Here is a 53958-nt window from a genome sequence, read left to right on the forward strand (position 1 = left end):
TGACGCTGATGCTGTTCGCGCTGCTCGCGGTGCTGGTGACGATCGCCGCGATCGTCTCGATCGCGCGGCTCAACGCCGGCACCAATTCGCTCGGCACCGGCATGGAGCTCTACGTGATCGCGGCGGCCGTGATCGGCGGCACGGCGCTGGCCGGCGGCAGCGGCTCGATCTTCGGCTCGGTGCTCGGGGCGCTGATCATGCAGTCGCTCGACAGCGGCATGCTGCTGCTCGACGTGCCGATCGGCAAGCGGATGGTGATCATCGGCCAGGTGCTGATCGTGGCGGTGGTGTTCGATGTGCTGTACCGCAAGAAGTTCGGGGAGAACTAGATGAGCGCCAACCCACCCCTGGTCGAACTGCGCGAGATCCGCAAGGCCTTCGGCGGCGTGAAGGCGGTCGACGGCGTCAGCGTCAACCTCTATCCCGGCGAAGTGGTCGCGCTGCTGGGCCACAACGGTGCCGGCAAGTCGACCTTGATGAAGATGCTCGCGGGCGCCTATCCGATCGACTCCGGCGACACGCTGATCGCCGGCGAAAAGGTCAACATCCGCACGCCCTCCGAAGCCCAGGCCCAGGGCATCGAGACCATCTACCAGACCCTGGCGCTGGCCGACAACCTCGACTCGGTCGCCAACCTGTTCCTCGGCCGCGAGAAGCTCACGCCCTGGCGCACGCTCGACGACCATTTCATGGAAGGCCAGGCGCGCCGTGTGTTCCATCGCCTCAACAAGAACTTCACCAACATCCGGGTGCCGGTGCGGCGCCTGTCGGGCGGCCAGCGGCAGGTGGTGGCGATCTCGCGGGCGCTGTACTTCAACGCCCGCATCCTGATCATGGACGAGCCCTGCGCGGCGCTCGGTCCCGAGGAGACCGCGATGGTCGGCGCGCTGGTGAAGCAGCTCAAGGCCGATGGCGTGGGCATCTTCCTGATCACCCACGACATGCCCGACGTGTTCGGCCTCAGCGACCGTCTCGCGGTGATGAAGAACGGCCGGCTGGTCGGCACCTACCGCACCGCCGACGTCACCGAGGACGAGGTGCTCGGGATGATCATCGCGGGCAAGCGGCCCGAGGGAAAACCGCAGGCCGAACACGCCGGATGAAGACCACGGGCGACCAGCAGCTCGTCAAGCGGATCAACCGCAGCGTGCTGGTGCGGCTGCTGCGGGCGCGGCCCGGCCTGTCGCGCGCGCGGCTGGCCGCCGAGAGCGGCCTCACCAAGTCGACCGTGAGCCTGCTGGTGCGCGAGCTGCTCGACGACGGCTGGCTCGACGAGGCCGGCACGCCGGTCGCCGACGGACTGGGGCGGCCGTCGACGCCGCTGTCGATCAACGTCGGCGTGCGCGCGCTGCTGGGGGTCGAGATCGCGGTCGAGACGGTGCGGGTGGTCTGCGTCTCGCTCCGGGGCGAGGTGCTGTATTCCGATTCGCAGCCGCTGGCCGAACGCGCGCCGCGGGTGGCCTGCGCGCAGGTGGCGCGGATGGCGGCGGCGGCGCATGCCCACCTGGTCGCCGCCGGCCTGCGGCTGTCGGGCATCGGCGTCGGCGTGCCGGGGGCGCTCGACGACGCCACCGGCATGGTGCGCTTCGCGCCCAACCTTGGCTGGCGCAACCTCGACTTCCTGCCGCTGCTCGGCGAGGCGTTGGCGCGCGAAGGGCTGGCGGGCATCGCGGTGCAGCTGCAGAACGACGCCGATGCCGGGGTGCTCGGCGAGTTCGAGTTCTCGGACGGCGAGGGCGAAGACCCGCTGATCTTCGTGAGCTGCGACGTCGGGGTCGGCGCCGGCGTGGTGCTCAACGACCGCCTGTTCACCGGCGCCGGCGGCATGGCCGGCGAGATCGGCCACACCGTGCTGCAGATCGACGGGCCGCGCTGCTCGTGCGGCCGCAACGGCTGCGCCGAAGTCTTCCTGGGGGCGCGGGTGCTCGACCGCAGTGCCGACGGGCCGGCCAGGGCCGCGGGCTACCTGGGCGTGCTGCTGCAGAACCTGTGGGTCACTTTCGAGCCGCGCGCGATCGTGGTCGGCGGCAAGTCGTGCGATGCGCATCCGGACTTCCTGCGCGGCGCCATCGCGACCGTGCAGCGCTACGCCGACAGCGCCGGCCTGCCCGCCCCGGTGGTGCGGCCCGCGCGCTACGGCCAATGGACCCCGGCGGTGGGAGCCGCCGCGCTGCCGCTTCACGAGTACCTGCGTCCGCTGCATCCGAGCTCGGAGGCGCGGCGCCTGCCGGCCCAGCGTTGACAGCCGAGGAAGGCGGCAACGGCGGCTCAGTCGCCGCTGGCCGCCGCCGCCCGGCGCGCCTCGATCCAGCGCTGGAACTGCCGTTCGGCCTGGAGCTTGAATTCGTTGCGGGTCTGGTTGCAGATCGCATGCGAGAGTCGCCGGTGCTGCTGCTTGCGGACGCCGCCGAGGGTGGCGTCGTTGAGGTGCTCGATGGTGGCGGAATCGGGGTCGCTGCGGGGCTCCGCGAAATCCATGGGCAGGCCGCACCAATGGCAGTTGTGACCGAAGGTGGATCGCAGGGCCTGGACGCTCATGAATCGATTGTGCCTTCGCGCCAGCGCCTGAGCCTGGTCGCCTGGGACCCGGTCGCGCAGAAGGAGGCCTGGGGCGTCGACTGCGGCGGCAAATTCCCGAAGCTCGGCTACATGCGGCATGCCTGATTTCACGGGCAAGCTGACGCCCGAGGACGTGGACATGATCAAGGCCTTCATTCAGGGAACGGCTGACGCGATCCGGCTGAAGTAGCGCTTTTCAACCACGAGGGTCGTCCCGAGGGTCCAACGGGCAGTGCAGCGGCATCCGGGCATCCGACACGGCGTATTTCCACTCGGGCGATTCCCGCTTCTGGTACGCCTCGAGGGAGGGGTAGCCGGTGATGCCCACATCTTCGGGGCGTCGCCTATTTGCTGCTCTTCGAGTTGAATGACCTCGAAGCCGCAACGCTTGTCGCGCGTCTTGATCCTGACTGCGATGTGAGGCGGTTCGTTCTTCGAGGCGATGTCGATCACTTCGTAGGAACTGCGCCTGCAGTCGCTGAAGGGCGATTTCCAATCGATGGTCTTGGCCGTGAGACGGGCCGCCCCGTGGCAGACGCGACCCCAGGATTCGTAGACGCCCGTGTAGGGCAATGCATCGGCTGCTGCAGCGCCTGCGGTGGCGTGCAGACAAAGCCACATGATTCGAACGCGCGAGCCGACCAAAGCAGTGGTCTTCAACGACGGGGGTCGCCCAGGGGATCCAGTGGACAGGACAGCGGCATTCGGTCATTCGCCACGGAGTTTTTCCACTCGGGTAGTTCCCGCTTCTGGTACGCGTCCAGTGACGGGTAGCCGGTGATGTCCCACATCTTCGGGTCTTCGCCGATCTGTAACTCCTGCAACTCGATAACTTCAAAGTCGCAATTCTTGCTGCGTTTCTTGATTCTGACGGCAATGCGAGGTGGCTCATTTCTCGGGGCGATGTCGATCACCTCGTAGGCGCTTGGCTTGCAGTAGCTCCAGGTTGTTCGCCACTCGATCGTCTTGGCGCGAAGATAAGCAGCGCCATGACAGCCTCGGCTCCAAGGTTTGTACTTGCCGAAATAGGGCGTGGCGTCGGCTGCGGCGGCCGTGCCCGCAGCAAATAGGCAAAGACCGATGACCACGGTCTTCATGGGGCTGACCCCGGAGATGTTGAGAAGATGAAGGCCTCCCTTCAAGGAGCGGTCGACGCGACTCGACCGAAGTAGCGCTGTTCAAACACGGGGGTCGTCCCGCGGGTCGAGCGGGCAGGTCAGCCGCATCCGGGCATCCGACACGGCGTTTTTCCACTCGGGCAAATCCCGCTTCTGGTACGCCTCGAGCGACGGGTAGCCGTTCAGACTCCACATCTTCATGTCGTATTGAAGCTGCTCGATCTCGACGACGTCAAAGCCGCAGCGCTTGCTGCGCTTCTTGATCCTGACAGCGATGTGAGGCGGTTCGTCCTTCGAGGCTATGTCGATCACTTCATAGGCGCTTGGTTTGCAGTAGCTCCAGGTCGTTCGCCACTCGATCGTCTTGGCGCGAAGATAGGCCGCTCCATTGCAGCCTTGGCTCCAGGGCTTGTACTTTCCGAAGCATGGTGCGGCGTCGGCTGCGGCGGCAGTGCCAACAGCAAGCAGGCAGAAACTGAGGACCAAGGTCCTCATAGAGCAGCTCCCCGGCGCGCCCGTGCAGGGCAATGCATCGGCTGCAGCAGTGCCTCCGGTGGCGAGCAGGCAAAAGTCTCGTGGCGTGCAATACGCGAGCCGGCCAAAGTAGCCGATGTCAATGACGGGGGGCGTCCCGAGGGTCCAACGGGCAGTGCAGCCGCATCCGGTCATCCGACACCGCGTATTTCCACTCGGGCAATTCCCGCTTCTGGTACGCCTCGAGCGAGGGGTAGCCATTGATGCCCCACATCTTCGGGGCATCCCCTATTTGTTGCTCTTCAAGTTGAATGACCTCGAAGTCGCAACCCTTGCTGCGCTTTTTGATCCTCACAGCGATGCGGGGCGGTTCATTGTTCGAGGCTATGTCGATCACTTCATAGGAACTTCGCTTGCAGTTGCTGAAGGGTGATTTCCACTCGATGGTTGTGGCGGTGAGACGGGCTGCGCCACGGCAGACTCGACCCCAGGATTCGTAGACGCCCGTGTAGGGCAACGCATCCGCTGCAGCAGTGCCTGCGGTCGCCAGCAGGCAAAGCCACATGGTTGGAATCTTCAAATTCACAAGGCGGCCCCTCGACGCACCGTTTCCCATGCGTATTTCAATTTCTGCGCATACAGCGGATCGCCGCCGCCGTTGTAGTACCGCGCGATATTCCATAGGTCGATGCTCTTCCAGCCAGTGACAATCTTCCTCCTCGATGCCTTCCGAAGCTTCAGTACCTGTCCTTCTCGCAAGACGTGCGCTGCCGGATTCAGCTTCACCAGGACGTCGACCGTGCTGCCGTTTGCCCTGGCGATCCTGTCCAGGTTGTCTTTCGGCATCGCGGTCACTTCGTAGATATGCGTGTCTCGGTCCATGACAGTCTGAATGTCGAAGTTCGCCATTTTCATCAGCAGGTAGCCGATGCCGGCTCTGATGTTGTCGCGAGGATTGATCTTCACGGCGCTTTCATTGATTGGCAGATACGAAGGGGGAACGATCAGCCATCCGCCCTCGATATTGCCGAGCAGCGCGGGCAGACCCAGATCGAGGCGCGCTCCAATCTGCATCGGCTTGATCTTCCACTCGGAGTCCCTCGCCCCTGATTCGACCCAAAGCATCGCTTTCACAAGGCGCCAGTCCAGCCCGGGAAAGCCCGGCGTGGTCGAAAGGAGATGAAACTCGTAGTCCTGCACGGCCGCCTTGATTTCCAGGTCGTGCGCATTCCATTTTTCATCCGCCTTGTCTATGCCATCCTTCCAACTGTCGAAGCCGCTGAGGCGCTGCGGTGGATGCGAGTGCGACGTTGCCATGCCATCCCTTTTTTATTGGAATGAAACTTATCAGTCGAACTGGCGTGCCAGGGATGCGGGCGCTGGATCGAGAAAAATCCGCGTGCCGAATAGTCCCTTCGTTGGAGCATGGGTCATGCGCCGACCGCGCCACCGGCACGCGCATGAAAAAAGCCGCTGGGCTCTCGCTCCGGCGGCTTTGTCTTTTTCAGCTGCGCGAATCAGTCCGCGTAAACACCCGCCGCCTTGATGATCGGGCTCCACTTGGCGATTTCCGCCGCCACGAACTTCTTGTGGCCTTCGGGCTCGATGCGGCCGTCGGTCGCGACCACGGCGCCCAGGCCTTCCTGCTTCTTGATGAACTCGGGGTCCTTCAGGGCCACCTTGAGCGCGTCGTTGAGCTTCTTGGTGATGGCCGGCGGCGTGCCCTTGGGCGCGTAGAAGCCGTGCCAGATCGTGACTTCGAAGCCCTTCAGGCCCTCTTCCTGGAGGGTCGGCAGGTTCTTCAGCAGCGGCGTCGTCAGGCGCTGGGACGTGGTCACGGCATAGGCCTTGACCTTCTTGGCCTCGATCTGCGGCGAGGTGTTGGTGGTCTGGTCGCAGAGCAAGTCGATCTGGCCGCCGATCAGGTCGGTGATGGCGGGTGCGGTGCCCTTGTACGGCACCGGGGTCATCTCGGTCTTCATGGCGGTCTGGTAGAGCAGGCCGCACAGGTGCGAGGCCGAGCCGATGCCGGCATTGCCGAGGTTGATCTTGCCCTTGTTGGCGGCGATCCAGGCGCTCAGTTCCTTGTAGTTGTTGGCCGCCATCTGGGGCTTGGCGATCAGGGTCATCGGCACGTCGTTGACGATGCCGAGGTATTCGAAATCGGTCTCGACCTTGAACGGCACGTTGCGCACCAGGGTCGGAATCGTCGACATGCCGATGTGGTTGAGCAGCAGGGTGTAGCCGTCCGGGTTGGCGCGCGCCACCTTGGCGGCGCCGATCGAGCTGCCGGCGCCGGGGACGTTGTCGATCACGATGCTGCCGCCGCCCAGGGGCTTGCGCAGGGCCTCCGCGAGGTCGCGCGCGACCCGGTCGGTCGGGCCGCCGGCGGCGAAAGGCACCACGATGCTGATGGGCTTGCTGCCCGGGAAGTCCTGGGCGTGCGCGCCTGCCGCGAGGGCGGCCAGCGCGGTGATTGCGAGCAGTGTCTTCATGCGGTCTCCGAGTAGAAAAGGCAGCAATCTTATAGTCTGACCGGCAGCTGACCATCGCTGTTTTCCCCCAAGGCCGGCCCCGCGGGCGGCGCGGGGACACTGTCGCGGGTATCGTGCCTTCCTGTATTTCGAGACCCGTGGAGTGATGAGCATGCTGAAACTCAAGGACCCGAGCCTGCTGCGCCAGCAGGCCTTCATTGCCGGCGAATGGGCCGATGCGGACGACCGCGAGACCCTCCCGGTCGTCAATCCGGCCAGCGGCCAGCCGATCGGCAGCGTGCCCCTGTGCGGCAGCGCCGAGACCGAGCGCGCCATCGCGGCCGCCGAAGTCGCCCAGCGCGCCTGGGCCAGGCGGCCGGCCAAGGAGCGCTCGGCCATCCTGCGCAAGCTCAACGACCTGATGCTCGCCAACCAGGACGACCTGGCGCTCATCATGACCACCGAGCAGGGCAAGCCGCTGGCGGAGAGCAAGGGCGAGATCGCCTATGCGGCGTCGTTCATCGAGTGGTTCGCCGAGGAGGCGCGCCGGGTCTACGGCGACACGATCCCGGCGCCGCAGTCCGACCGCCGCATCCTGGCGCTCAAGCAGCCGATCGGGGTCACGGCGGCGATCACGCCCTGGAACTTCCCGACCGCCATGCTGACCCGCAAGGCCGGCCCGGCGCTGGCGGCAGGCTGCGCGATGGTGGTCAAGCCGGCGAGCCAGACGCCGTTCTCGGCGCTGGCCTTCGCCGAACTGGCCGATCGCGCGGGCCTGCCCAAGGGGCTGCTGTCGGTGCTGACCGGCTCGGCCTCGAAGATCGGCGGCGAGATGACGCGCAGCCCGATCGTGCGCAAGCTCACCTTCACCGGCTCGACCGAGGTCGGCCGCACGCTGATGAAGCAGTCGGCCGACACCATCAAGAAGCTGTCGCTCGAACTCGGCGGCAACGCGCCCTTCATCGTCTTCGACGACGCCGACATCGATGCCGCGGTCGAGGGCGCGATGGTCTCCAAGTACCGCAACACCGGCCAGACCTGCGTCTGCGCCAACCGCATCTACGTCCAACGCGGCGTGCTCGAGGCCTTCACGCAGAAGCTGGTCGCGAAGGTGAATGCGCTCAAGGTCGGCGAGGGCACCGAGCCGGGCGTCACGCAGGGGCCGCTGATCGACGACAAGGCGGTGGCGAAGATCGAGGAGCATGTCGCCGACGCGCTGGCCAAGGGCGGCCGGGTGCTGGCCGGCGGCAAGCGCCACGCGCTGGGCGGGCGCTTCTACGAGCCGACCGTGATCGGCGGCGCCACGGCCGACATGCTGGTGGCGCGCGAGGAAACCTTCGGGCCGCTGGCGCCGATCTTCGCCTTCGACACCGAGGACGAGGCGATCGCGCAGGCCAACGCCACCGAGTTCGGACTGGCCTCGTACTTCTACAGCCGCGACATCGGCCGCGTCATGCGCGTCGCCGAGGCGCTCGAATGCGGCATCGTCGGCGTCAACACCGGCCTGATCTCGACCGCCGAGGCACCGTTCGGCGGCGTCAAGCAGTCGGGCCTGGGGCGCGAGGGTTCCAGATACGGCCTCGACGAGTTCCTGGAGATCAAGTATGTCTGCCTGGCGGGGCTCGGCCAGTGAACGGAATCCTGGCCGGATGAGCGAGGGCATCGCTGTCGAGCTCGCCGTCGAGTTGCTGCGTGCGGCCCGGCGCATCGTGGTCTTTTCCGGGGCGGGGTTGTCCAGGGCGTCGGGCATTCCGACCTACCGCGATGCCGACGGCCTGTGGATGAACCAGGCCGCGCTGCGCTTCTCGCACGCCGAGGACCTGGCGCGCGACCCGGCCGGGTTCACCAAATTCTGGGCCGAGCGCCTGCGCGTGGTCGAGGCGGCCGCGCCCAACCCGGCCCATCTAGCGCTTGCCCGGCTGCAGCGGCTGCGTCCGGCGACACGGCTGGTGACGCAGAACGTCGACGGCCTGCTGACCCGCGCCGGCGCCGTCGACGTGCTCGAACTCCACGGCGCCCTGCAGCGCTGGCGCTGCGACCACTGCGGCAACCGGCGCGGGCCCTGGCTGTTCCAGCGCTGCATCCGATGCGGCCGGCGGGCGCGCCCGGACGTCGTGATGTTCGGCGAGATGCTCAACAAGGGCGTGCTGCTCGACGCCCAGGTGGCGGCCGAGGAGTCGGACGTCTTCGTGCTGGTCGGCAGCACGGCGGTCGTCTATCCCGCCGCGGACCTGCCCCAGCTGGCGCTCGCCAACGGCGGGCAGCTCATCACCCTCAATGCCGAGCCGCTGGCGCTCGACCATTCGGCGACCGCGGTGCTGCGCGGCAAGGCCGAGGAACTGCTGCCGCTGCTGGTGGACGGCATCGGCGGCGCGTCTGCGCGAAGCTGAAGCTGCGAGCGAATGCTCGTGTTGTTGTGTCGATCGGTTACAGGGGCGACAAATCCAGTCTTCGGCCGCACCAAAACGACCTGGCGCGTTGATTGACACGAAAGTGTGCAAATCGCCGGTCCCGAAGCCGGAAAAGCTCGCGACGTCGACACAGCGGCGCGCGTCGCGCACCACGGCGGCGCAGCAGCGGCACTCGCACGGCGCCGAAACCCTTCGTCGCCGCCGATGGCTTGCGCTTGTGGAGGGCCCACGCGCCGCGCAGAATAGAACGCATGAAAACTGTGGCAGAAATCCTCAAGGCGAAGGGCGATTCGGTCGTGTATTCGATCGGGCCTTCGGCAACGGTGTACGAAGCGCTCGCGCTGATGGCGGAGAAGAACGTCGGCGCGCTGCTCGTGATGGAGGGCGAGAAGATCGTCGGCATGATCACCGAGCGCGACTACGCGCGCAAGGTCGTGCTGCTGGCACGATCGTCGAAGGACACGCCGCTGCGCGACGTCATGACGCCAGCCGTGATCTACGTGCGGCCGGACCAGACCACCGAGGACTGCATGGCGCTGATGACCCAGAGCCGGATCCGCCACCTGCCGGTGATGCAGGATGGCAAGCTGGTCGGCCTGATCTCCATTGGCGACCTGGTCAAGGGCATCATGTCCGAGCAGACCTTCATCATCGAGCAACTCCAGCACTACATTGCTGGATAGGCTCTCATGAGGTCATCCAGCAGCCGGTAGTCCGGCAGCGTGGTGTCGATCGCCTGCCCGGCGCGCAGCACGGTGCGGTCGAACTGCGTGCGCGAGAGCATCTCCGAATAGTTGCGGGCCTTGAGCACCAGCAGGTCGGCGGGCGCGCCGGCCCTCAGCACGCCGCGGTCGATGCCCATGATGGCCGCCGGCGTCTCGGTCGCGGCGCGGATCCAGTCGCCGAGCGGATGGTCCAGGTGCAGGATCTTCACCGCCTGGGTGAAGGTGTCGAGCATGTCGTGGTCGCCGTAGGCATGGAACGGATCGCGGCAGTTGTCGCCGGCCACCGCCACGCGTAGCCCGCGCGCCTTCATCTCGTGGAGCACGGTCACGCCGCGCCAGCGCGGCGTGCGCGCCACGGGGCTGCGGTCCTGCAGGTACATGTTGACGGTCGGCAGGCTCACGATGTCGATGCCGGCGTCGCGGCAGGCGGCGATGGTCTCCTCGATGAATTCGTCGGTCTGCAGGGCCAGCGAGGTGACGTGGCCGCACAGGATGCGGCCCTTGAAGCCCTGGGCCACGGCATGGCGGGCGACCCGGATCAGCGCCCGTGCGCGCGGGTCGGTCGATTCGTCGACGTGCAGGTCGAGGTCGAGCCCGCGCTCGCCGGCCAGCGTGAACACGCGCACCAGCGCCTCGTCGAGGTCGGGCGGCATCGTTTCGCTCGGGAAGGCCGCCGATCGGGTCACGCAGCCCAGCTTGCCGCCGCTCTCGGCCACGATGTCGGCCAGCCGGCGGCCCTCGTCGGTGAGGAAGATGTCGAGCGGCGCGATCGACGACACCTGGAGGTCGATGCGCCCGGCCCAGCGCTCGCGCACCTCGCGCAGCACCGGAAACGAGATCGACGCCTGCGGCGCGAGCGAGTCGAGGTGCGTGCTGATCGCCACCACGCCCTTGGCATAGGCCGTGGCGAGGCCGAACTCCATCCGCCGCCGCACGTCCTCGGCGTTCCAGTTCGCCTGCCGGTCGCGCATCGTGGCCGCCGAGGCACCCGCGCCGTCGCCGGTCGGGTTGGCCTGGCGCGGCCAGATATGGCCCTTGTCGAGGTGCGTGTGGCAGTCGACCAGGCCCGGCAGCACCATCGAGGCGTCGAGGTCGGGGCCCCACTCGGCGGGCATGCGGCCGGCCAGGTCGATGGCGGCGATGCGGCCGTCGTCGATGAGCAGGTCGATGGCGACCAGGTCGTCGTCGGTGTCGCCCGCCAGAGCGGGCTGCACCAGGCAGCGGGGGGCGCGCACATTGCGCAGGGCATGGCGCGAAGCCCGGGGCGGCTGGAAGAAGGAATGGGGCATCGGCTGGAATGGGATTGGTTCTTTCGCTCTGGCTGCCGCAAGGAGCATGCCCGTCCACGCGCATGCTCGTGGATAATTCGCGCCGATGGGCACCGACAACGCTTTCGCCGAACTGGGACTGGGCTCCGACGCCACCGAGCGCGAGGTCAAGGCCGCCTGGCGCCGCCTGGCCTCGCAGTGGCACCCCGACCGCAACACCAGCGCCGACGCCGTCGCCAGGATGCAGCGGATCAACCAGGCCTTCGAGCAAATCCGCAATGCCGGATTCCCCGCAAGCCCGGCGCCTGCGCCGTCCGACGACGCCGAGCCCGCTCCGGCCGCTGCCGCTGCTGAAGACGCCGCCGAACCCCGGCGCCGGCCGATCCATCGCAAGGTCAAGCTCACGCTCGAGGAGGCGGCGGCCGGCAGCATCAAGTCGCTGCGCGGCAAGATGACGCACGCCTGCGCCACCTGCGACGGGGCTGGCCACCAGGTGCTCGGTGGCAACTGCGCCCAGTGCGGCGGCTCGGGCGCGGTGGCGAAGCGCTCCTTCTTCGGCTGGCCCGGCGGCATGAGCGAGTGCGTCGCCTGCCACGGCGGCGGCATCGCCCAGCGAAGCTGTCCGGACTGCGAGGGCGCCGGGACCCAGTCACGTGCCTACCAGGTCAAGGTCCGCATCCCGCCCGGGGTGCGTCACGGCGACCTGCTGCACGTCGACGGCCGGCGCGCGCGTGCCAATCCGCCGCCGGCCGACCTGGAGCTTCGCGTCGAGCTGCTGGCCCACCCCTTCTTCGAACTCGACGAGGACGGCACGCTGCGCTGCGAGATGCCGGTCGACGGCTTCGCCTGGATCGCCAACCGGACGGTCCAGCTGCCCACCCTCGCGGGCCTGCGGTCCCTGGCCTTGCGCCGCGACCGGCTGAGCTATCGCCTGCAGGGCGAGGGCTATCCGACGGGGCGCGGCGGTGCGCGCGGCGACCAGGTGGTCACGGTGCAGCCGGTGTTTCCGGAGCAGCTCAGCGCCGACCAGGAGATCCTGCTCGACCAGCTCATCGCATCGTCGTCAGGCCACGGCGCCACGGCGCCGGACGAGCGCCTGCGGGCCTGGAACCGGGGCCTGCGCGCCTGGGAGCGCGGGCTCGATGCGCGCGACCGGCGGACCGCCCAGGGCTGATCGGAATCCGGCGCGCTGCTTTTTTCAGAGCAGCTTCGCGCGCTTCGCCTGCTCGGTCAGATCGGCGCGGAAATCCGGGTGCGCGATCGCGATCAGTTCCTGTGCCCGTTGCTTGGCCGACTTGCCGCGCAGCTGGGCCACGCCGTGTTCGGTGACCACGTAGTTGATGTCGTTCTTGCTGGTGCTGACATGCGTGCCCGGCGACAGCGAGGGCACGATGCGCGAGATCGTGTCGCCCTTGGCGGTGGAGGGCAGCACGATGAAGGCCTTGCCGCCGCGCGAGCGGTTGGCGGCGCGCACGAAGTCGGACTGGCCGCCGGTGCCCGAGAACGGCGCATGGCCCAGGCTCTCCGAGCCGCACTGGCCCAGCAGGTCGATCTGCAGGGTGGCGTTGATGGCGACCAGGTTGTCATTCAGGCCCGCCAGCGCCGGGTCGTTGGTGAAGTTGACGGGGTGGATCTCGACCGCCGGATTGCGGTCCATGAAGCGGTACAGCTTGCTCGAGCCGAGCGCGAAGGTCGCGATCGTCTTGCCGGGCAGGTAGTTCTTGCGCCGGTTGGTGACCACGCCGGCCTCGATCAAGGTCAGGATGCCGTCGCCGAGCATCTCGGTGTGGATGCCCAGGTCGCGCTTGTCCGTGAGCTGCATCACGACCGCGTCGGGAATGCCGCCGTAGCCGATCTGCAAGGTCGAGCCGTCCTCGATCAGCTCGGCGACATGCTTGCCGATGGCCTGCTGCACCGGGCCGATCTTCGGCAGTCCGACCTCGAGCACCGGGTCGCTGCTTTCGACCAGGGCCGCGACCTGCGAGACATGCACGTGGCAGTTGCCGTTGGCGAAGGGCACGTTGGGGTTCACCTCGAGCACCACCGCGCGGGCCCGGGCCACCGCCGCCATCGTGTAGTCGGCCCCCAGGCTGAGCGCGAAGTAGCCGTGGGCGTCCATCGGCGAGGCCATGCTGAACACCACGTCGGCCGGGATCTGGCCGCGCTCGATCTGCGCCGGGATCTCGGAGAAGTAGTTGGGTATGAAGTCGATCCAGCCCTCTTGTCCGCCGGCGCGGGTCGCACCGCCGAAGAACAGGGCGACGTGGCGCACGTGCTGCGTGGTCTCGGGGTCGATGTAGGCGTACTTGCGCATCGCCAGGATCTGCGACACCTTCACGTCCCTGAAATCGCGCCGCTGCACCGACAGCGCGGTGAGCAGCGCGGGCGGCTCGCCGACCCCGGTCGGCACGATGATCAGGTCGCCGTCGCGCACCTGGCGCACGGCCTCGGCGGCCGGCTGCAGCTTCTGTTGGTAGAGGTCTTGGATGGTCATCTCTAAAGCTCCTGTTCGCGGCCGCCATCTTCCATCTTATTTATAGCTGCGTGCATCCTCGATGACCTTGCCATCGTTGGGCAGGCTGCCGGGCGCCACCAGCTCCACCGCGCCGCGCAGCTTGGTGACGTCGCGGATCGACTCGGCGATGCGCTCGGCCAGGCCCTCGGGCGCCGCCGGGCATTCGAGCCGGAGCGTCATGCGGTCGTCGGCCATCTCGCCCTCGACCACCAGCCGCGCCCGCTGTACCTCGGGAAAGCGCCGCGCGATCTCCGCCACCTGGCTCGGATGCACGAACATGCCGCGCACCTTGGTGGTCTGGTCGGCGCGGCCGAGCCAGCCCCTGATGCGCGTGTTGGTGCGGCCCGTGGGACAGTGCCCGGGCAGCACGGCCGACAGGTCGCCGGTGCCGAAGCGGACCAGCGGATAGTCGGGATTGAAGGTGGTGACGACGACCTCGCCGACCTCGCCTTCGGGCACCGGATCGCCGGTGCCCGGGCGCACGATCTCGACGATCACGCCCTCGTCGAGCACCAGGCCTTCGCGGGCCGGGGTCTCGTAGGCGATCAGCCCGAGGTCGGCGGTGGCGTAGCACTGCATGCCGGCCACGCCGCGCTCGGCCATCCAGTCGCGCAGGCTGGGCGGAAAGGCTTCGCCCGACACCAGCGCCTTGGTCAGCGAGGCGAGCGCGATGTTCTTCTCGGCCGCCTTCTCGATCAGGATCCGGAGGAAGCTCGGCGTGCCGATGTAGCCCGTCGGCCGCAATTCGGCGATGGCCTCGACTTGCTGCTCGGTCTGGCCGGTGCCGCCGGCGAACACGGTGCAGCCGAGCGCGCGGGCGCCGCTGTCCATGATCGATCCGGCTGGCGTCATGTGGTAGCTGAAGCAGTTGTGCACCAGTTCGCCGCCGCGAAAGCCGGCCGCGAACAGCGCCCGCGCCGTGCGCCAGTAGTCGCTCGCCTCGCCCTCGGGCTCGTAGATGGTGCCGGGGCTGGCGAACACGCGCGGCATGCGGGACCCGAAGCGCAGCGCCGAGAAGCCGCCGAAGGGGTCGCTGGCGCGGCGCGCCTTCTGCAGCGCCAGCAGCTCGGACTTGCGCGTCACGGGCAGCTTCGCCAGCGCCGCGCGGCTCGTGATCTCGGCCGGCCTCACGCCGTCGAGGATGTGGCCGAAGGCCGCGGTCGCGGACTGGGCCTGCAGGACCTGCCTGGGCAGCGCCGCCAGCAGGTCGCGCTCGCGCTCGGCCGGGTCGCGGACCTCGAGCGCATCGTAGAAATCCGTCATGCCAACCACCGCTTTCTGCGCTTGTAGCTCTTCACGTCGCGGAAGCTCTTGCGGTCGGCGCCGCCGACGCCGAGGTAGAACTCCTTGACGTCCTCGTTCTCGCGCAGGCTCTTCGCCTCGCCGTCCATCACGATGCGGCCGTTTTCCAGGATGTAGCCGTAGTCGGCATAGCGCAGCGCCATGTTGGTGTTCTGTTCCGCCAGCAGGAAGGTCACGCCTTCCTTCGCGTTCAGGTCGCGCACGATGCCGAACACCTCGTCGACGATCTGCGGCGCCAGCCCCATCGAGGGCTCGTCGAGCAGCACCATGTTGGGGTTGGCCATCAGCGCCCGGCCGATGGCGCACATCTGCTGCTCGCCGCCCGAGGTGTAGGCGGCCTGCGAGCCGCGCCGGGTCTTCAGGCGCGGGAAGTAGGCGTAGACCTTCTCGAGCGTCTGCGCGATCGCGGCCTTGCCGTCGGTGCGGGTGTAGGCGCCGGTCATCAGGTTGTCCTCGATCGACAGGTGGGCGAAGCAGTGGCGGCCCTCCATCACCTGGATCAGGCCGCGCTTCACCAGGGCCGCGGGCGACAGTGCCTCGATGCGCTCGCCGCGCAGCTCGATCGTGCCCTTGGTCACCGCGCCGCGCTCGCCCGCCAGCAGGTTCGACACGGCGCGCAGCGTGGTCGTCTTGCCGGCGCCGTTGCCGCCCAGCAGCGCCACGATGCCGCCCTCCGGCACCGTGAGCGAGACGCCCTTCAGCACCAGGATCACGTGGTTGTAGATGACCTCGATGCCGTTGACCTCCAGCAGCGGGGCTGCCGGCGCGGGCGCGGATACGTTGACCATGGCGTGCTGCGTCGGGCCGCTCAGCTGCAAGTGCGCGGCTTGATGTTCTTGTCTTTCGCGTACTTGGCCGAGTACTCCGCGACCAGCGGGTCGAGGTTGGCCTTGCGCGCCTGGTACCAGTCGGGCTGTACCTGCCACTTGGCTCCGTCCCACTGCGCGATGCGCGCCCAGTCGGTGCCCATGTGGTTGCTGCACGAGGTCTTGATCGGCCGCATGATCTCGCCGAAGCCCAGCGCCTTGAGCTTGTCGGCCGAGAGGTCGAGGTTCTCGTAGCCCCAGCGAACCTGCTCGGGCGTCAGCGTCTTGCCCTTGCCGTACTTTTCCTGCGCGGCGCGGATGGCTTCGACCTGCAGCATCGCGATCATCATGCCGCGGGTGTGCGCCATGACGCCGATCTCGTCGGCGTTGGCGGCCGTGCCCTGGCCCTTGTCGTAGACGAACTTCTTCAGGTCGTCGTGCACCTTGTCGCGCGAGGCGCTGTTGTGGATCGTGACCGTGTTGTAGCCCTTGGCGCCGGCGCCGATGTCCTTCACGTCGTGGTCCGAGCCGGCCCACCAGACCGAGTACATCTTCTCGCGCGGGAAGCCGCTGGCCTGGGCCTCGCGGATGCCGGCCGGCGTCATCACGCCGGCACTCCAGAACAGCACGTAGTCGGGCTTCTGCTGGCGGATCTGCAGCCACGTCGACTTCTGCTCGACGCCGGGCGGCGTGACCGGGAACAGCGCCAGCTCGAAGCCGTCCTGCGCCGCCAGTTTCTGCAGCAGCAGGATCGGCTCCTTGCCATAGGGCGAGTCGTGGTAGACCAGCGCGATCTTCTTGCCCTTGAGGCTGCCCTTCTCCTTCTTGGCGATGTCCTGCAGGATCACGTCGGTGGCGGTCCAGTAGGTGCCCAGCAGCGGGAAGTTCCATTCGAACACCGTGCCGTCGACCGACTGCGACAGGCCGTAGCCCATGGTCTCGATCGAGACCTTGTCGTTGAAGGCCTTGTCGGTCACCGCGAAGGTGATGCCGGTCGACTGCGGGTCGAAGCCCGAGGCGCCCGTGCCCTTGGCCTTCAGGCGGTCGTAGCATTCGACGCCCTTGGCGGCGTCGTAGGCGGTCTCGCATTCCTCGTACGCGAGCTTGACGCCGTTGACGCCGCCGTCGCGCGCGTTCACCAGCTTGAGGTAGTCCTGCTTGCCGTCGGCCCATGGGATGCCGAGCGGCGCGAACTGTCCGGTGCGGTAGACCAAGAGCGGGATGAACTGCTCGCCGGCGGCCTGCGCCCGGGCCGGCACCGGCAGCATCGCGGACGAAAGCCCGGCCGCTGCGATGGCCGCCGCGAGAGCGATGGACTGGAACTTCATGCTGTGTCTCCTGTTGTTGAATGGACGGGTCAGTGAGGGAAGGGCCACAGCCGCAGCTTCTGCCGGGCCGTGGCCCACAGGGCGGCGAGGCCGTGCGGCTCGACGATCAGGAAGAACACGATCAGCGCGCCGAAGATCATGTGTTCGAGGAAGCTCGCGGTGCCGGTCGAGATCGCCAGCCCGAGCCAGTGCGGCACGAGGTTCAGGAACAGCGGCAGCAGCACGATGAAGGCGGCGCCGAACACCGCGCCGACGATCGAGCCGAGGCCGCCGATGATCACCATGAACAGCAGCTGGAAGGACTTGTCGATGCCGAAGGCGGCCGGCTCCCAGGCCCCCAGGTGCACGAAGCCCCACAGCGCGCCGGCGACGCCGACGATGAAGGAGCTGACGGCGAAGGCGCTGAGCTTGGCGTAGACCGGCCGGATGCCGATCACCGCGGCCGCCACGTCCATGTCGCGCATCGCCATCCATTCGCGGCCGATCGCGCCGCGCACCAGGTTCTTGGCCGCCAGCCCCAGCAGCACCAGCAGCGACAGGCACAGCAGGTACTTGCGCGCCGGGGTGTCGAGCGCAAGGCCGAAGAACTGCAGCGCCGAGACGCTGACCGAGCCCGACGAGGAGCCGTTCGTGACCCAGGCCACCCGGTTGGTGAACCAGTCGGTGAAGAACTGCGCCGCCAGCGTCGCCACCGCCAGGTAGAGGCCGCGGATGCGCAGGCTCGGGATGCCGAACAGGATGCCGAAGACCATCGCGCAGAATCCGCCGCCGATCAGCGACAGCAGCAGCGGCATGCCCTCGATGCGCGCGTTCAGGTTGTAGGCCGCATAGGCGCCGACCGCCATGAAGGCGCCGGTGCCGAGCGAGATCTGGCCGCAGTAGCCGACCAGCACGTTGAGCCCGATGGCCGCCAGCGACAGGATCAGGAAAGGCACCAGCACGGCGCGGAAGAGGTAGTCGCTGGCCAGCATCGGCACGGCGACGAAGGCCACCAGCGCGAACAGCCCGAGCGCGATGCGGTCCTGCGCGATCGGGAAGATCTGCAGGTCGCTCTGGTAGCTGGTCTTGAACTGGCCGTTTTCGCGGTAGAACATGGTGTGTCGAGGCCCTAGACGCGGTCGATGATCTTGTCGCCGAACAAGCCCTGCGGGCGGACCAGCAGGAAGGCGAGCGCCAGCACGTAGGCGAACCAGTTCTCGATGCCGCCGCCGACCATCGGCCCGAGGTAGATCTCCGACAGCTTCTCGCCGACGCCGATGATCAGGCCGCCGAGGATCGCACCGGGCACCGAGGTCAGGCCGCCGAGGATCACCACCGGGAAGGCCTTGAGCGCCACCAGCGAGATCGAGTACTGCACGCCCAGCTTGGAGCCCCAGATGACGCCGGCCACCAGCGCGACCAGGCCGCCGACCGACCAGACGATGACCCAGATGCGGGCCAGCGGAATGCCGATCGATTGCGCCGCCTGGTGGTCGTCGGCCACCGCGCGCAGCGCCCGGCCGGTCTTGGTCTTCTGGAAGAACAGCGACAGCGCGACCACCAGCAGGGCCGCCATCGCCGCGGCGTAGAGGTCTTCCTTGCTCAGCAGCAGGCCGCCCTGGAACACGTTCTCGAGCACGATCATCGGATCCTTCGGCATGCCGACGTCGATCTTGTAGGTGCTGCTGCCGAACAGCAGCTGGCCGGCGCCGTCGAGGAAGTAGCTGATGCCCAAGGTCGCCATCAGGAGCGTGATGCCTTCCTGGTTGACCAGGTGGCGCAGCACCAGCCGCTCGACCAGCCAGGCCACGACCACCATCGCCGCGGCCGCGACGCAAGCCGCCAGCAGGTTGACCAGCAGCATGCTGTCGAGGCCGGTCCAGCGCGGGATCCATTCGGCGAAGCGCGCCATGGTGAGCGCCGCGAACAGCACCATCGCGCCCTGCGCGAAGTTGAAGACGCCCGAGGCCTTGAAGATCAGCACGAAGCCGATCGCGACCAGCGCGTAGAGCATGCCGGCCATCAGGCCGCCGAACAGGGTTTCGAGGAAAAAGCCCATCAGTGTTCAGTCCCCAGGTAAGCCCGGATCACGTCCTCGTTGTTGCGTACCTCGTCGGGCGTGCCGTCGCCGATCTTCTTGCCGTAGTCGAGCACGACCACGCGGTCCGAGATGTCCATCACCACGCCCATGTCATGCTCGATCAGCACGATCGTGGTGCCGAACTCGTCGTTGACGTCGAGGATGAAGCGGCTCATGTCCTGCTTCTCTTCCACGTTCATGCCGGCCATCGGCTCGTCGAGCAGGAGCACCTGCGGCTCCATCGCCAGCGCCCGGCCGAGGTCGACCCGCTTCTGCAGGCCGTAGGGCAGGCGGCCCACGGGCGTCTTGCGGTGCAGCTGGATCTCGAGGAAGTCGATGATGCGCTCGACGAATTCGCGCTGCGCGATCTCCTCGCGCGCGGCCGGCCCCCAGCGCAGCGCCTGCGCGAGGATGCCGCTCTTCATCTTGAGGTTGCGCCCGGTCATGATGTTGTCGAGCACGCTCATGCCCTTGAACAAGGCCAGGTTCTGGAAGGTGCGCGCCACGCCCATCTCGGCCACCTGGCGCGAGTTCATGTGCCTGAAGTGCTGGCCGCGGAAAGTGATCTGGCCCTGCTGCGGCTGGTAGACGCCGTTGATGCAGTTGAGCATCGAGCTCTTGCCGGCACCGTTGGGGCCGATGATCGCGCGCACCTCGTGCTCGCGGACATCGAAGCTGATGTCGGTCAGCGCCTTGACGCCGCCGAAGCTGAGCGAGATGTTCTGCACGTCCAGGATGACGTCGCCGGTCTTCCTGCTGCTCATTGGAGCCCCCACTCTCGGCACTTCGTGTCCTCGCTGCCCCCCGAGGGGGCGCGAGCTTGCTTGGGGCGGCCCGGCGCGGCGCTCATGCGGCTGCTTTCAGCGCTGGAAACCGCTTGGCATCGACGATCTTCAGTGTCGCGCTGACCACACCCGTACGGCCGTCCTCGAACTTGACCTGGGTCTCGATGAACTGCTCGGTCTTGCCGCCGTACAGCGCCTCGATCAGCACCGCGTACTTGCCGGCGATGAAGCCGCGCCGCACCTTGCGCGTGCGCGTGAGTTCGTCGTCGTCGGGGTCGAGCTCCTTGTGCAGCACCAGGAAGCGCGCGATCTGGGTGTCGCCCATGCCTTCCTCGGTTGCCAGGTCGGCGTTGACCTGGGCGATGCAATCGGCCACCAGCCCCAGCACCTCGGGCTTGGCCGCCAGGTCGACATAGCCGCCATAGGCCAGGCCGCGCCGTTCGGCCCAGTTGCCGACGGCCTCGAAATCGATGTTGACGAAGGCGCAGACCTCGTCGCGGCCGTCGCCGAAGCACACGGCTTCCTTGATCTGGGGAAAGAACTTGAGCTTGTTCTCGATGTAGTTGGGCGCGAACATCGCGCCGCCCTGCATGCGGCCGACGTCCTTGGCCCGGTCGATGATGCGCAGGTGGCCTTCGGCATCGAGCACGCCGGCATCGCCGGTGTGGAAGTAGCCGTCGGCGTCGAGCACCTCGGCGGTGGCGTCGGGCCGCTTGTAGTAGCCCTGCAGCACCGACACGCCGCGCACCAGCACCTCGCCGTCGTCGGCGATCTTGAGCTCGATGCCGGGCGCCGCGCTGCCCACGGTCTGCAGCTTGACCTTGCCGTCCTGCTGCAGGCAGACATAGGCGCAGGTCTCGGTCTGGCCGTAGAACTGCTTGAGGTTGACGCCGATCGAGCGGTAGAAGCGGAACAGGTCGGGCCCGATCGCCGCGCCCGCCGTGTAGGCCACGCGGATGCGGCTCATGCCGAGCACGTTGCGCAGCGGGCCGTAGATGAGCAGGTCGCCGAGCGCATAGAGCGCGCGATCCATCGCACCGACCGGTGCGCCGTTGAGGATGTCGGCGCCCACGCGCCGCGCCAGCGCCATGAATTTCGCGTACAGCCAGCGCTTGGGCGCGGCCGCGTCCTCCATCCGGATCGACACCGCGGTGAGCAGGCCCTCGAAGGTGCGCGGCGGGCCGAAGTAGTAGCTCGGGCCGATCTCGCGCATGTCGTTCATCACGGTCTCGGCCGACTCGGGACAGTTGAGCGTGAAGCCGCCGACCAGCCACTGCGCGACCGAGAACAGATGGTCGCCGACCCAGGCCATCGGCAGGTAGCTCATGATGTTGTCGCCGGGGCCGAGCCGGTCGGTCTCGACCCCGCCGCGGCCGGCCGCGATGAAGCTCGCGTGCGTCTGGCAGACGCCCTTGGGGCGCCCGGTGGTGCCCGAGGTGTAGAGGATCACGGCCACGTCGGAGGCTTCGCCGGCGGCGACGCTCTGGTCGAAGAATCCGGGATGGGCGGCGTCCCAGGCGCGGCCGAGTTCGCACAGCTTCTCGTAGCCGAGCAGGCCGGGCTGGTCGTAGTGGCGCAGTCCGCGCGGGTCGTCGTAGACGATGTGGCGGATCGCAGGCCGCGTCTCGCGGCATTCGAGCAGCTTGTCGACCTGCTCCTGGTCCTCGGCGACCACGAATTCGACCGCGGCGTCCTCGAGCATGAAGACCATCTCGGCCGCCACCGCGTCCTGGTAGAGCGGCACCGGCACGCCGCGCAGGCTCTGCGCCGCGATCACCGCCATGTAGAGGTGCGGCCGGTTGGCGCCGACGATCGCCAGGTTGTCGCCGGCCTTGAAGCCCAGGCTCGCCAGTCCGCAGGCGAACTCGCGCACTTCGCGCGCGACGTCCGCCCAGGACCAGCTCTGCCAGATGCCGAGATCCTTCTCGCGCACCGCGGGGGCATCGGGCTGATGCTGCGCATGGCCCAGCAACAGGCGAGGAAAGGTAGGAGGGATGGTCTGCACGATGGGCGGACTGTAGGACCAACTTTGACGCCAACTTGTCGTTTGAACGACAATCCTAGGGACAACACTCCCCGGAGTTTCCCGATGCGCGGCACCGACCCTGGCACCTCCACGATCCGCGACCGCGTGCGGCCGGCCAGCGCCGAAGAGCTCGCCAGCATCCCGTGGCTGGACGCGCTGACGCCCGCCGAACGGCGCCGCGCCGAGGCCGCGGTGGTGGTCGGCGAGGCCGAGCCGGGCGACCTGGTCTGCCGCATCGGCCGCCCGCCGACCTACTGGTTCGGCGTCGTCGCCGGCCTGCTCAAGATGAGCAACGACAACGCCGACGGCACGTCGATGACCTACAGCGGACTGCCGCCGGGTGGCTGGTTCGGCGAAGGCACGGTGCTCAAGCGCGAGCCCTACCGCTATAACGTCCAGGCCTTGCGCCACAGCGTGGTGGGGGGATTGCCGGCGGACGACTTCCATTGGCTGCTCGATCACTCGATCGGCTTCAACCGCTTCGTGATGAACCAGCTGAACGAGCGCTTGGCGCAGTTCATCGCGGCGCGCGAGACCGACCGGCTCAACGATCCCGACGTGCGCGTGGCGCGCAATCTGGCGGCGCTGTTCAACCCGGTGCTGTTCCCGGGAGTCGGCGAGCTGCTGCGCATCACGCAGCAAGAGCTGGCCTACCTGATCGGGCTGTCGCGCCAGCGGGTCAACGAGGCCCTGCGCGCGCTGCAGGCGCAGGGCGCGATCCGGGTCGAGTACGGCGGCCTGCGCGTGATCGACCTGGCCGCGCTGCGCGCCAGCGTGACGGCGGGCAAGGGCGCTGCGTAGCGGTGTCGGGGGCAAGCCGCGCTCGGGCATGCAGAATGCTGGCGCGACTTCCCGGCCACGACAACGCTATCCCCGATGGACCCACTCGACGAACTGCAACGCTACAGCCAACTGCTCCTGCGGCTCTACCGCATGGCCCAGGATCTGCCGATCACCGAATTCCAGGACGCCGCGCTCGGGCTGGTCAAGGGGGTGCTGCCGTTCGACTCGTCGCTGTGGGGCACGGCCGCGCCGTCGGCCGGCGGGCCCGACATCCACACTGTCCACCTGCACAACAAGTCGCCCGAGATGCTGCCGGCCTACGAGTCGGTCAAGCACCTGGACACGGCGGTGGCGGGCATGTTCGCCGAGCCCCGGGCGACCCGCGGCTTCCACCTCGAGACCTGGTTCTCCGACCCGCGCCAGCAGGAGATCCGCGACATGATGCGGCGCTTCGAGATCGAGAACATGCTGGCCACCACCGTGATCGATCCCGCGACCCGCTTCGCCCACTGGATCCTGCTCTACCGCGCCGAGCGCGATGCCGGCTACACGCCCGAGGAGACCGGCCTGCTGGCGTTGCTGGCGCCGCACGTGATGGAGGCGCTGGCGATCAATCGCAAGATGCACCTGGAGCGGCTCGGTCCGGCCGAGCAGGACGCGGTGCCCCGCGGCAGTGCCATCGCCGACATGCGCGGCGTGGTCTACCACGCGGATGCGCGCTTCGCCGCGCTGGCCGGCGAGGAGTGGGACGACTGGCAGGAGCGCCGGCTGCCGGCTGCGCTCGCGAGCCACTTCCAGGGCGACGGCGAGCGCTTTCGCGGCCGCGCGGTGGTGGTCGACGCCCGCGTCGAGCAGCAGCTGCTGTTCCTCAAGGCCCGGCCGCGCTGCCGCGCCGACGGCCTGACGGCGCGCGAGTTCACGATCGCCAAGCTGATCGCCAAGGGCGACACCCACAAGGAGATCGCGCAGACGCTGACCCGCTCGCCGGCCACCGTGCGCAACCAGATCCAGGTGATCTACGAGAAGCTCGGGGTCGGCAACATCGCCGGGTTGATCGAGGCGCTGCGGCTGGCGGACTAGGGCGCGTCCACGCTAGGCTGCGCGTACCGACGCCGCCGGCAGCGTCTGCCGCGCCAGCTTGTCGTCGGCATAGGGCCGCAGGTAGGCCGCGGTTTCCTCCACCGGGCAATGCAGCCAGTCGTCGATCCAGGCGTCGCGCAGGATCGCGGTGCGGCGCTGCTCCGGCCGGCCCGGGGTGCCGAAAGTCAGCAGCGCGAAGCTCTCGACGCATTCGCCGGCGGGCGAGCGCCAGCCGTTCCAGAGGCCGGCCAGGGCGAGCGGCTGGCCGTCGGTGCGCGAGACGCGCACGGTGTGGCCCTCGATGTCGGCGTCCTGGAACACGGCATCGGCAAGGATCACGCAGCGATGGCCGCGCTTCCAGGGCTGGTAGAAGTTGCGCTCGGCAAAGGCGGTCTCGCCGCGTGCCTCGTGGGTGTGCAGGTCCTGGCCGTCCTTGCTGAACAGCGGGATCAGGCCCCAGCGCCCGGGGGCGATCTGGAAGCGGGCCAGCGAATCCTGGGCCGTGTCGTCGGCACGGGGTCGCCGCACGAACAGGCCTTGCTCGCCCGGCCGCACGATCGATGCCTCCGGCCGGCAGGCCAGACCGAAGCGCTGGGCGAAGTGAAGGGGCTCGCTCGCTGCTTGGTAGTGGGTGGGCATGGCCAGGACGGTGTGAAAGCTGGCGGATTCTAGTCAGCCGCCGATACCATAGGAAGGTTCGGCCTGCGCGCAAGCGGCGCCGGCGCGCCATAGCTCACGAAAACTCCCCAAAACTCCATGACCTCTTCCCGCCTCACCATCATCACCGGCGCTTCCCGCGGCCTGGGCCGCGCCATGGCCGAGCAGTTGCTGCAACCCGGCCAACGCCTGCTGTGCATCTCCCGCCAGGCCGACGAGCAGTTCGCCGCCCGTGCCCGCGAGGCCGGTGCCGAGCTTGAGCAGTGGCAGCTGGACCTGTCCGATCCGGTGCCGGGCGCGGCTCGGCTCGCGGCCTGGCTGCAGGGGCTCGACGCCGACGCCTTCGGCAGCGCGACCTTGATCAACAACGCCGGCACGGTCGGCCGTCCGCGCCCCTTGTCCGAAGCGGTGGCGAGCGAACTGGCGCAGGCGCTGCGGGTCGGGCTCGAGGCGCCGATGCTGCTGGCCTCGGCCTTTCTCGGCGCCACCAAGGGCTGGCGCGCCGAGCGCAAGGTGCTCAACATCTCCTCCGGCCTGGGGCGCAATGCGATGGGCAGCCAGGCGCCTTACTGCGCCGCCAAGGCCGGCATGGACCATTTCTCGCGCGCCGTGGCGCTGGAAGAAAAGGCGGCCGCCAACGGCGCGCGGATCGTCTCGCTGGCCCCCGGCATCATCGACACCGACATGCAGGTGGCGCTGCGGGGCGCCGAAGCCGACATGTTCCCGGACCGCGTGCGCTTCGAGAAGTTCAAGGCCGACGGCCTGCTCGACAGCCCGGCGTCGGCCGCCGCCAAGATCCTGAAGTACCTGGCGCGTCCGGACTTCGGCGCCAACCCCGTCGCCGATATCCGTGACTGAGTGGACCGGCACGGCCGGCGCAGCCCGGCCGCGTTGGTGGAACACCGCGGAACTGGCTTCGCCAGGCCGCAGGTGTTGCCCCCAGCAGGGGGGTGGGAGGGCTACACGCAGTGAGCCCGACCTGGGGGGTTACTCAATCGTCGCGCCGGAGTCGTGGACGATCGACTTCCACTTCTGGTAGTCGGTCTTCAGCAGGGTCTGGAGTTCCTGCGGCGTCATGGCCTGCGGCTCGGCGCCCTGGGCGATGATCGCGGCCTTCATCTCGGGCGTGGCCAGCAGCTTGTTGACTTCGGCGTTGACCGTCACGACCACGTCCTTGGGCGTGCCGGCCGGCATGAAGAGGCCATACCAGGTGCTGACGTCGAAGCCCTTGTAGCCCAGCTCGGCCACCGTGGGGACGTCTGGCAGCGAGCTGCTGCGGCGCGCCGAGGTCACGGCCAGGGGGCGCAGCTTGCCGCCCTGGATCTGGCTCATGGCCGAGGGCAGCGACGACACCATGAGGTCGACGTTGCCGGCCAGCACGTCCATCATCGCGGCGTTCGAGCCCTTGTAGGGCACGTGGCGCATCTTGATGTTGGCGGCGCTCTTGAAGATCTCGCCGGCCAGGTGGATGGTGGTGCCGTTGCCGGGCGAGCCGTAGGTGATCGAGTCGGGCGCCGCACGCGCCGCCGCGACGACATCGGCCAGCGTCTTGAACTTGGAATCGCTGCGGGTGACGATCACCACCGGTGTGTAGGCGACATGCGCCACCGCCACCAGGTCCTTGGTCGGGTCGTAGCTCAGGTTCTTGTAGAGCCAGGGCGCGACGACCATGTTGTCCTTCTGGCCCATCACCATGTCGTAGCCCGTGGGCGCCGCCCGCACCGCCTCGGCGATGCCGATGGTGCCGCCGGCACCGGCGCGGTTGTCGGGCACCACGGTCCACTTGCTGACCTCGGTCAGCTTGTTGGCGACCAGCCGCGACAGGATGTCGGTGCCGCCGCCGGGCGGGAACGGCACGATCATGCGGATCGGCTTGGCGGGATAGGGCTGGGCCTGCGCGGCGGTGAACGCCAGCGCCAGGGCGGCGAGGGTGAGCAGCTTTCGGATCATGGGGTGTCTCGTCGTTGGGCGCCGCGAAGATGCGGCGCCATGCGCCGGGAGTGTGCCCCAACCCGGCGGCCGCAGCGCTCGCGATTGGCGATGGCCGAGATCTCGGATCGCGACTGCGGTCGCCCGCGTCAATGCATCGTGGGCGGCCCGGCGTCGCCGTGCGCCTCGGTGCGCCGCTGCAGTGCCTCGATGCCGGCCATCATCGCCGCGCCGTAGGTCGGCATCGGCCCGGAAGCGGCGTCGATCGGGCGGCAGTCGCTGCCTTCCTGCTTCTGCAGCACCCAGTAGAAGTGACCGGCGATCGGTTCGTCGACGATCAGCGAGATCGCATGGATGTCCATGTGCAGTTCCTTGTTCAGCCCATGGACCGGTTGTACGCATGCCCCGCACGCCCGCAAAGCAACGAAATCACGCGGCGGTCCACGCGGTTGCAACAGTCGGCGCTTGCGTGAAAAACGCACGCCGCGGATCGCGGACAATGGGCGCGATGTCCGAGATCCCCGCCCCCTCCCGCCTCAACAAGCGCATGGCCGAGCTGGGCTTGTGCTCGCGCCGCGAGGCCGACGACTGGATCGCGCAGGGTTGGGTCAAGGTCAACGGCCAGGTGGCCGAGATGGGTGTCAAGGTGCTGCCCTCCGACCGCATCGAGGTCGACCGCAAGGCGCAGAACCAGCAGCAGCAGCAGGTGACGATCCTGCTGCACAAGCCGATGGGCTACGTCAGCGGGCAGGCCGAGGACGGCCACGAGCCCGCGGTGGTGCTGATCAATCCGCGCACCCACTGGCGCGAGGATCCGAGCCGCAACCGCTTTTCGCCGCCGCAGCTGCGCGGCCTGGCGCCGGCCGGCCGGCTCGACATCGATTCGGTCGGCCTGCTGGTGCTGACGCAGGACGGCCGCGTGGCACGGCAGCTGATCGGCGAGGATTCCGGCATCGAAAAGGAATACCTGGTGCGGGTGGCCTACGGCCCGGTGGCGCAAAACTCGCAGGCCGCCTTTCCGCGCGAACTGCTCGCGAAGCTGCGCCACGGCCTGAGCCTGGACGGCCAGCCGCTGAAGCCGGCCAAGGTCGACTGGCAGAACCCCGAGCAGCTGCGCTTCGTGCTGACCGAGGGCAAGAAGCGCCAGATCCGCCGCATGTGCGAGCTGGTCGGGCTCAAGGTCGTGGGGCTCAAGCGCATTCGCATCGGCCGGGTGGTGCTGGGCAACCTGCCGGTCGGCCAGTGGCGCTACCTGGGGACGGACGAACGGTTCTGAGCGGCCGGCGCACGGGTCAGAAACGCACGACGACCTTGCCGAAGGCGCCCTGTGCCAGGTGCGCGAAGGCGGCCGGCACATCCTCGATGCCGTAGGTGGCCGCAATCACGGGTTCGAGGCGGTTCAGGTCGACCGCACGCACCATCCGTTCGAGCGCGCGCGCATGGCCCACGCTGATGCCCTGGATCACGGCCCGGCGGCGGATCGCGTCGAAGGCCGAGCCGCTCATCGCGCCGCCTTCCAGCACGCCGATGACGCTGACGCGGCCGCCTTGCGCCACCGCCTCCAGCGAGCGGCCGAGGTTGGCGCCGCCCACGAGTTCCAGCACGTGATCGGCACCGCGCCCGTCGGTCAGCCGGCGCACTTCGGCGGGCCAGTCGCCGTCCCGCGCGAGGGCATGGGCGGCGCCCAGCGCGAGCGCCTGCTGGCGTTTGTCCGCGCTGCCCGACACCACGATGGCCCGGGCGCCGTGCAGGCGTGCGAACTGCAGCCCGAACAGCGCCACGCCTCCGGTGCCATGGATCAGCACGGTCTGGCCGGCCTGCAGCGCGCCGGTCTCGACCAGCGAGAACCAGGCGGTGAGCGCGGCGCAGGGCAGGGTGGCGGCCTGGGCCGCATCGAGCGTGCGCGGCGCGGCGACGACCCACTGGGCGTCCAGCACCACGTGCGAGGCCAGCATGCCCGGGCCGGGGCCGCCCATCGCGATGGCGTGTTCCGGCGCGGCGCCGTCCAGCCAGCCGCCGACGAAGGTGCTGATCACCCGCTCGCCGCCTTGCCATGCCGTGACGCCGGCGCCGACGGCGAGCACCGTGCCCGCCATGTCCGAGGCCGGCGTGAAAGGCAGCGGCGGCGTCCAGCCGTAGTCGTTGTCGAGCAGCATCAGGTCGCGGTAGTTGAGCGAGACCGCTTCGACGCGGACCAGGACCTGGCCGGGTCCGGGCTCGGGAATGGCGCCTTCCGAGAAGCGCAGATGCTGCCGGCCGAAGTCGGTGATGTGCCAGCGGCGCAGGGTGGTGTCTGTCATGGAGTGCTTGCAATGGAGTTGTGGAGAGCAAGTCGATGCTATTGGTTCTTACAATTCCGCAGTGGCGATAAATTTTCGATTGAATGAAGATGTGAAGGAACCAATGAGCGAACGTCTGAACGGCATCGAGGCTTTCGTGGCGGCGGTCGAGGCCGGCAATTTCGCGCTCGCTGCCGAGCGGCTGCACCTGAGCCGCTCGGCGGTGGGCAAGAGCGTCGCGCGGCTCGAGGCGCGCCTTGGCACGCGGCTGTTCCACCGCACCACGCGCAGCCAGAGCCTCACCGAGGACGGCCAGGCCTACTACGAGCGCTGCCATCGGGCACTGGCCGAACTGGACGCGGCCGACGCGGCGGTGGAGGCCGGCCGGCGGACGCCGACCGGGCGGGTGCGCATCACCATGCCGGCGCTGATCGGCCGGGCCTGCGTCGCGCCGCTGCTGCTGGCGCTCGGCCGTAAGCATCCGGCGCTGGCCTTCGACCTGTCGTTCAGCGACCGCCGCGTCGACCTGGTCGAGGAAGGCATCGACCTGGCGATCCGCAGCGGTCCGCTGGGCGACAGCGCGATGCTCTCGGCGCGGCCGCTGGGCCGGCAGTGGATCGGGATTTATGCGGCGCCGGGCTATCTCGCCGAACGTGGCCGCCCCTCGGGTTTCGAGGAGCTCGCGGCCAGCGCGGCGGCGCACAGCTTCGTCGGCTACGCGCGCGAGGGCTGGCCGCATCCCTGGCGCTTCCACGACCGGCTGGGTCGCGTCGCCGAGTTCGAGGTGCCGGCGCGCTCCAGCTTCAGCTGCGACAGCCTGGAGGTCAGCGCCATGGCCGCCATCGACGGCGCCGGGCTGGCGCGGCTGCCGACCTGGCTGGCGGCCGACGCTCTCGCCAGCGGCGCCCTGGTGCGGGTCTTCGAGGAAGCGCAGCCCTACGGCTACGAACTGAACGCCGTGTGGCCGCAGGCGCGCGCGCTGCCGCAGAAGACCCGCGTGGTCATCGACACGCTGGCCGAACGACTGCCGCCGCTGCTCGCGCTGCGCTGAGCAAGCAGCCTCAGCCCGCGCAGGCCTTGTTGTGCGAGGCGTGCATCCCCTTGGCCTTGGCCTCGGCTTCGCTCAGGTACTCGCCCTTCTTGGTCTTGCCGTAGTAGCGGTCGCCCATGCAGTGGTAGACCTTGGTCTCGTCGTTGGCCCAGACCTTGCCGGCGCCGCCGCCGGGTGCGGCGGCCATCGTCGACGGATCGGGCCGCGCCGCCGGCTTGGCGGCCGCCGCTGCCGCGGCCGGGGCAGCGGCGGCCGGTGCGGCTGCCACCGCAGGTGCCGCTGCAGGTTTCGCATCGGCCTTGCCGTACCAGGTCTGGATGCCCTTGTGGCCGCGGCAGGCGCCCGACTTGGTGTCGGGCGACGCAAAGCTGCCATCCTTGCATTGCACGGTGGTGCCGGCGGGCGCGCCGGCCGGCAGTTGCTGGGCCTGGACGCCGAGGGCGGCCAGCAGGCCTGCCGCGGCCAGCAAGGTCTTGGGGGAAAAAGTCATCCGGACGCCTCCTCGGGCGGTGAAATGGGGAACAACCATCGTCCGCGTGCGGTCTGAACGCCAGCTGACCGATCGGCGCATCGTCCGCTCATGCGGCGCTAACAATCCGGGCGTAGCCTCGCCGTCGAACCCGTTCCAAGGAGATTCCGTGCGCGCATTGCTGGTCGAAGACGACGAAATGATCGGCGCGAGCCTGATGCATGCGCTCGACCGCGCCGGCTGGTCGGTCGACTGGGTCCGCGACGGCCTGCTGGCGCACAGCGCGCTCGCCGATGGCGGCTACACCTGCGTGCTGCTCGATCTCGGGCTGCCGAAGCAGGACGGCACCGAGGTGCTGCGGCGCGCCCGCTCCCGCGGCGACGCCACGCCGGTGCTGGTGCTGACCGCCCGCGACGGGCTCGACGACCGGATCCAGACGCTCGACCTGGGCGCCGACGACTACCTGCTGAAGCCCTTCGCCCTGCGCGAACTGCTGGCACGGATGCGCGCCGTGGTGCGGCGCCGCGACGGCGCCGCGCATTCGGTCATCGGCACCGCGGCGCTGCAACTCGACCTCACGACCCGCGACGTGCTCGTCAACGGCGTGCGGGAGGCGCTCACCGCGCGCGAATTCGCGCTGCTGCATGCGCTGCTGGAGCGGCCCGGCGCCATCCTGTCGCGCGAGCAGCTCGAGGACCGCATCTATGGCTGGGGCGACGAGGTCACGAGCAACGCGATCGACGTGCTGATCCACGGCATGCGGCGCAAGCTGGGTGCCGAGGCGATCCGCAACGTGCGCGGGCTCGGCTGGCGGGTCGCACCGGCGTGAACGCCGGCTGGGGCTGGCGCCCGCGCTCGCTGCGCGCCCGGCTGCTGGCCTGGCTGGTGGCGCTGCACCTGCTGGCGATCGCGGCCACCGTGTGGCTCTCCTACGTGGCCTACGGCCGGCTGGTGAACAACTTCATGGACGACCAGATGCGGCTGGTGGCCGAGTCGCATGCGACCCACCGCCGGCTGCCCACCCTGCAGCCGGTGAGCCGCGACGACGTCGTCCAGCGCGGCGCCTTCGTGGTCCAGGTCTGGAGCGCCGACGGCGCCACCTTGCAGGCCACCTCGTGGCGCGGCCTGGCGCTGCCGCTGCAGCCGGAGCCGGGTTTCGGCAACGTCCGCCTCGGCCCCGGCGACACCGGCGAATGGCGCGTCTACACGCTGGCCGCCGAGCCGCCCGACGGCGCGCCGCGGGTGCAAGTGGTGCAGAACGACGGCTTCCGGCGCCAGCGGATCGTGCGCCGGGCACTGCTCGAAAGCCTGCCGATCCTGTTGCTGCTGCCGATCACGCTCGGCCTGCTGTGGGCCATCGTCTCGGCCGCCTCGCGATCGCTGCGCATCGTCGCCCGCGACCTGGCGGCGCAGGACGAGGCCAGCCCCGACGGCGTGCCGGTGGCCCGGGTGCCGGAGGAGATCGCGCCGCTGGTGGCGGCCTTCAACAGCCTGCTGGGCCGGCTGCGCAGCGCGCTGTCGGCCCAGCGCCACTTCATGCAGGACGCGGCGCACGAGCTGCGCACGCCGATGGCGGCGATCGGCCTGCAGATCGAGAACCTGCGCGCCGATGTGCCGCACGGCGACGCCGCCGAGCGCTTCGCCCAGCTCGAGGGCGGCGTCCGGCGCGCCCAGCACCTGATCGAGCAGCTGCTGCGCCTGTCGCGCCAGGACGCGCCTGCGCCCGGTGCCCGCGGCCCGGTGGACCTCGCGCTGCTGTTGCGCGACAGCGTCGGCCAGTTGATGGTGCTGGCCGACCAGCGCCGGGTCGATGTCGGCTTCGAAGGCCTCGTCACGCCGTGGGTCAGTGCGCCGGCGGCCGATCTGCGCAGCGTGTTCGACAACCTGATCGACAACGCGGTGCGCTATGCGGCCGAGGGCGGCGTGGTCGACGTCCGGCTGCACGCGGTCGACGGCCAGCCGGTGGTCGACGTGGTGGACGACGGCCCCGGCATCCCTGGCGAGCAGCTCGAGCGCGTCTTCGATCGCTTCTACCGGGTCGCCGGCGCCCCGGCCGGCGGCAGCGGGCTGGGGCTGGCGATCGCGCAGGCGGCGGCGCTGCGCAACGGGATGCGCATCGTGCTGGCCAACCGGAGCGACCGCAGCGGCCTGGTGGCCCGGGTCCATCTGCCGCCGATCGCTGCCTGAAGCCGCCACACCCGGGGACGCTATCCTGCGCGTCTCGTTCGTGAACCCGGGAGACTTCATGCGCCGTTTCGTTGCCCCAGCCCTCGCCGCCTTCGCCCTGACCGCCACCGCCCTGGCGGCGCAGGCCCAGGGCACAGTCAATGCCCTGTGCAGCACCGACGCCGGCTGGTGCGAGGCGGCGGCGGCCGAGTTCAGCCGGGCCACCGGCATCCGCGTGCTGCAGGCGCACAAGGGCACCGGCGAGATCGGTGCCCAGCTGCGGGCCGAGGCCGCCAATCCGAAGACCGACATCTGGTGGGGCGGCACCGGCGACCCCTTCCTGCAGGCGGCCGAGGAAGGCCTGCTCGAGCCCTACCGCCCGGCCTACATCAACGACCTGTACGACTGGTCGGTGCGGCAGTACGCGATGTCTGGCAACCGGGTCGGCGGCTTCTACACCAGTGCCATGGGCTTCGGCTTCAACACCGAGGTGCTCAAGAAGAAGTACCTGCCGGAGCCGCGCTGCTGGGCCGACCTGGTCAAGCCCGAGTACAAGGGCGAGATCGAGATGTCGCACCCCGCCACCAGCGGCACCGGCTACACCATCGTCGCCGGGCTGGTGCAGCTGATGGGCGAGGACGCCGCCTTCGACTACCTGAAGAAGCTGCACCGCAACACCACCACCTACACCCGCAGCGGCCAGGCCCAGGCGCCCAACGTGGCCAAGGGCGAGGTGGCGGTCGGCATCAGCTTCATCTTCGGCTTCGACAAGTGGCGCCACGACAAGTACCCGGTCAAGACCGCGGCGCCCTGCGAAGGCACCGGCTACGAAATCGGCGGCATCGCGCTGGTCAAGGGCGCGCGCAACAAGGCCAACGCCCAGCGCTACTACGACTGGCTCATGAGCCCGGCCGGCCAGGCCATCGGCGCCCAGGCCGGCAGCCTTCAGTCGCCGGCCAACCGGACCTTCAAGCCCGATCCGCGCATCCCGTCGATGGACGGCGTCAAGCTCATCAAGTACGACTTCGAGAAGTATGGCCAGGCGGCCGAGCGCAAGCGGCTGATCGACCGCTGGACGCGCGAGGTCGAGTCGCAGCCGCGCTGAGGCTCGTAAGGCTTTGAAACCGCCGGCCCTTGCGATCGGGCCGGCCAGCCCCAGGTCTTGTAAAGTTGAAAGCTCGCCGTCGGCGAACCGTTTTTCCCTTTGATTGTTCTCGCGCCATGACCATCTCCAAGACCAAACTCCCGTTCCAGGCCGAAGTCGCCCAGCTGCTGCACCTGGTCACGCATTCGCTCTACTCGAACAAGGAAATCTTCCTGCGCGAACTGATCTCGAATGCGTCCGACGCCTGCGACAAGCTGCGTTTCGAAGCCATCGACCAGCCCGCGCTGTTCGAAGACCAGCCCCGGCTCGACGTCCGCGTCGCCTTCGACGCCGAAGCCAAGACCCTGACCATCACCGACACCGGCATCGGCCTGAGCCAGCAGGAAGCCATCGACAACCTCGGCACCATCGCCAAGAGCGGCACCAAGGAGTTCATGAGCCGGCTGTCGGGCGACCAGAAGGCCGACGCGCAGCTGATCGGCCAGTTCGGCGTCGGCTTCTACTCCGGCTTCATCGTGGCCGACAAGATCACGGTCGAATCGCGCCGCGCCGGACTGCCGGCCGAAGAGGGCGTGCGCTGGGTCAGCAGCGGCGCCGGCGACTTCGAGGTCGACACCATCAGCCGCGCCGAACGCGGCACCAGCGTCACCCTGCACCTGCGCGACGACGCCGAGGAATACCTCAACGCCTGGAAGCTCAAGTCGATCATCGGCAAGTACTCCGACCACATCTCGCTGCCGATCCTGATGGAGAAGGAGGAGTGGAAGGAGGGCGAGGACAACAAGGGCGGCGCGATGGTCAAGACCGGCGAATGGGAGCCGGTCAACAAGGCCAACGCGCTCTGGAGCCGGGCCAAGAAGGACATCAGCGAAGAGCAGTACGTCGACTTCTACAAGAACATCAGCCACGACTTCGAGGCGCCGCTGGCCTGGAGCCACAACCGGGTCGAGGGCAACACCGAGTACACCCAGCTGCTCTACATCCCGGCCAAGGCGCCGATGGACCTGTGGAACCGCGACAAGGGCGCGGGTGTCAAGCTGTACGTCAAGCGCGTCTTCATCATGGACGACGCCGAGGCGCTGCTGCCCAGCTACCTGCGCTTCGTCAAGGGCGTGATCGACTCCGCCGACCTGCCGCTCAACGTCAGCCGCGAGCTGCTCCAGGAGAGCCGCGACGTCAAGGCGATCCGCGAAGGCAGCACCAAGCGCGTGCTGGGCATGCTCGAGGACCTGGCGAAGAAGCAGAAGACGGCGGCCGAGAGCGGCGAGGGCAAGATCGACGTCGGCTCCGGCGAGTCGGTGCCGGCGCCCGAGCCGACCGAAGGCGTGACCGACGTGGTCGACAAGAAGGCCGACCACAGCACGCCCGCGGCCGAAGCCGCCGCGGAATACGCCGACGAATCGGGCAAGTACGCCCGCTTCTATGCCGAGTTCGGCGCGGTCCTGAAAGAAGGGCTGGGCGAGGACTTCGGCAACCGCGAGCGCATCGCCAAGCTGCTGCGCTTCGCCTCCAGCACCAGCGACACGGTCAGCGTCAGCTTCGCCGACTACAAGTCGCGGATGAAGGACGGCCAGGACGCGATCTACTACATCACGGCCGACACGCTGGCCGCCGCCAAGAACAGCCCGCAGCTCGAGATCTTCAAGAAGAAGGGCATCGAGGTGCTGCTGATGACCGACCGGGTCGACGAGTGGGCGCTCAACTACCTGACCGAGTTCGACGGCACGCCGCTGCAGAGCGTGGCCAAGGGCGCGGTCGACCTGGGCAAGCTGCAGGACGAGGCCGAGAAGAAGGCGGCCGAGGAAGCCGCCGAGTCCTTCAAGCCGCTGCTGGAGCGCCTCAAGGAGACACTCAAGGACAAGGCCGAGGACGTCCGCGTCACCACCCGCCTGGTCGATTCGCCGGCCTGCCTGGTGGTGCAGGACGGCGGCATGAGCACCCAGCTGGCGCGCATGCTCAAGCAGGCCGGCCAGCCCGCGCCCGAGCTCAAGCCGGTGCTCGAGGTCAATGCCGAGCATCCGCTGGTGAAGAAGCTGGAGGGGTCGGCGCACTTCGACGACCTGGCCAACATCCTGTTCGACCAGGCGCTGCTGGCCGAAGGCGGCCTGCCGGCCGATCCGGCGGCCTACGTGCGCCGGGTCAACGCCCTGCTGGTCTGAGGCACGCGCTGCGCGACGCCGCCATGTCCGGCTACTGGTTGATGAAGTCCGAGCCCGACGAGTGCTCGATCGACGACGCCCTCGCGGCGCCGAAGTCGACCGTGCCCTGGACCGGCGTGCGCAGCTACCAGGCGCGCAACTTCATGCGCGATGCGATGCAGGTCGGCGACGGGGTGCTGTTCTATCACTCGAGCTGCCCGGAGCCCGGCATCGTCGGCATCGCGCGCGTGGCGTCCGGCACCCGGCCCGATCCGACCCAGTTCGATCCGGCCTCGCCCTACTTCGATGCCGCGTCGAAAGCCGAGCAGCCCCGCTGGCTGCTGCTGGACGTGCAGGCGCTGCGCAAGACGCGCCTGCTGTCGCTGCCCGAACTGCGCGCCACGCCGGCGCTGGCCGACATGCTGGTGCTGCGCAAGGGCAACCGGCTGTCGATCACGCCGGTCGAGCCGCAGCACTGGCAGCTCATCACGGAGCAGCTGCTGGCCTGAGCCCGGGGGCTGCCGCTACGCGGTTCACCTCGACCGAGATGTGGACCAGCTCCTCGTGGATGCGCAGCTGCTGCTTGAAGTAGTCCGGCCCGACATCGCCGTCGGTGGCCAGCGAGACGATGCAGGCGTACTTGCCCCTGCCGACCCGCCACACATGGAGATCGCACAGCGTGGCCGGCACCGGGCTGGCATCGATCACCTCGCGGATCTCGGCCACCACCGGCGCATTCATCTCGGCGTCGAGCAGCACCCGACCCGACTCGCGCATCAGCCCGGCGGCCCAGACCGCGACCAGCCCGGCGCCGACGATGCCCATCAGCGGGTCGAGCCAGTCGGCGCCCCACAGCTTGCCGCCGAACAGCGCGACGATCGCGAGCACCGAAGTCGCGGCATCGGCCACGACGTGCAGGTAGGCCGAGCGCAGGTTCAGGTCGTGGTGCACGTGGCCGTGGTGATCGTGGTGGCCGTGATGGGCATGGCCGTGGTCTTCCCCGCGCAGCAGCCAGGCGCAGGCCAGGTTCACGCCCAGTCCGAGCACGGCGATCGCGATCGCCTGGTCGTAGTGGATCGCGCTCGGGGCCAGCAGGCGCTCGACCGATTGCCAGAGCATCGACGCGGCCACCAGCGCCAGCACGATCGCGCTGGTGTAGCCGCCGAGGATCTCGATCTTCCAGGTGCCGAAGGAGAAGCGCCGGTCGTCGGCGAAGCGCCGCGCCGCGGCATAGGCGGCCACCGACAGACCCAGGGCCACGGTGTGCGAGCTCATGTGCCAGCCGTCGGCCAGCAGCGCCATCGAGTTGAAGATCCAGCCGCCCGCGATCTCGATCACCATCATCACGGCGGTCAGGACCGCCGCCCACAGCGTGGCGCGCTGGGCCAGGGGATTGCCGTCGTCGAAGACGTGGGCGTGCTGCCAGCCCCGGGTGGTTTGAAGAGTCTGCATGGCCAGATACTGTACCCGCCACACCATCACGGGAAGCGCGAAGCTGCTGGCGCGGGTGCGCCGCATCAAGGGCCAGGCCGCGGCGCTGGAGAGCGCGCTCGGCGCGGGCACCGAGTGCATGGAGATCCTGCAGCAGATCGCGGCGATCCGCGGCGCCGTCAACGGGCTGATGCTGGAAGTCCTCGAAGGCCACGTCCGCGAGCACCTGGGGCCGGAGGCCGACCCGGCACAGCGGGGCGAGGACACCGAGGCCGTGGTGGCGGCGCTGCGCTCCTACCTGAAGTGAAGTAGCGCTTACTCGAATCCCGTGCCCGGCGTCAGCGGCGGATGCCGGTAGCTGGCCGGCGTGCGGCTCAGCTTCACCGGCGAGCCGATGCCGCGCCAGCCGCCTTCCATCTCGACCACCATCTCGCGGTGCGCGGTGTGCGGATGCTCGAGCGCCGCATCGACCGACAGCACCGGCGCCGCCGGCACGCCCGCGGCCATGAGCTGGTCGACCAGCTGGCGGCCGTCGAAAGTCGCCAGCTGCGCTTCGAGCCGCTGCTTGAGGCCGTCGCGGTTCACCGAGCGCGATCCGGCGTCGCGGTAGAGCGGGTCGTCGCTCAGCTCCGGCAGGCCGATGGTGCGGCAGAAGCTCGCGAACTGGCGGTCGTTGCCGACGGCCAGGAAGATCGGATCGGTGCCGGTCCGGAGGGCGTCGTAGGGATAGATGTTGGGGTGCGCATTGCCGGTGCGGCGCGGCGTGCGGCCGTCGAGGAACCAGTTGGCGGCATGCGGGTGCAGCAGCGACAGGCCGCTGTCGTAGAGCGCCGCCTCGACGAACTGCCCGCGTCCGCTGCGCTGGCGCTCCTGCAGCGCGAGCAGCACGCCGATCACCGCGTTGAGCCCGGTCACCATGTCGACCACCGGCAGTCCGACGCGCATTGGACCCCCCTCGGACTCGCCGTTGATGCTCATGATGCCGGTCATGGCCTGCACCGCGGCGTCGTAGCCCGGCAGGGCGCCGAGCGGCCCGTCGGCGCCGAAGCCCGACACGCGGCACCAGACCAGTCGCGGGAAGCGCTTCGACAGTTCGTCGTAGCCGATGCCCCAGCGTTCCATGGTGCCGGTCTTGAAGTTCTCGATCAGCACGTCGGCCTCGGCCACCAGTGCCAGCAGGGCCTCGCGGCCCTCGGCGCTGCCGAGGTCGAGCGCCATCGTGCGCTTGTTGCGGTTGAGGCCGTGGTAGTACGAGGCCACGCCGTCCTTGAAGGGCGGCCCCCAGGTCCGGGTGTCGTCGCCCTGCGGCGGTTCGACCTTGAGCACGTCGGCGCCATGGTCGCCGAGGATCTGGCCGCAGTACGGCCCGCCGAGGATGCGCGAGATGTCGAGGACGCGGATGCCCGCCAGCGCGCCGGTGGTGACTGTGGTGGTGGTCATGGCGTCAATCGAGCTGGGCGCCGGACTTCTTCACGACGTCTTTCCACTTGGCGGTCTCGGCGGCGATGAAGCGGCCGAGCTGCTGCGGCGAGGCGTCGGCCGCCGGCTCGAACCCTTGCGATGCGAACAGCTGCTTCACCTTGGGCGTCGCGAGCGCCTCGGTGAAGGCCTTGTTCAGCCTGGCGATGGTCTCGGGCGGCGTGCCGGCCGGCGCCACGATGCCGAAGAACACGCTGACGTCGTAGCCCTTGACGCCCTGCTCGGCCAAGGTCGGCAGGTCGGGCAGGGCTCGCGAGCGCTGCGCGGTGGCGATGCCGAGCGGGCGCAGCTTGCCGGCCTTGATGTAGGGCAGCGCGGTCAGGACGTCGGTGAAGCTCATCGACACCTGGCCGCCCAGCAGGTCGTTGAGCGCCGGCCCGGTGCCCTTGTAGGGCACGTGCTGCAGGACGGTGCCGGCGATGCCGTTGAACAGCACGCCCGCCAGGTGCGAGGAGGCACCGTTGCCCGACGAGGCGTAGCTGAGCTGGCCGGGGTGGGCCTTGGAATAGGCAATCAGCTCGCGCACGTCCTTCACCGGCAGCGCGGGGTTCACCACCAGGATGTTGGGCAGCTGCCCGATCTGGATCACCGGCGCGAAGCTGGTGGTCGGGTCGTAGCTGATCTTGCGGTAGAGGCTGGCGTTGATGGCCAGCGGGCCCGAGGTCCCGAACAGCAGCGTGTGGCCGTCGGGCAGGGCGCGGGCCACGAAGTCGGCACCGATGTTGCCGCCGGCGCCGGCGCGGTTCTCGACGATCACGGGCTGGCCCAGGCCGCCCGTGATCTCTGCGGCCAGCGTGCGTGCCATCGCGTCGGTGGGGCCGCCCGGCGGGAACGGGATGATCAGCGAGATCGGCTTGGTCGGAAAAGCCTGGGCCTGCGCGGTCGACAGGATGGGCAGCACCGGCAGGGCGCAGACGCCGGCGGCGAGGATGAGGGTCTTGAGCAGTTTCATGGTGTCTCCTGGATGTTCTGTGGAGTGCGTCAGGCGGTGGCCGCCTGCTTCGCGATCGCCGGGCTGTTCCACGCGGCTGGCACCGCATCCGGCGCCAGCGGATCGCGCGGCAGCACACGGTGCAGCAGCACGCCCTGCGCCCACTCGATGCGCTGCGGCGAGCCGCTGCGCGCGCCTTCCCAGGCCATCGCGATCGCGCTGCAGACGTGATAGAGGGCGGAAGCCGCCTGCCGCGCCAGGACGTCGCCGCCTTCGTGCGCCGCGGTCGCGGCCAGTGCGGCCGCGCGCGCCAGCGCATCGCGCAGTGCACCGGCAAAGGCCGGCGCCACGGCGGTGTCGTCGAGCAGGTCGCCGAAATGCGCCTGCAGCGCCGGCAGCGAGTTCTCGCGCTTGACGGCGCGGATCACGTCGAGGGCGACGATGTTGCTGGTGCCCTCCCAGATCGAGCCCAGGTGGGCATCGCGCACCAGGCGCGGGTCGCTCCATTCCTCGATGTAGCCGCAGCCGCCGCGGACTTCCATCGCATCGCCGGTCAGCTTGCGGGCGTCGCGGCAGGCGCGGAACTTGATGAGCGGCGTGAGGATCCGCAGCAGCGCATAGGCACCCGCTTCGCCGGCGTCGGAGCGGGCCAGCGCCTGGGCGGTCTGGAACACCATGCTGCGGGCCTGCTCGGCCGGCAGCCTGAGCTTGTTCAGCTGCCGCTGCATCAGGGGCATGTCGGCGAGGCGGCGGCCGAAGGCGCGGCGCTCGCCGGCGATGAACTCGGCCTCGGCGACGGCGCGGCGCATCAGGCCGGCGGCGCGCACGCCGTTCGACAGGCGCGAGTTGTTGACCATGTCGGCCATCTGCTGGAAGCCGCGTCCCTGCTCGCCGACCAGGTAGGCGAGCGCGCCCTCGAGGCGGATCTCGCCGCTGGCCATCGAGCGGGTGCCCAGCTTGTCCTTGAGACGCAGGATGCGGTAGTGGTTGGCGCTGCCGTCCTCCAGCTGCCTGGGCAGCAGGAACAGCGAGACGCCTTTCATGCCGGCCGGCGCATCGTCGGCACGCGCCAGCACCATCGCGAAGTCGGCGTCGGGATTGGAGCAGAACCACTTGTCGCCTTCGAGGCGCCATTGGCCGGCCGCGTCCTTGCGGGCCAGGGTGAGGGTGGCCGCGATGTCGGAGCCGGCCGCCTGCTCGGTCATGAACATCGCGCCCTGGGCCAGGGTGTCGAAGTCGAGCGACTGGAAGCGCGGCAGGAAGCGCTCGACCAGCTCTGGGCTGCCGAACTTCTTCAGCGTGCGGGCCAGCGAGTCGGTCATCGAGACCGGGCAGCAGAGCCCGAACTCGGCCTGCACGAAGAGGTAGGTCAGCACGTACTTGACCAGCGGCGGCATCTTGCCTTTCCAGCCCAGCGTGTCTTCGCGGTGCGACATCGCGGCCAGCCCGAACTCGCTGAGCGCGAGGCGCTCCATCTCGACATAGGCGGGATGCTTGTCGATCTTCTGCTGGTCGATGCCGGTGCGGGTGCGCAGCGACAGGGTCGGCGGGTTCTTGTCGGCGGTCTGCGCCAGCTCGTCGAGGCGGCCGCCGGCCAGGGCGCCCAGGCGCTCGAAGTGCGGGCGCATGTGGCGCACCAGCTCGGGCGGCAGATAGAGCGCGAGCATCCGGTGCAGCTCGGCGTCGGTGGTGAAAAGGTTCTGCCCGTGGCGGTCGGGCACGGGATGGGCGGGTGTGCTGGACATGTCTCGTCTCCTTGTCGGACGCATCTTTTCGCGGTTGACGATGCTTGTCCAATATCAGATATGACTTGATTGATCTGATTTGCCTATTGTGGAAAACTGCCCCACATGGAACTCCGGCACCTGCGCTACTTCGTCGTCCTTGCCGACGAGCTTCATTTCGGCCGCGCGGCACGCCGGCTGTCGATCTCGCAGCCGCCGCTGAGCGTCGCCATCCGCCAGCTCGAGGAATCGGTCGGCGCGCGGCTGTTCGACCGCAACAGCAAGGAGGTGCGTCTGACGCCGGCCGGCCAGGCGCTGCAGGCCTCGGCCCGGCGGCTGCTGCGCCAGGCCGAGGAGGCGGCCCTCGAGGCGCACGATGTCTCGCAGGGCTCGGCGGGGCGCTTGCGGATCGGCTTCGTCGGCGCCATGCTCTATCGCGGCCTGCCGCAGGCGCTGGCCAAGTTCCAGGCCCGGCATCCGGCGGTGCGCGTCACGCTGGCCGAGCTCAACTCGGGCGAACAGATCACCGAGCTGCTGCACGACCGGCTGGACTTCGGCTTCGTCCACACCAGCCGCATGCCGGCCGAACTGCGCCACGAACTGCTGCTGTCGGAGCCTTTCGTCGCCTGCCTGCCGGTCGGGCATCGCCTCGCGCGCCGGCGCACGGTGGCCATCGCCAGCCTGCGCGACGAACCCTTCGTCTTGTTCTCCCGCAGCGCGTCGCCCGACTACCACGAGCGGATCCTCGCGATCTGCGCCGACGCCGGCTTCCGGCCCGAGGTGCGGCACGAGGTGCGGCACTGGCTGTCGGTGGTCTCGCTGGTCTCGCAGGGGATGGGCGTGGCGCTGGTGCCGAGCGCGCTGCGCCGGGCCGCGCTGCGCGGCGCGCTGTTCCGCCCGCTCGACGAGGACGTGGCCGGCTCGGATGCCTACTGCGTCTGGCGCGAGGGGCCCGAGAACGCGGTGGTGCAGGGCTTTCTTCGTGCCGTGCGGGCCGGCGTGCCGGCCGCCGATCAGGCGTAGAGGGGCTCCTCGGCCATCGCCTCGCACTGGTCCTGCAGCATCTGGATCTGCCCCTTCCAGTAGTCGCTGGAGCCGAACCACGGGAAGTTGATCGGGAAGATCGGGTCTTCCCAGCGCCGCGCCAGCCAGGCGCTGTAGTGGATCAGGCGCAGGGTGCGCAGCGGCTCGACCAGCGCCAGCTCGCGGCGGTCGAAGTCGCGGAACTGCTCGTAGCCGTCGAGCAGGCCGCTCAGTTGCCCGGTCTGCTGGGCGCGGTCGCCCGACAGCAGCATCCAGAGGTCCTGCACCGCGAAGCCGGTGCGGGCATCGTCGAGGTCGACGAAGTGCGGGCCGCCGTCGGGGCGGTCGGTCGGCGTCCAGAGGATGTTGCCGGGGTGCACGTCGCCATGCAGCCGCAGCCGCTTCAGCGGCGGGTCGTTGTCGCCGTCATGGCCGATGCCGAGCGCGCTGGCGGCGATCATCTCGAAGGCGGTGTTGCAGGCGGCTTCCCATTCGCGCTGGACGTCCAGCGGCACCATCTGGTGGCCGAGCAGCCAGTCGCGGGACGCGAGTCCGAAGGTCTGGAGATCGAGGGCCGGACGGGTGACGAAGGGCGCGCGGGCGCCGACCGCGTGGATGCGCGCCAGGAACCGGCCCACCCATTCGAGCACCTCGAAGTCGTCGAGCTCGGGCCCGCGGCCGCCGCGGTAGGGGCTGACGCTGAAGGCGAAGCCGCCATGGTGGTGCAGCGTGCGGCCGGCGACCGCGATCGGCGCCACGGCCGGCACTTCGGCCGCCGCCAGTTCGATCGCGAAACCGTGCTCCTCGAGGATCTGGTCGTCGCTCCAGCGGCCGGGCCGGTAGAACTTGACCACCACGGCGCTGCGGTCTTCGAGGTGGACCTGGTAGACCCGGTTCTCGTAGGAGTTCAGGGCCGTGAGACGGCCGTCGCCGTGCAGGTCGAGCGCGGCCAGCGCATCCAGCACCACGTCGGGCGTGAGACTCTCGTAAGGGTGGGCGGCCGAGGCCGCAGGCGAAGGAGGGGAGTTGGAAGGAGCCACCCCGCATTGTCGGGCCTGGCGTGTGCCGTCGACCGGGTTTCGCCTGCTTTGCACAGAAACGGGCGTTTGTCATTCGAGTCGAACCCTTCGACAGGCCGGGCGTGCTGGACTAGTATTTTCCAAACCAAGCAGTCCGCGGGGCGAGCACGGCCGCGGCACGGGGGAAGGAAACCGCCATGGTGAATTCGCTGATCGCTTACTGCGGTGCCGCCGCGGTGCCTGACGATACGTGGTCGCGCTGGAACTTCGATCCGCCGTTGCTGGTCGCGCTCGCCGCCGTGGCGTTGGTGGTGGCCCGCGGCCGCGGCGCCGATGCCCGCGCCGGCTGGGGCGCGCTGGCGCTGATGGGCGTGGTCTTCGTGTCGCCGCTTTGCGCCCTGTCGTCGGCGCTGTTCTCGGTCCGCGTGCTGCATCACGTGATCCTGGTGAGCGCGGTGGCGCCCTTGCTGGCGCTGGCCTTCCCGCAGCGGCGTGCCGGCCGGGTCCCCCTCCCGATGCTGGTCGCGGCCCATGCGGTCGTCCTGTGGGTCTGGCACGCGCCCGGCGCCTATGCCTGGGGGCTCGCGAGCGTCCCGGCCTACTGGCTGATGCAGCTCACGCTGCTCGGCAGCGCCTGGCTGCTGTGGCGGGCCGTCCTGTCGCCGGCCACGCCTTCGGGCCTGGCGCTGGTGGCGCTCGCCGTGACGATCGGGCAGATGGGTCTGCTGGGCGCCCTGATCGTCTTCGCGGCGCAGCCGCTCTATCCGGTGCACTTCGCGAGCACCCTGGCCTGGGGCTTCACGCCGCTGGCCGACCAGCAGCTCGCCGGCCTGCTGATGTGGGTGCCGGCGATGCTGCCCTACCTGGGCGCCGGACTCTGGCGTGCGTGGGCCAGCCTGCGGCCCGCGGAGGCGGCCCTGTGACGACCTTCCTCAAGTTCGTCCATCTGGCGACGATCGCGATCTGGTCGGGCGGCCTGCTGGTCTTGCCCTTCCTGTTCTGGCAGCGGCGCGGGCTCGAGGCCGGCGCCGAGCTCGACCAGCTGCACCGGATCGTCCGGCTGGTGTATGTGGAGCTGACCTCGCCGGCCGCGTTCGTCGCGGTCGGCAGCGGCACCGCGCTGATCTTCCTGCAGGCCACCTACGAGGAGTGGTTCTCGATCAAGATGGTGCTGGTCGGCATCATGGCGATGCTGCACGTGGTGGCGGGCCTGGTGGTCCACCAGCTGTTTTCGCCCACGGGTCGTTTCGGGCGCTTCTCGTTCATCAGCTTGTCAGCCACCTACGCGGTGCTGATCCTCGCCATCCTGTGGGTGGTGCTGGCCAAGCCGCAGATCGATTCGAACCAGTTCGCCACCCACCTGTTCGAGCCCGGCGGGCTGTCACGCCTGTGGCATCAGTCCTTCGGCGACACCAGGATGCCGATGCCATGATCGAACACCAGCTTGCCTCCATGCCAGCCGGCGAAGCCGACCATGACGGACGCCAGCACCGACAGCATCAGGCCGTGCGGCAGCACCGAGGCCGGGTCGGTCAGGCGCAGGCCCCAGCTGGCGCCCGAGATGGCGACCAGCGTCATTGCCGCGATGGCATGCGACCAGCTGGCCTCGTGCAGCCGGATGCCGCGCACCAGCAGCAGCTCGCCGGTGCCGACCAGGCTGGCCGCGACGCCGCTCCAGAAGGCCATGCCGGCGGCCCACAGTCCTGCCCGCAGCCAGAACACATCGCCCGACCACCAGTAGAAGACATCGACGCCGAGCGTGGCGACCACGAACGCGACCGGGAAGTGCACCAGCATCACGTGCAGCGGATGGCCGACCAGCGCGACCGCCGAACCAACTTCGAGCCGCTGCAGCTCGAGCAGGACCTCGCTGCGCGGTGGGGTGGTGTTGCCTTGGTTCGCCATGGTGCGTCTCCTTCTTTGCAGCGGGTGCTTCCGATGAGCGGCCATCGTAGCGGCTTGCGCGCGGCGCTCCAAGCCGGATCGCTGGCGCTGCTGAGCGGCTGCAGCGGGCCGCTCTCGACGCTCGATACCTCCGGGCCGGCCGCGGCCTCGATCGCGACCATGTGGTGGGTCATGCTGATCGGCTCGGCCTTGCTGTTCCTGCTCGTCGTCGGCATCTTCATCCTGGTGATCCGGCGGCCGGGCTGGGGCTCGAGCGTCTCGCCGACGCGCTGGATCGTGCTCGGCGGCCTGGTGCTGCCGGCCCTCGTGCTGCTGCCCTTGCTGGCCTACGGCCTGGTCACCGGCGAGCGCCTGCTGCCGCTGCCGGGCAGTGCGCCGCCGCAGCGCATCGAGGCGATCGCGTCGCAGTGGACCTGGACCTTCCGCTATCCCGGCCACGGCGGCGCCGAGACCCGCAACGTGCTGCTGCTGCCGGTCGGCCAGCCGGTCGACATGGTGGTGACGAGCAAGGACGTGATCCATGCCTTCTGGGTGCCGCGGCTCGCGGGCAAAGTCGACGCGGTTCCCGGGCGGGTCAACCGGCTGCGCATCCAGGCCGACCAGCCCGGCCGCTTCGAAGGCACCTGCGACGAGTTCTGCGGCATCGGCCACACGGGCATGCGCTTCGCGGTCATCGTCCATCGGCCGGAGGATTTTTCAGCCGCGTTGACGCAGGCGCTCTCAGCACCGGAGGCGAAGAAATGAGTGGACCCGCCGTCGACCCGCAGCCAGGAGGCGCCCGCGCACTGCGGCTGCACCGGGAGCTGAACAAGATCTGGGCCACCGGGCCGGGATGGCAGCGGCTGGCCGCGGTCAACCATTCGGTCATCGGCATGCGGATGTTCATCACGTCCTTCGCCTTCTTCCTGATCGCCGGGCTGCTGGGCATGCTGACCCGCGTGCAGCTGGCCACGCCGCATTCGCTGTTCCTCGACCCGGAGACCTATAACCAGGTGTTCTCGGTGCACGGCTCGATGATGCTGTTTCTGTTCGCGATCCCGATGGTCGAGAGCTTCGCGGTCTACCTGACGCCGAAGATCCTCGGGACCCGCGACTTCGCCTTCCCGCGGCTCACGGCCTACGGCTACTGGTGCTATCTGTTCGGCGCCTCGATCGTGACCGTCTCGCTGATCCTCGGCGTCGCGCCCAACGGCGGCTGGTTCATGTACACGCCGCTGAGCTCCAACGCCTTCACGCCGGGCGTGAATGCGGATGTCTGGCTGCTCGGCATCACCTTCGTCGAGATCTCGGCGCTGTCGCTGGCGATGGAGATCGTGGTGTCGATCCTCAAGATGCGCGCGCCGGGGATGTCGCTCGACCGCATGCCGATCTTCGGCTGGTACATCCTGGTCACCGCGATGATGATGATCGTCGCCTTCCCGCCGCTGATCCTGGCCTCGATCCTGCTCGAGCTCGAGCGCGCCTTCGGCCTGCCCTTCTTCGATCCGACGCGCGGCGGCGACTCGCTGCTGTGGCAGCACCTGTTCTGGCTCTTCGGCCATCCGGACGTCTACATCATCTTCCTGCCGATGGCCGGCGTGCTGTCGACCATGATCCCGGTCTTCGCCAACCGGCAGCTGGTGGGCTACCGCGCGATCGTGGTGGCGATCGTCGCGCTGGCCTTCCTGAGCTTCGGCATCTGGGTGCACCACATGTTCACGGTGGGCATCCCGCACCTGGCACTGGCCTTCTTCTCGGCCGGCTCGGCGATCGTCGCGGTGCCGACCGCGGTGCAGGTCTTCGCCTGGCTGGCGACGCTGTCGCACGGCAGGCCGCGCTGGGACGTGCCGATGCTCTACGTCTTCGGCTTCTTCTTCGTCTTCGCGATGGGCGGGCTCACCGGCGTCATGCTCGCGATGGTGCCCTTCGACTGGCAGGCGCACGACACCTACTTCGTGGTCGCCCACATGCACTACGTGGTGGCCGGCGCGCTGGCCTTCCCGATGGTGGCGGCGCTCTATTACTGGCTGCCGCTCCTGACCGGGCGCGCCGCAGTGCAGCGCCTGTCGGTGCCGGCGTTCTGGCTGATCTTCATCGGCTTCAACATGACCTTCTTCATGATGCACCTGACCGGCCTGCTGGGCATGCCGCGGCGCGTCTACACCTACCGCGGCGACGAAGGCTGGAACTGGCTCAACCTGCTGTCCTCGGTCGGCAGCTTCGTGATGACGATCGGCTTCGGGCTGCTGATCATCGACCTCGTGGTGCAGCTGCGCCATGGGCGCCGCGCGCGCCGCGACCCCTGGGGGGCCCAGACCTTCGAATGGGCGATGCCGATGCCGCCGGCCCCGTATGCCTTCGCCTCGATCCCGCATGTCGGGCCGCAGACCGAGGGCGTGACGAAGACCGAGCTGGCGGCTTCGCTGGCGCGTGGCGAGGGCTACCTGGGCGCCACGCGCAACGGCTGGCAGGAGGCGATGGGCGTGCACATCACGAGCGGCAAGCCCGAGCAGCTGATCGTGTTGCCGAACCCGACCTACCTGCCCCTGGTCACGGCGCTGTTCACGGGCGGCGCCGTGCTGGGCTTCCTCTTCAAGGCCTACTGGGTGTCGCTGGCGCTGGCGCTCGTCACCTTCGGCCTGTTCGTCGTCGCGGGGCGGCGCGCGGGCCTGCCGCGCGACTACGGGCCCTTGTCCGTCGGCCTGGGCGTCTCGGTGCCGCCGCACACCGAGGCCGCGAGTTCGCCGTCCTGGCTGGCGCTGATCTGCTCCCTGGTCGCCAACGGCACGCTGTTCACCTCGCTGGTGTTCGGCACCTTCTACCTCTGGCTGTCCGGCGGCGACTGGCAGAAGATGCCGCCGCCCGAGCCGAGCCGGCTGCTGGCCTTCGGCGTCATCGCCTGCCTGGCGGTCGCGGCGGTGGCGGCGCGCGGCTCGCTCAGGGTCGTGGTCGCCAGCGGCAAGACATCGGGCTGGATGGCGATCACCGCGCTCGCGCTGATGGCGGCGGCGGGGATGATCGTGGAGTTGATCATGGGCGTCACGCCGCACCCGCGCGCGCATGCGCTCGGCGCCACCGCGTCGGTGCTGCTGGGCTATGTGGGCTTTCATGCCGCTGCCGGGCTGCTGTTCCTGATCAGCAACTTCCAGCGCGTGCGCAGCGGCTACATCTCGCGCTTGCGCTGCACCGACCTGCGCCTGACGCGGCTCTGGATCGACTACACGCTGGTGACCGGCGTCATCGCGCTGGGCCTGGTGCTGGCGCTGCCGTCGCTGGTCACCGTGCTGGGGGCCCGGCCATGAATGCAGTGACGACGGTTCCACCCCGGCGTGTCTGGTGGCTCGCGGCCGGCTTCATCGTCTGGTGCGTCGCGCTGGCGGCGCTCTATGCGATCCACGCGATCGGCTGTGCCTTCGGCTGGTCGGCGGGCGCGCTGCGCTGGACCCTGGTCCTCGTGTTCATCGCGCACCTGGTCGTGATCGGATGGATGTGGGGCCGGTTCGCCAAGGGGGCACCCGACCCCGGATCGGGAGAGACCGGCAGCTTCCTGCACACCGCGATCGTCTGGACCACGATCACCGCGTTCGCCAGCGGCGTGCTCGCGCTCGGTCCGCCGCTGTTCCTCAGTGCCTGCATCTGATCGCGAACACCAGCCTGTTTCAACGCCGCACACCATGCAGTTCCGTGACCGAGATTTCCATCGCCGGGTCGTCTGGTCCGTGATCTACCTGCTGTTCATCCTGGCGCCGCTCCTGGCGCTGCTGACCGGCGCGCTGCCGCCGGCGCGCGATTTCTGGACCGAGTTCTCGGTCGCGCTCGGCTACACCGGCCTCGCGATGATGGGACTGCAGTTCGGGCTCACGGCGCGCTTCAGGCATGTCACGGATCCGTGGGGAGAGGACGTCATCTACCACTTCCATCGCCGGGTCTCGCTGCTCGCGGTCGGGCTGGTGGTGGTGCATCCGCTGATCCTGCTCGCCAACGGCTCCGACAAGATGGCCATGCCCGACTCCCTGGCCGAGGTGCCGCTGGGCGCTGTCTTCGCGGTGCTGTCGCTCGGCGCGCTGGTCTTGCTGGTCGTGATGGCGCTGTGGCGCACCCGGCTGAAGATCAGCTACGAGTTCTGGCACTTCACGCACATCGGGCTCGCGCTGGCCGCGGTCGGCGGCGGGCTGCTCCACATGGTGGGCTGGGGCTTCTACCTGGCCGATCCGGTGAAGCGCGCGCTGTGGATCGGCATGACGATCTTCTGGATCGCGCTGCTGCTCTACGTGCGCATCGTGAAGCCGCTGTTCATGCTGCGCCGGCCCTACCGCGTGGCCGAGGTGCGGGCCGAGCGCGGCGACACGACCACGCTGGTGATGCGGCCCGAGGGGCACGCCGGCTTCCGCTTCCGGCCCGGCCAGTTCGGCTGGCTCACGCTGTGGGGCAGCCCGTTCCGGATCACCGGCCATCCCTTCTCTTTCTCGTCGAGCGCGGAGGCCCCCGACGGACGGGTCGAGATGACGATCCGCAACCTCGGCGATTTCACCAGCGGCATCGCCAAGGTGCCGGTGGGGCGGCGCGTCTACCTCGACGGGCCGTATGGCGCCTTCACCATCGGCAACCCGGCGGACATGCATGTGCTGATCGCGGGCGGCATCGGCATCACGCCGATGATGAGCATGATCCGCACGCTGATCGACCGCGGCGACAAGCGGCCGCTGATCCTGCTCTACGGCGGCAAGGACCTCGAATCCCTCACCTTCAGGGATGAACTGGATGTGCTGGCGAAGCGGGTCGACCTCACGGTGGTCTACGTGCTGTCGCAGCCGCCGGAAGGCTGGGCCGGTGAAAGCGGCTACATCGATGCCGCCGTGTTCAAGCGGCATCTGCCCCCGGGCTATGCCGACCACGAATACTTCATCTGCGGCCCGGACGTGATGATGGACGCCATCGAGGCGGCGCTGGGCCAGATGAAGGTGCCGCTCTCGAAGTACCACTCGGAGCGCTACAGCTTCGTCTAGGAGACAGATCCCATGCGCCGCTTGTTCGCCGATCGACTGGTTCTCGCCACCGCGATCATCGTGGTGCTGGTGGCGGTCGTGTTCGCGGTCTTGCGCGTGGGCGCGTGAGCAATGGCTCGGGCGTCAGAATCGCCGCATGAACGAATTCGCGGAAGAGCTTCACGATGTCTTCGAGCGCTTCGGCCGCATCTCGCTGCGGCGGATGTTCGGCGGCCACGGCGTGTTCCACGAGGGCCGCATGTTCGGCCTGATCGCGGGCGGCCGCCTCTACCTGAAGGCGGATGCCGAAACGGCGGGCTTCTTCGAGGCCCGGCAACTGCCGCCCTTCGAGTACCAGCGCCGGGGGCAGACGGCCCGGATCTCGTATTACGAGGCGCCGCCCGAGCTGTTCGAGGACCGCCATGAAGCGGCGCTGTGGGCCGGTCGGGCGTGGGAGGCGGTGCTGCGCGCGGGCGCGGCGAAGCCTGCCGCGCGCCGGGTGCCGTCGAAGAGGATTCGCAGGTCGACCTAGGGCGAACCGCCGTGCATGCCACCCAGAAACAGCCGGTCCATCCGCGGGTCGGCCAGGATCTCGGCGGCCGGCTTGTGCAGCACCAGGCGGCCCGATTCCAGCGCGATCGCCTCGTCCGAATGGCGCAGCGCCGATGTCACGTTCTGCTCGACCATCAGCACCGTGGCGCCGCGGTCGGCCAGGCTGCGCAGCAACCTGAAGACGTCTTGCACCACGATCGGCGACAGGCCGATCGAAGGCTCGTCGATCAGGATCACCCTGGGCCGCAGGAGCAGCGCCCGGCCGATTTCCAGCTGCTTCTGCTCGCCGCCCGACAACGAGGACGCCGGCGAGTGCAGCCGCTCTTTCAGGCGCGGGAAGAAGTCCAGGACTTCCGGAATCCGCTCGTGGGTCGCCTTCATCCCGATCGTGATGCCGCCGAGTTCGAGATTCTCGAACGCGCTCAGCTGGCCGAAGAGGTTCCGCCCCTGGGGGACGAAGGCGATGCCCTCGGCCAGCAGTGCCTTCTGCGAGGCGCCCGTGATGTCCCGGCCCTCGAAGCTGATCCGGCCCGCGCGCGGCTTGAGCAATCCGAACAAGGTCTTCAGGACGGTCGATTTCCCGGCGCCGTTCGGCCCGATCAGCAGGCTGATGGCGCCCGCGGGAATCCGGAACGAGAGCTCGTTGAGGATCATGAAGTCCTTGTAGCCCGCCACGACATTCCGGAATTCGATGCAGGTTCGATCGTTCATGCTCAGTTGCCCAGGTAGGCGTCCAGCACCTGCTTGTTCGCACGGATCTCCGCCGGGGTCCCGATCGCCATCACCCGGCCTTCCACCATCACCATGACGCGATGGCAGAGGTCCATCACGAAGTCCATGTTGTGCTCGATCACGACGAACGAACTGCGGGCGCCTTCGGACGGGCCGAGATTGAGCTCCTTCAGCAGCGTGCCGATGCCGCCGACCAGCCCCGGGTTGACGCCCGCGCACGGTTCATCGAGCAGCACGACGTCCGGCTCGCTCATGAAGGCCATCGCGATGTCCACCAGCTTCTGCTGGCCGTAGGAGAGCTCCCCGGCCTTCTTGTCGGCCATGTGCCGGATGCGGAACCGGTCCATCAGCGCATCGGCCCGGGGCCCGAGCCCGGAGTCGGTCGGCGCGAACATGCGGCCGAACATCGAGCCGCGGTGCTCCTGCGCTGCCACGATGAGGTTGTCGCGCACGCTCATCCTGCCGAACACCTGGAGCGTCTGGAAGGTGCGCCCCACGCCCCGGCGGTTGAGTTGAAGCGGCCCGAGCGCCGTCACGTCCTCGCCCTTGAACTCGATCTTTCCTTCGTCGGGTTCGATCTGTCCCAGCATGCTGTTGAACAGCGTGGTCTTGCCGGAGCCGTTCGGCCCGATCACGCCGAAGATCTCGCCCGGGCGGATCTCGAAACTCACGCCGGCCACGGCCTGGATGGCGCCGTAGGCCTTCTTGAGGCCGGAGACTTTCAGGAGCGGCTGTTGAGTCATCGCATCTACAGGGCGCGCGCGGCCAGGGCCTGGCGCGACAGCCGCCGGGCCCGGATCCGGTCGGGCAGGCTCAGCAAGCCGTCGGGCAGCCAGATCATCAGCAGCACGACGGCCGTGCCGAACACGAACAGGTACCAGGCCTGGGCGAAGCGCAGCCACTCCGGCAGCACCACCCCCACCGCGGAACCGAGCAAGGGGCCGAGGAAGTAGCCGGGCCCGCCGACCACCACCATCAGGTACATCATGATCGACTGGCCCACCGTGAAGAGCGAAGGATCGATGAACTGGACCTGCGCCGCATAGAGGCCACCGGCGATGCCGGCGTAGGTGGCGCCGATGGCGAAGCTCAGCAGCGTGTAGCGGCGCGTGTCGATGCCCAGGCTCTCGGCCCGGATCGGGTTGTCGCGCAAGGCCTTGAAGGCCTTGCCCCAGGGACTGCGCAGCAGCGACGCCATCAGCCAGGCCAGCAGCAACGCGGCCGCCAGCACCAGGTAGTAGAAGGCCAGGTTGCGATCCAGGCTCAGCCCGCCCAGGCTGGGACGGGGGATGTTGTTGATGCCGAAGGTTCCGCCGGTGAGCCATTCCTCGTTGCGCATCACCAGCCAGAGCGCGGTGTTGAAGCCCAGCGTGGCGAAGGCCAGGTAGATGGTCTGCACGCGCAGCGCCGGAAAGCCCAGACCCAGGCCGACGGCGAAGCACAGCAGCGCACCCGCGGGCAGTCCCAGCCAGAAGCTGAAGCCTTCGCGCAGCAGGATGGCGGTGGTGTAGGCACCGATGCCGAAGAACGCCGCATGCCCCAGCGATTTCTGTCCCGCATAGCCCACGGTGAGGTTCAGCCCCATGTTCGCGATCACGAACACCAGCCAGGTCGTGAACAGGTGGATGCCGTAGTTCTTCAGACAGGCGGGCACGGCCAGCAGCAGGGCCAGCGCCAGTACGCCCAGCACCAGCGATGTCCTTTTCATACCTTGCGCTCCGGCTTGCGGCCCAAGAGCCCCTGCGGCTTGAACAGGATGACCACCATGAAGATCAGCAGCGCCACGGCATCCTTGTAGGCCGGCGACACGTAGGCCGCCGCCAGGTTCTCGCCCACCCCGACGATCAGGCCGCCCAGCAGGGCGCCGCGCGAGTTGTTGAAGCCGCCGATGATGGCGGCGAAGAAGGCCTTGTTGCCCAGCGACTCGCCCATGTCGAACTTGGCCAGGTAGGTGGGCGTCACGAGCAGCGCGGCGGCGGTGGCGAGCAGCGCATTGATCGCGAAGGTGTAGAAGATCATCCGCGGCACGTTGATGCCCAGCACCGCGGCGCTCTCGGTGTTCTGGGCCACCGCCTGCATGGCGCGCCCGGTGACGGTCCTGGCCAGGAACATCTGGGTCCCCACGACCAGCGCCACGGCAAAGGCGAAGGTGCCGATGTCGGTGGGCGACAGCACGACGCCGGCCAGTTCGAACACCCGGTCCGGGAACAACTGCGGAAAGGGCTGCGGCTCGGCGCTGTAGGCGGCGCGCACGCCGTTGCGCAGAGCGATCGACAGGCCGATGGTCGCCACCACGATCGGCATCATGCCGAAGCGAAAGAGCGGATCGACCAGGCCGCGCTTGAACAGCCACCCCAGCACCACGACGGCGACCACCGCCGTCAGCGCGAAGCTCAAACCCAGGGAAGCGCCGTGGTGCAGCAGGATGAGCATCATGAACGCCGGCAGCATCACGAATTCGCCCTGGGCGAAGTTGATGGTGCCCGAGGCCTGCCAGAGCAGGGTGAAGCCGAGGGCGGCCAGCGCATAGATGCTGCCGGTGGCCAGGCCGCTGAAGAAGAGCTGCAGGAAGTCGGTCATGCGTGCATCGCGTTGAAGGCCTCATCGAACGGTCGCACCGCCCGCCTGCTGCCGCGGGCCGCGCGCTACTTCTTGCTGTTCAATGGCGGAAGGGTCTCGACGACCAGGGTC

General features: G+C 68.8%; 57 protein-coding genes (2 of these 57 only partly in view). 26 read left to right on the forward strand and 31 right to left on the reverse strand.

The genetic code is table 11. The features are described 5' to 3' along the window. The 3 genes in view from AC1DF3_RS23485 to AC1DF3_RS23495 are tightly spaced (each overlapping or abutting the next) and all read left to right on the forward strand, a layout consistent with a single transcriptional unit that may run on beyond the window. A protein-coding gene (locus AC1DF3_RS23485) for a sugar ABC transporter permease (protein ID WP_478140996.1) crosses the window boundary here: on the forward strand, positions 1–329 show its final stretch. The gene continues 859 nt to the left of window position 1, outside the view; the window shows 329 of its 1188 coding nt (coding positions 860–1188); its start codon lies off the left edge, out of view; it ends in the stop codon at positions 327–329. Next, complete coding sequence (locus AC1DF3_RS23490; protein ID WP_286534319.1) at positions 330–1103, forward strand: ATP-binding cassette domain-containing protein; 774 nt, start codon at positions 330–332, stop codon at positions 1101–1103. It begins immediately after the preceding gene. After that, positions 1100–2242: an ROK family transcriptional regulator gene (locus AC1DF3_RS23495; protein ID WP_478140997.1), complete on the forward strand. Its 1143-nt coding sequence runs from the start codon at positions 1100–1102 to the stop codon at positions 2240–2242. Before AC1DF3_RS23490 ends, AC1DF3_RS23495 begins: the two co-directional genes overlap by 4 nt. Positions 2243–2268: 26 nt before the next feature. On the opposite strand, the gene AC1DF3_RS23500 is transcribed toward AC1DF3_RS23495, so the two are convergent. From AC1DF3_RS23500 to AC1DF3_RS23525, 6 genes are all read right to left on the reverse strand, one after another. Then, complete coding sequence (locus tag AC1DF3_RS23500) at positions 2269–2538, reverse strand: hypothetical protein (RefSeq protein ID WP_478140998.1); 270 nt, start codon at positions 2536–2538, stop codon at positions 2269–2271. 677 nt (positions 2539–3215) lie between these two features. Then, positions 3216–3656 (reverse strand): hypothetical protein, encoded by a 441-nt coding sequence (locus AC1DF3_RS23505; RefSeq protein WP_286534316.1) that lies wholly within the window; start codon positions 3654–3656, stop codon positions 3216–3218. A gap of 81 nt (positions 3657–3737) precedes the next feature. Continuing rightward, positions 3738–4172: a hypothetical protein gene (locus AC1DF3_RS23510; protein ID WP_478140999.1), complete on the reverse strand. Its 435-nt coding sequence runs from the start codon at positions 4170–4172 to the stop codon at positions 3738–3740. A 118-nt stretch (positions 4173–4290) separates the two neighbouring features. Further along, the gene (locus AC1DF3_RS23515) at positions 4291–4737 is read right to left on the reverse strand and encodes a hypothetical protein (protein WP_286534314.1); all 447 of its coding nucleotides are present in this window, start codon (positions 4735–4737) and stop codon (positions 4291–4293) included. Beyond that, entirely contained in the window at positions 4734–5468 is a 735-nt protein-coding gene (locus AC1DF3_RS23520; RefSeq protein ID WP_478141000.1) for a LysM peptidoglycan-binding domain-containing protein, read from the reverse strand. The genes AC1DF3_RS23515 and AC1DF3_RS23520 overlap by 4 nt, the downstream gene beginning before the upstream one ends. A 200-nt stretch (positions 5469–5668) precedes the next feature. Beyond that, positions 5669–6646 (reverse strand): tripartite tricarboxylate transporter substrate-binding protein, encoded by a 978-nt coding sequence (locus AC1DF3_RS23525; RefSeq protein WP_478141001.1) that lies wholly within the window; start codon positions 6644–6646, stop codon positions 5669–5671. A gap of 151 nt (positions 6647–6797) precedes the next feature. Between AC1DF3_RS23525 and AC1DF3_RS23530 the strand changes: the two genes are divergently transcribed. The 3 genes from AC1DF3_RS23530 to AC1DF3_RS23540 all read left to right on the forward strand — a co-directional run bounded on the left by AC1DF3_RS23530 (position 6798) and on the right by AC1DF3_RS23540 (position 9719). Then, the gene (locus AC1DF3_RS23530; RefSeq protein ID WP_478141002.1) at positions 6798–8258 is read left to right on the forward strand and encodes an NAD-dependent succinate-semialdehyde dehydrogenase; all 1461 of its coding nucleotides are present in this window, start codon (positions 6798–6800) and stop codon (positions 8256–8258) included. A gap of 16 nt (positions 8259–8274) precedes the next feature. Further along, positions 8275–9015 (forward strand): SIR2 family NAD-dependent protein deacylase, encoded by a 741-nt coding sequence (locus AC1DF3_RS23535; protein WP_286534309.1) that lies wholly within the window; start codon positions 8275–8277, stop codon positions 9013–9015. Between the two features lie 272 nt (positions 9016–9287). Then, a complete protein-coding gene (locus tag AC1DF3_RS23540) occupies positions 9288–9719 on the forward strand; it encodes a CBS domain-containing protein (RefSeq protein ID WP_286534308.1) in 432 nt (143 codons plus the stop codon). Here AC1DF3_RS23540 and AC1DF3_RS23545 read toward each other — a convergent pair. Next, positions 9704–11050: a cytosine deaminase gene (locus tag AC1DF3_RS23545; RefSeq protein ID WP_286534307.1), complete on the reverse strand. Its 1347-nt coding sequence runs from the start codon at positions 11048–11050 to the stop codon at positions 9704–9706. The genes AC1DF3_RS23540 and AC1DF3_RS23545 overlap by 16 nt on opposite strands. Before the next feature lie 85 nt (positions 11051–11135). Between AC1DF3_RS23545 and AC1DF3_RS23550 the strand changes: the two genes are divergently transcribed. Beyond that, positions 11136–12203, forward strand: coding sequence for a DnaJ C-terminal domain-containing protein (locus tag AC1DF3_RS23550; protein WP_478141003.1), 1068 nt, complete (start codon positions 11136–11138; stop codon positions 12201–12203). Between the two features lie 24 nt (positions 12204–12227). On the opposite strand, the gene AC1DF3_RS23555 is transcribed toward AC1DF3_RS23550, so the two are convergent. The 8 genes from AC1DF3_RS23555 to AC1DF3_RS23590 all read right to left on the reverse strand — a co-directional run bounded on the left by AC1DF3_RS23555 (position 12228) and on the right by AC1DF3_RS23590 (position 21820). Further along, complete coding sequence (locus AC1DF3_RS23555) at positions 12228–13523, reverse strand: acetyl-CoA hydrolase/transferase family protein (protein WP_478141004.1); 1296 nt, start codon at positions 13521–13523, stop codon at positions 12228–12230. Between the two features lie 36 nt (positions 13524–13559). Next, positions 13560–14807, reverse strand: coding sequence for a phenylacetate--CoA ligase family protein (locus AC1DF3_RS23560; protein ID WP_478141005.1), 1248 nt, complete (start codon positions 14805–14807; stop codon positions 13560–13562). Further along, entirely contained in the window at positions 14804–15634 is an 831-nt protein-coding gene (locus AC1DF3_RS23565) for an ABC transporter ATP-binding protein (RefSeq protein ID WP_286534303.1), read from the reverse strand. The genes AC1DF3_RS23560 and AC1DF3_RS23565 overlap by 4 nt, the downstream gene beginning before the upstream one ends. A 20-nt stretch (positions 15635–15654) precedes the next feature. Continuing rightward, on the reverse strand, positions 15655–16980 hold the full coding sequence (locus tag AC1DF3_RS23570; protein WP_478141006.1) for an ABC transporter substrate-binding protein: 1326 nt from the start codon (positions 16978–16980) through the stop codon (positions 15655–15657). Between the two features lie 29 nt (positions 16981–17009). Then, on the reverse strand, positions 17010–18074 hold the full coding sequence (locus AC1DF3_RS23575) for a branched-chain amino acid ABC transporter permease (RefSeq protein ID WP_478141007.1): 1065 nt from the start codon (positions 18072–18074) through the stop codon (positions 17010–17012). 14 nt (positions 18075–18088) lie between these two features. Beyond that, on the reverse strand, positions 18089–19018 hold the full coding sequence (locus tag AC1DF3_RS23580; protein ID WP_286534300.1) for a branched-chain amino acid ABC transporter permease: 930 nt from the start codon (positions 19016–19018) through the stop codon (positions 18089–18091). Further along, positions 19018–19803 (reverse strand): ABC transporter ATP-binding protein, encoded by a 786-nt coding sequence (locus tag AC1DF3_RS23585; protein WP_286522027.1) that lies wholly within the window; start codon positions 19801–19803, stop codon positions 19018–19020. Before AC1DF3_RS23585 ends, AC1DF3_RS23580 begins: the two co-directional genes overlap by 1 nt. A gap of 82 nt (positions 19804–19885) precedes the next feature. After that, positions 19886–21820 (reverse strand): AMP-dependent synthetase/ligase, encoded by a 1935-nt coding sequence (locus AC1DF3_RS23590; protein ID WP_478141038.1) that lies wholly within the window; start codon positions 21818–21820, stop codon positions 19886–19888. Positions 21821–21913: 93 nt separating this feature from the next. Between AC1DF3_RS23590 and AC1DF3_RS23595 the strand changes: the two genes are divergently transcribed. Both AC1DF3_RS23595 and AC1DF3_RS23600 read left to right on the forward strand, forming a co-directional pair. Beyond that, positions 21914–22651 (forward strand): Crp/Fnr family transcriptional regulator, encoded by a 738-nt coding sequence (locus AC1DF3_RS23595; RefSeq protein WP_286534298.1) that lies wholly within the window; start codon positions 21914–21916, stop codon positions 22649–22651. A 75-nt stretch (positions 22652–22726) separates the two neighbouring features. Then, entirely contained in the window at positions 22727–23713 is a 987-nt protein-coding gene (locus AC1DF3_RS23600) for a helix-turn-helix transcriptional regulator (protein ID WP_286534297.1), read from the forward strand. Positions 23714–23725: 12 nt separating this feature from the next. Here the strand turns inward: AC1DF3_RS23600 and AC1DF3_RS23605 are convergent, their stop codons facing one another. Beyond that, positions 23726–24352 carry an SOS response-associated peptidase family protein gene (locus tag AC1DF3_RS23605; RefSeq protein ID WP_286534296.1) on the reverse strand — a complete coding sequence of 209 codons (627 nt, stop codon included), beginning with the start codon at positions 24350–24352 and terminating at the stop codon, positions 23726–23728. 117 nt (positions 24353–24469) lie between these two features. Between AC1DF3_RS23605 and AC1DF3_RS23610 the strand changes: the two genes are divergently transcribed. Then, positions 24470–25228: an SDR family NAD(P)-dependent oxidoreductase gene (locus AC1DF3_RS23610; RefSeq protein ID WP_478141008.1), complete on the forward strand. Its 759-nt coding sequence runs from the start codon at positions 24470–24472 to the stop codon at positions 25226–25228. Positions 25229–25357: 129 nt separating this feature from the next. On the opposite strand, the gene AC1DF3_RS23615 is transcribed toward AC1DF3_RS23610, so the two are convergent. Together AC1DF3_RS23615 and AC1DF3_RS23620 are read right to left on the reverse strand one after the other, a co-directional pair. Next, entirely contained in the window at positions 25358–26320 is a 963-nt protein-coding gene (locus AC1DF3_RS23615; RefSeq protein ID WP_478141009.1) for a Bug family tripartite tricarboxylate transporter substrate binding protein, read from the reverse strand. 128 nt (positions 26321–26448) lie between these two features. Beyond that, positions 26449–26661 carry a hypothetical protein gene (locus tag AC1DF3_RS23620; protein ID WP_286534292.1) on the reverse strand — a complete coding sequence of 71 codons (213 nt, stop codon included), beginning with the start codon at positions 26659–26661 and terminating at the stop codon, positions 26449–26451. Between the two features lie 146 nt (positions 26662–26807). Here AC1DF3_RS23620 and AC1DF3_RS23625 point away from each other — a divergent pair, with 146 nt between their 5' ends. Further along, positions 26808–27575 carry a pseudouridine synthase gene (locus AC1DF3_RS23625; RefSeq protein WP_286534289.1) on the forward strand — a complete coding sequence of 256 codons (768 nt, stop codon included), beginning with the start codon at positions 26808–26810 and terminating at the stop codon, positions 27573–27575. Positions 27576–27591: 16 nt separating this feature from the next. Here AC1DF3_RS23625 and AC1DF3_RS23630 read toward each other — a convergent pair whose 3' ends face one another. Next, positions 27592–28599 (reverse strand): zinc-dependent alcohol dehydrogenase family protein, encoded by a 1008-nt coding sequence (locus AC1DF3_RS23630; protein ID WP_478141010.1) that lies wholly within the window; start codon positions 28597–28599, stop codon positions 27592–27594. A 103-nt stretch (positions 28600–28702) separates the two neighbouring features. Between AC1DF3_RS23630 and AC1DF3_RS23635 the strand changes: the two genes are divergently transcribed. Then, positions 28703–29629 (forward strand): LysR family transcriptional regulator, encoded by a 927-nt coding sequence (locus AC1DF3_RS23635; RefSeq protein ID WP_478141011.1) that lies wholly within the window; start codon positions 28703–28705, stop codon positions 29627–29629. A 10-nt stretch (positions 29630–29639) separates the two neighbouring features. Here the strand turns inward: AC1DF3_RS23635 and AC1DF3_RS23640 are convergent, their stop codons facing one another. Next, positions 29640–30119 (reverse strand): DUF3761 domain-containing protein, encoded by a 480-nt coding sequence (locus AC1DF3_RS23640; protein ID WP_286534285.1) that lies wholly within the window; start codon positions 30117–30119, stop codon positions 29640–29642. A gap of 148 nt (positions 30120–30267) precedes the next feature. Between AC1DF3_RS23640 and AC1DF3_RS23645 the strand changes: the two genes are divergently transcribed. The 5 genes from AC1DF3_RS23645 to AC1DF3_RS23665 all read left to right on the forward strand — a co-directional run bounded on the left by AC1DF3_RS23645 (position 30268) and on the right by AC1DF3_RS23665 (position 36016). Further along, complete coding sequence (locus tag AC1DF3_RS23645) at positions 30268–30927, forward strand: response regulator (RefSeq protein WP_478141012.1); 660 nt, start codon at positions 30268–30270, stop codon at positions 30925–30927. Next, positions 30924–32285, forward strand: a complete 1362-nt coding sequence (locus AC1DF3_RS23650) for a sensor histidine kinase (protein ID WP_478141013.1) — start codon at positions 30924–30926, stop codon at positions 32283–32285. The genes AC1DF3_RS23645 and AC1DF3_RS23650 overlap by 4 nt, the downstream gene beginning before the upstream one ends. A 58-nt stretch (positions 32286–32343) precedes the next feature. Next, positions 32344–33369, forward strand: a complete 1026-nt coding sequence (locus tag AC1DF3_RS23655; protein ID WP_478141014.1) for an ABC transporter substrate-binding protein — start codon at positions 32344–32346, stop codon at positions 33367–33369. Positions 33370–33485: 116 nt separating this feature from the next. Continuing rightward, positions 33486–35528, forward strand: coding sequence for a molecular chaperone HtpG (htpG, locus tag AC1DF3_RS23660; protein ID WP_286534280.1), 2043 nt, complete (start codon positions 33486–33488; stop codon positions 35526–35528). A 23-nt stretch (positions 35529–35551) separates the two neighbouring features. After that, the gene (locus AC1DF3_RS23665; RefSeq protein WP_478141015.1) at positions 35552–36016 is read left to right on the forward strand and encodes an EVE domain-containing protein; all 465 of its coding nucleotides are present in this window, start codon (positions 35552–35554) and stop codon (positions 36014–36016) included. On the opposite strand, the gene dmeF is transcribed toward AC1DF3_RS23665, so the two are convergent. Further along, positions 35994–36959 (reverse strand): CDF family Co(II)/Ni(II) efflux transporter DmeF, encoded by a 966-nt coding sequence (gene dmeF / locus AC1DF3_RS23670; RefSeq protein ID WP_478141016.1) that lies wholly within the window; start codon positions 36957–36959, stop codon positions 35994–35996. The two genes, AC1DF3_RS23665 and dmeF, sit on opposite strands and share 23 nt — an antisense overlap. Between dmeF and AC1DF3_RS23675 the strand changes: the two genes are divergently transcribed. Beyond that, the gene (locus AC1DF3_RS23675; RefSeq protein ID WP_478141017.1) at positions 36958–37245 is read left to right on the forward strand and encodes a metal/formaldehyde-sensitive transcriptional repressor; all 288 of its coding nucleotides are present in this window, start codon (positions 36958–36960) and stop codon (positions 37243–37245) included. The two genes, dmeF and AC1DF3_RS23675, sit on opposite strands and share 2 nt — an antisense overlap. Before the next feature lie 8 nt (positions 37246–37253). Here AC1DF3_RS23675 and AC1DF3_RS23680 read toward each other — a convergent pair whose 3' ends face one another. From AC1DF3_RS23680 to AC1DF3_RS23690, 3 genes are read right to left on the reverse strand one after another with little or no spacing between them, the layout of a single operon-like run. Continuing rightward, a complete protein-coding gene (locus AC1DF3_RS23680) occupies positions 37254–38378 on the reverse strand; it encodes a CaiB/BaiF CoA transferase family protein (protein WP_478141018.1) in 1125 nt (374 codons plus the stop codon). A 4-nt stretch (positions 38379–38382) separates the two neighbouring features. Next, positions 38383–39369 (reverse strand): Bug family tripartite tricarboxylate transporter substrate binding protein, encoded by a 987-nt coding sequence (locus AC1DF3_RS23685; RefSeq protein WP_478141019.1) that lies wholly within the window; start codon positions 39367–39369, stop codon positions 38383–38385. A 29-nt stretch (positions 39370–39398) separates the two neighbouring features. After that, the gene (locus AC1DF3_RS23690; RefSeq protein WP_478141020.1) at positions 39399–41093 is read right to left on the reverse strand and encodes an acyl-CoA dehydrogenase family protein; all 1695 of its coding nucleotides are present in this window, start codon (positions 41091–41093) and stop codon (positions 39399–39401) included. Positions 41094–41198: 105 nt separating this feature from the next. Here AC1DF3_RS23690 and AC1DF3_RS23695 point away from each other — a divergent pair, with 105 nt between their 5' ends. After that, entirely contained in the window at positions 41199–42095 is an 897-nt protein-coding gene (locus AC1DF3_RS23695; protein WP_478141021.1) for a LysR family transcriptional regulator, read from the forward strand. On the opposite strand, the gene AC1DF3_RS23700 is transcribed toward AC1DF3_RS23695, so the two are convergent. Then, complete coding sequence (locus tag AC1DF3_RS23700; RefSeq protein WP_478141022.1) at positions 42086–43135, reverse strand: serine/threonine protein kinase; 1050 nt, start codon at positions 43133–43135, stop codon at positions 42086–42088. The genes AC1DF3_RS23695 and AC1DF3_RS23700 overlap by 10 nt on opposite strands. A gap of 176 nt (positions 43136–43311) precedes the next feature. On the opposite strand from AC1DF3_RS23700, the gene AC1DF3_RS23705 reads away from it, so the two are divergent. Continuing rightward, the gene (locus tag AC1DF3_RS23705; RefSeq protein ID WP_478141023.1) at positions 43312–44037 is read left to right on the forward strand and encodes a cytochrome c oxidase assembly protein; all 726 of its coding nucleotides are present in this window, start codon (positions 43312–43314) and stop codon (positions 44035–44037) included. Continuing rightward, positions 44034–44546, forward strand: coding sequence for a CopD family protein (locus tag AC1DF3_RS23710; RefSeq protein WP_286534268.1), 513 nt, complete (start codon positions 44034–44036; stop codon positions 44544–44546). Before AC1DF3_RS23705 ends, AC1DF3_RS23710 begins: the two co-directional genes overlap by 4 nt. On the opposite strand, the gene AC1DF3_RS23715 is transcribed toward AC1DF3_RS23710, so the two are convergent. Next, positions 44510–45019, reverse strand: coding sequence for a DUF2231 domain-containing protein (locus tag AC1DF3_RS23715; protein WP_286534267.1), 510 nt, complete (start codon positions 45017–45019; stop codon positions 44510–44512). The genes AC1DF3_RS23710 and AC1DF3_RS23715 overlap by 37 nt on opposite strands. 33 nt (positions 45020–45052) lie before the next feature. Between AC1DF3_RS23715 and coxB the strand changes: the two genes are divergently transcribed. From coxB to AC1DF3_RS23740, 5 genes are all read left to right on the forward strand, one after another. Then, complete coding sequence (gene coxB / locus AC1DF3_RS23720; protein ID WP_478141024.1) at positions 45053–45763, forward strand: cytochrome c oxidase subunit II; 711 nt, start codon at positions 45053–45055, stop codon at positions 45761–45763. Beyond that, a complete protein-coding gene (gene ctaD / locus AC1DF3_RS23725; RefSeq protein WP_478141025.1) occupies positions 45760–48300 on the forward strand; it encodes a cytochrome c oxidase subunit I in 2541 nt (846 codons plus the stop codon). Before coxB ends, ctaD begins: the two co-directional genes overlap by 4 nt. Next, positions 48297–48638, forward strand: coding sequence for a hypothetical protein (locus tag AC1DF3_RS23730; protein WP_478141026.1), 342 nt, complete (start codon positions 48297–48299; stop codon positions 48636–48638). Before ctaD ends, AC1DF3_RS23730 begins: the two co-directional genes overlap by 4 nt. A gap of 34 nt (positions 48639–48672) precedes the next feature. Further along, positions 48673–50004, forward strand: coding sequence for a ferredoxin reductase family protein (locus AC1DF3_RS23735; protein WP_478141027.1), 1332 nt, complete (start codon positions 48673–48675; stop codon positions 50002–50004). A gap of 136 nt (positions 50005–50140) precedes the next feature. Then, complete coding sequence (locus tag AC1DF3_RS23740) at positions 50141–50515, forward strand: TfoX/Sxy family protein (protein ID WP_478141028.1); 375 nt, start codon at positions 50141–50143, stop codon at positions 50513–50515. Here AC1DF3_RS23740 and AC1DF3_RS23745 read toward each other — a convergent pair. From AC1DF3_RS23745 to AC1DF3_RS23765, 5 genes are all read right to left on the reverse strand, one after another. Next, complete coding sequence (locus tag AC1DF3_RS23745; protein ID WP_478141029.1) at positions 50512–51246, reverse strand: ABC transporter ATP-binding protein; 735 nt, start codon at positions 51244–51246, stop codon at positions 50512–50514. The two genes, AC1DF3_RS23740 and AC1DF3_RS23745, sit on opposite strands and share 4 nt — an antisense overlap. A 2-nt stretch (positions 51247–51248) precedes the next feature. Further along, positions 51249–52010 (reverse strand): ABC transporter ATP-binding protein, encoded by a 762-nt coding sequence (locus tag AC1DF3_RS23750; RefSeq protein WP_478141030.1) that lies wholly within the window; start codon positions 52008–52010, stop codon positions 51249–51251. A gap of 5 nt (positions 52011–52015) precedes the next feature. Further along, entirely contained in the window at positions 52016–52975 is a 960-nt protein-coding gene (locus tag AC1DF3_RS23755) for a branched-chain amino acid ABC transporter permease (protein ID WP_478141031.1), read from the reverse strand. Then, positions 52972–53847 (reverse strand): branched-chain amino acid ABC transporter permease, encoded by an 876-nt coding sequence (locus AC1DF3_RS23760; protein ID WP_286534255.1) that lies wholly within the window; start codon positions 53845–53847, stop codon positions 52972–52974. Before AC1DF3_RS23760 ends, AC1DF3_RS23755 begins: the two co-directional genes overlap by 4 nt. 65 nt (positions 53848–53912) lie before the next feature. Further along, a protein-coding gene (locus AC1DF3_RS23765) for an ABC transporter substrate-binding protein (RefSeq protein ID WP_478141032.1) crosses the window boundary here: on the reverse strand, positions 53913–53958 show its final stretch. It continues 1094 nt past the right edge of the window; 46 of the gene's 1140 nt are visible here — the last part of the coding sequence; its start codon lies beyond the right edge, outside the window — the gene reads right to left on this strand; it ends in the stop codon at positions 53913–53915.

It is taken from the genome of Variovorax sp. 10N432 (genome assembly GCF_056394465.1).

Coding starts and splice junctions, on each gene's coding strand:
- AC1DF3_RS23490 (WP_286534319.1), top strand. CDS start 330: ATGAGCGCCAACCCACCCCTGGTCGAACTGCGCGAGATCCGCAAGGCC.
- AC1DF3_RS23495 (WP_478140997.1), top strand. CDS start 1,100: ATGAAGACCACGGGCGACCAGCAGCTCGTCAAGCGGATCAACCGCAGC.
- AC1DF3_RS23500 (WP_478140998.1), bottom strand. CDS start 2,538: ATGAGCGTCCAGGCCCTGCGATCCACCTTCGGTCACAACTGCCATTGG.
- AC1DF3_RS23505 (WP_286534316.1), bottom strand. CDS start 3,656: ATGAAGACCGTGGTCATCGGTCTTTGCCTATTTGCTGCGGGCACGGCC.
- AC1DF3_RS23510 (WP_478140999.1), bottom strand. CDS start 4,172: ATGAGGACCTTGGTCCTCAGTTTCTGCCTGCTTGCTGTTGGCACTGCC.
- AC1DF3_RS23520 (WP_478141000.1), bottom strand. CDS start 5,468: ATGGCAACGTCGCACTCGCATCCACCGCAGCGCCTCAGCGGCTTCGAC.
- AC1DF3_RS23525 (WP_478141001.1), bottom strand. CDS start 6,646: ATGAAGACACTGCTCGCAATCACCGCGCTGGCCGCCCTCGCGGCAGGC.
- AC1DF3_RS23530 (WP_478141002.1), top strand. CDS start 6,798: ATGCTGAAACTCAAGGACCCGAGCCTGCTGCGCCAGCAGGCCTTCATT.
- AC1DF3_RS23535 (WP_286534309.1), top strand. CDS start 8,275: ATGAGCGAGGGCATCGCTGTCGAGCTCGCCGTCGAGTTGCTGCGTGCG.
- AC1DF3_RS23540 (WP_286534308.1), top strand. CDS start 9,288: ATGAAAACTGTGGCAGAAATCCTCAAGGCGAAGGGCGATTCGGTCGTG.
- AC1DF3_RS23545 (WP_286534307.1), bottom strand. CDS start 11,050: ATGCCCCATTCCTTCTTCCAGCCGCCCCGGGCTTCGCGCCATGCCCTG.
- AC1DF3_RS23550 (WP_478141003.1), top strand. CDS start 11,136: ATGGGCACCGACAACGCTTTCGCCGAACTGGGACTGGGCTCCGACGCC.
- AC1DF3_RS23555 (WP_478141004.1), bottom strand. CDS start 13,523: ATGACCATCCAAGACCTCTACCAACAGAAGCTGCAGCCGGCCGCCGAG.
- AC1DF3_RS23560 (WP_478141005.1), bottom strand. CDS start 14,807: ATGACGGATTTCTACGATGCGCTCGAGGTCCGCGACCCGGCCGAGCGC.
- AC1DF3_RS23565 (WP_286534303.1), bottom strand. CDS start 15,634: ATGGTCAACGTATCCGCGCCCGCGCCGGCAGCCCCGCTGCTGGAGGTC.
- AC1DF3_RS23570 (WP_478141006.1), bottom strand. CDS start 16,980: ATGAAGTTCCAGTCCATCGCTCTCGCGGCGGCCATCGCAGCGGCCGGG.
- AC1DF3_RS23575 (WP_478141007.1), bottom strand. CDS start 18,074: ATGTTCTACCGCGAAAACGGCCAGTTCAAGACCAGCTACCAGAGCGAC.
- AC1DF3_RS23580 (WP_286534300.1), bottom strand. CDS start 19,018: ATGGGCTTTTTCCTCGAAACCCTGTTCGGCGGCCTGATGGCCGGCATG.
- AC1DF3_RS23585 (WP_286522027.1), bottom strand. CDS start 19,803: ATGAGCAGCAGGAAGACCGGCGACGTCATCCTGGACGTGCAGAACATC.
- AC1DF3_RS23595 (WP_286534298.1), top strand. CDS start 21,914: ATGCGCGGCACCGACCCTGGCACCTCCACGATCCGCGACCGCGTGCGG.
- AC1DF3_RS23600 (WP_286534297.1), top strand. CDS start 22,727: ATGGACCCACTCGACGAACTGCAACGCTACAGCCAACTGCTCCTGCGG.
- AC1DF3_RS23605 (WP_286534296.1), bottom strand. CDS start 24,352: ATGCCCACCCACTACCAAGCAGCGAGCGAGCCCCTTCACTTCGCCCAG.
- AC1DF3_RS23610 (WP_478141008.1), top strand. CDS start 24,470: ATGACCTCTTCCCGCCTCACCATCATCACCGGCGCTTCCCGCGGCCTG.
- AC1DF3_RS23615 (WP_478141009.1), bottom strand. CDS start 26,320: ATGATCCGAAAGCTGCTCACCCTCGCCGCCCTGGCGCTGGCGTTCACC.
- AC1DF3_RS23620 (WP_286534292.1), bottom strand. CDS start 26,661: ATGGACATCCATGCGATCTCGCTGATCGTCGACGAACCGATCGCCGGT.
- AC1DF3_RS23625 (WP_286534289.1), top strand. CDS start 26,808: ATGTCCGAGATCCCCGCCCCCTCCCGCCTCAACAAGCGCATGGCCGAG.
- AC1DF3_RS23630 (WP_478141010.1), bottom strand. CDS start 28,599: ATGACAGACACCACCCTGCGCCGCTGGCACATCACCGACTTCGGCCGG.
- AC1DF3_RS23635 (WP_478141011.1), top strand. CDS start 28,703: ATGAGCGAACGTCTGAACGGCATCGAGGCTTTCGTGGCGGCGGTCGAG.
- AC1DF3_RS23640 (WP_286534285.1), bottom strand. CDS start 30,119: ATGACTTTTTCCCCCAAGACCTTGCTGGCCGCGGCAGGCCTGCTGGCC.
- AC1DF3_RS23655 (WP_478141014.1), top strand. CDS start 32,344: ATGCGCCGTTTCGTTGCCCCAGCCCTCGCCGCCTTCGCCCTGACCGCC.
- htpG (WP_286534280.1), top strand. CDS start 33,486: ATGACCATCTCCAAGACCAAACTCCCGTTCCAGGCCGAAGTCGCCCAG.
- AC1DF3_RS23665 (WP_478141015.1), top strand. CDS start 35,552: ATGTCCGGCTACTGGTTGATGAAGTCCGAGCCCGACGAGTGCTCGATC.
- AC1DF3_RS23675 (WP_478141017.1), top strand. CDS start 36,958: ATGGCCAGATACTGTACCCGCCACACCATCACGGGAAGCGCGAAGCTG.
- dmeF (WP_478141016.1), bottom strand. CDS start 36,959: ATGCAGACTCTTCAAACCACCCGGGGCTGGCAGCACGCCCACGTCTTC.
- AC1DF3_RS23680 (WP_478141018.1), bottom strand. CDS start 38,378: ATGACCACCACCACAGTCACCACCGGCGCGCTGGCGGGCATCCGCGTC.
- AC1DF3_RS23685 (WP_478141019.1), bottom strand. CDS start 39,369: ATGAAACTGCTCAAGACCCTCATCCTCGCCGCCGGCGTCTGCGCCCTG.
- AC1DF3_RS23690 (WP_478141020.1), bottom strand. CDS start 41,093: ATGTCCAGCACACCCGCCCATCCCGTGCCCGACCGCCACGGGCAGAAC.
- AC1DF3_RS23695 (WP_478141021.1), top strand. CDS start 41,199: ATGGAACTCCGGCACCTGCGCTACTTCGTCGTCCTTGCCGACGAGCTT.
- AC1DF3_RS23705 (WP_478141023.1), top strand. CDS start 43,312: ATGGTGAATTCGCTGATCGCTTACTGCGGTGCCGCCGCGGTGCCTGAC.
- AC1DF3_RS23715 (WP_286534267.1), bottom strand. CDS start 45,019: ATGGCGAACCAAGGCAACACCACCCCACCGCGCAGCGAGGTCCTGCTC.
- coxB (WP_478141024.1), top strand. CDS start 45,053: ATGAGCGGCCATCGTAGCGGCTTGCGCGCGGCGCTCCAAGCCGGATCG.
- ctaD (WP_478141025.1), top strand. CDS start 45,760: ATGAGTGGACCCGCCGTCGACCCGCAGCCAGGAGGCGCCCGCGCACTG.
- AC1DF3_RS23730 (WP_478141026.1), top strand. CDS start 48,297: ATGAATGCAGTGACGACGGTTCCACCCCGGCGTGTCTGGTGGCTCGCG.
- AC1DF3_RS23735 (WP_478141027.1), top strand. CDS start 48,673: ATGCAGTTCCGTGACCGAGATTTCCATCGCCGGGTCGTCTGGTCCGTG.
- AC1DF3_RS23740 (WP_478141028.1), top strand. CDS start 50,141: ATGAACGAATTCGCGGAAGAGCTTCACGATGTCTTCGAGCGCTTCGGC.
- AC1DF3_RS23745 (WP_478141029.1), bottom strand. CDS start 51,246: ATGAACGATCGAACCTGCATCGAATTCCGGAATGTCGTGGCGGGCTAC.
- AC1DF3_RS23750 (WP_478141030.1), bottom strand. CDS start 52,010: ATGACTCAACAGCCGCTCCTGAAAGTCTCCGGCCTCAAGAAGGCCTAC.
- AC1DF3_RS23755 (WP_478141031.1), bottom strand. CDS start 52,975: ATGAAAAGGACATCGCTGGTGCTGGGCGTACTGGCGCTGGCCCTGCTG.
- AC1DF3_RS23760 (WP_286534255.1), bottom strand. CDS start 53,847: ATGACCGACTTCCTGCAGCTCTTCTTCAGCGGCCTGGCCACCGGCAGC.